We start from the raw sequence: 40,876 nt of genomic DNA on the forward strand, positions 1-40,876 counted from the left end.
GAACTGAAACATTGATTGCAACGATATCTTTGTGATTGATACATGTAAATCCTCTCTTAGGGATTCTTCTATATAAAGGCATCTGTCCGCCTTCAAATCCTGGTCTAGGTGATCCTGAACGTGCCTTCTGACCCTTATGGCCCTTACCTGCAGTCTTACCATTTCCTGAACCATGACCACGGCCTACTCTGAAATTAGTACTATGCTTAGAACCTTCTGCTGGCTTTAATGTTGATAAATTCACGACCTGCACCTCCTTCAAATATAATTAAATCTCTTCTACCTTTACTAAATAACTAACCTGCTTAACCATACCAAGAGTTGCAGCATTGTTAGGAAGTTCAACTGACTTGTTTACCTTCTTAAGTCCTAATGCTTCTACAGTTCTCTTATGCTTTGGTACGCATCCGATTGGTGATTTTACTAAAGTAACTTTTAACTTATCTGCCATCTTATAATACCTCCTTAGTTAAGTATCTCATCAACAGATTTTCCACGAAGTCTTGCGATTTCTTCCGGAGTCTTGATCTCTGAAAGACCTTTGATCGTTGCAAGAACTACGTTCTGTTTGTTGTTTGATCCTAAGGATTTTGTACGGATATTCTTGTATCCGGCAAGCTCAAGTACGTTACGGGCAGGACCGCCGGCGATAATACCGGTACCTTCTGGAGCTGACTTAAGCAATACTGTTGCGCTACCGAATTCTCCGTTCCAATCATATGGGATACTTCCGTTTTCATTTACAGGAACTGTAACAAGGTGCTTAGCTGCATCTTCCTTACCCTTACGGATAGCTTCTGGAATTTCTACAGCCTTACCAACGCCTACGCCTACATGACCGTTTTTGTCACCAACAACTACAAGACATGCAAATCTAGAATTACGTCCGCCCTTAACAACCTTAGTTACACGTTTGATATCTACTACTTTATCTTCTAATTCTAATTTACTAGCATCAATTATTTCACGCTTCATATGTTGTTCTTCCTCCTTCTTAGAATTCTAGACCAGCTTCTCTTGCTGCATCTGCTAATGCCTGAACCTTACCCTGGTAGATGAATCCTCCTCTGTCAAATACAACAGTCTTGATTCCCTTTTCCAGTGCTCTTTCAGCAACGACTTTACCAACGTATGCTGCTGCATCTACATTATCTGTCTGCTCAAGTGCTTCCTTGATTGACTTCTCTACTGTTGATGCTGCTACAATTGTGTTTCCAACTGAATCATCAATAATCTGAGCGTACATATGATTATTACTTCTGAAAACTGCTAAACGTGGTCTATCTGCTGTTCCAGCTAAATGATTACGAACACGCATATGCTTCTTAATACGAACTTCGCTTCTTGATTCTTTATTAACCATCTTATCTCACTCCTTTATTATTTCTTACCAGTCTTACCAACTTTACGTCTGATAGTCTCGTCAACATACTTGATACCTTTGCCCTTGTAAGGTTCCGGTGCTCTCTTTTCTCTGATCTCTGCTGCATACTGACCAACTTTTTCCTTGTCAATACCAACAACTGAAATCTTGTTACCATCAACCTTTACTTCGATACCTTCTGGGTCAACCATCTCAACTGGATGTGAATAACCAAGAGCAAGAACTAATTTATTGCCCTGCTTCTGAGCTCTATAACCTACACCGTTTACTTCCAGATCCTTAACATAACCCTCTGTAACACCAACGATCATGTTGTGGATAAGTGTTCTGGTAAGTCCGTGTAAAGACTTCATCTTCTTTAAATCATTAGGTCTTGAAACTGTAATTACATCAGCTTCTAACTTAATATCCATTTCTGCCGGGAGAACTCTCTCAAGTGTTCCCTTTGGTCCTTTAACAGTCACTTTATTATTTTCTGCGATATCTACAGTCACTCCTGCAGGTACAGCGATAGGCATTCTTCCGATACGTGACATTTCGCCTTCCTCCTTAAAATTTATAATATTTGTATTTGTGCTGCATGGAGTGTATCCATGCAGGCTTTAACCTCCGGTATTTTTCAGGAAATGATGCCGGAGGAATGTTTTATCAGCTTTCGCACTAACTTCGCACGGCGCTTTCAGCTTGTGCTCACTAAGTGCTCTAATGACATCCACTCGAACTAAACTCATCCATCGTCTTCGACTCGTATTCGTTAAGTCTCGGGATGGGCTTTCGCACTAACTTCGCACGGCGCTTTCAGCTTGTGCTCACTAAGTGCTCAATGCCTACCAAACAAATGCTAATACTTCGCCACCAACATTCTGCTTTCTTGCTTCCTTGTCAGTAAGTACACCTTTGTTTGTTGAAATAATTGCAGTTCCGAGTCCACCAAGTACTCTTGGAAGCTCATCCTTACTTGCATATACACGAAGACCCGGCTTAGAGATTCTCTTAAGGCCTGTGATGATCTTCTCGTTCTTATCTACACCATACTTCAATGTAATTTTGATTGTCTCAAACTTACCATCTTCGATAATGTCTACTGCCTGAACATATCCTTCTGATAAAAGGATGTCAGCAATAGCCTTTTTCATCTTTGAAGCAGGGATCTCTACTGTATCATGCTTTGCTGTGTTAGCATTACGAATTCTTGTAAGCATATCTGCTATTGGATCGCTCATTGACATAATATTTCTTCCTCCTTCTATCTCTTACCAGCTTGATTTCTTAACGCCAGGGATCTGTCCCTTGTATGCTAATTCACGGAAGCAGATTCTACAGATTCCGTATTTCTTTAATACTGAGTGTGGACGTCCACAAATCTTGCAACGTGTATATTCTCTTGATGAGAACTTCTGTTTACGCTGCTGTTTAACTTTCATTGCTGTCTTAGCCATAACGAATCTTCCTCCTTTAATTATTTGCTGTAAGGCATACCAAATAATGTTAACAGTTCACGACCTTCTTCGTCTGTCTCTGCTGTTGTAACAAAGATGATATCCATACCTCTGACTTTATCAATCTTATCGTACTCGATTTCCGGGAAAATAAGCTGTTCCTTGATACCTAAAGCATAGTTACCTCTGCCATCGAAACCATTAGGATTAACACCTCTAAAGTCACGTACACGAGGAAGTGCAAGGTTTACAAGACGATCTAAGAACTCATACATCTTCTCGCCACGAAGTGTTACTTTACATCCGATAGGCATTCCTTCTCTTAACTTGAAGTTAGCAACGGACTTTCTCGCACGTGTAACAACTGCCTTCTGACCAGCGATTGTTTCAAGATCCTTGATAGCTGCGTCTAAAACTTTAGCATTTTCTCTTGCTTCACCAACGCCCATGTTAATAACGATCTTATCAAGCTTTGGGATCTGCATTACATTTTTATATCCAAATTTTTCAGTCATGGCGCTTTTGATTTCAGCGTCATACTTTTCTCTAAGTCTACTCAACTAAGACGACCTCCTTCCAATTAATCTATCTTCTCTGTTTTGCCATCTACTTTAGCAACACGGACTTTATCTTTACCTGTTCCTTCAAAACCAACTCTTACCGGCTTGCCTTTGTAAAGATACATTACATTGGAGATGTCCATTGGAGCTTCCATTTCGATAATTCCGCCTGCCTGGTTAGCCATGCTTGGCTTGCTGTGCTTAAATACTTTATTTACGCCTTCAACGACTACAGTACCGTTCTTCTTGTCAACACGAAGGACCTTGCCTTCTTTGCCTTTGTCCTTGCCGGCAATAACCTGTACCATATCATCTTTCTTAATCTTTAATGTTGCCATGGTCTACACCTCCTTATAATACTTCAGGTGCAAGTGAGACAATCTTCATGAACTTCTTGTCTCTTAACTCTCTTGCAACTGGTCCAAAGATACGTGTTCCTCTTGGATTTAAATCGTCTTTTATAATAACTGCTGCGTTCTCATCAAACTTGATGTATGAACCATCCTTACGACGAGCGCCCTTCTTTGATCTTACTACTACGGCCTTAACAACATCACCTTTTTTAACAACTCCGCCTGGTGTTGCGTCTTTAACAGAGGCAACGATGATATCGCCGATATTTGCATATCTTCTTACTGAGCCGCCTAAAACTCTGATGCAAAGGAGCTCTTTGGCACCAGTATTATCAGCAACTTTAAGTCTTGTTTCCTGCTGAACCATTTTATTTGCCTCCTTATTTAGCCTTCTCTATAATCTCAACAAGTCTCCATCTCTTATCCTTTGATAAAGGTCTTGTTTCCATAACTCTTACTCTATCGCCAATATTGCACTCATTCTTCTCATCATGAGCCTTTAACTTGTAAGTTCTCTTTACGATCTTTCCATAAAGAGGATGCTTAACATTATCTACGATAGAAACAACGATTGTCTTGTCCATCTTGTCACTTGTAACGATACCTACACGTGTTTTTCTCAGATTTCTTTCCACAATATATTCCTCCTTCTAAGATAATTAAGCATTAGCCTTCTGGGCTATAACTGTCTGTATTCTTGCAATATTCTTTCTTACATCTTTGATTCTGCTTGTGTTCTCTAACTGATTTGTAGCATTCTGGAATCTTAAGTTAAATAATTCCTTCTTTGCAGCTACTAATTCGTTCTGAAGCTCATCAACAGATTTAGCATTTAATTCGTTCATATAGTCCTTAGTTTTCACTGCCTGCTACCTCCTCTAATTCTTCTTTTGAAACGATCTTACACTTAAGTGGAAGCTTGTGCATAGCAAGTCTTAAAGCTTCTTTTGCTACTTCTTCAGGTACGTCTGCAATCTCAAACATAACTCTGCCCGGCTTAACAACTGCTACCCAGTACTCAAGTGCTCCCTTACCTGAACCCATACGAGTTTCAGCCGGCTTAGCTGTAACTGGCTTATCAGGAAAGATCTTGATAAATACTTTACCACTACGCTTCATATATCTTGTCATCGCAATACGGGCTGCTTCGATCTGGTTTGACTTGATCCATGCAGGCTCAAGTGCTACTAAACCATACTGACCGTTTGTAATCTTATTGCCTCTAAGTGCCTTACCAGCCATAGTTCCTCTGAACTGCTTACGACGCTTTACTCTCTTAGGCATTAACATTATTTATCCGCTCCTTCCTTATTTCCTTTTACAGGAAGTACTTCACCATGGTAAACCCATGTCTTAACACCAACTTTACCAAATGTTGTGTCTGCTTCAGCAAAACCATAATCAATGTCAGCACGAAGTGTCTGAAGAGGAATTGTTCCCTGGCTGTAGAACTCTGTTCTAGCCATATCAGCACCACCAAGACGTCCTGAGCATGAAGCCTTGATACCAAGTGCTCCGGTTTTCATTGTTCTGCTCATGCATGACTTCATTGCTTTTCTGAATGAGATACGATTCTCAAGCTGTGCTGCAATGTTCTCAGCTACTAACTGTGCGTCTGCATCCGGCTTCTTGATTTCTTTTACATCGATGAACAGCTTCTTATCTGTAAGCTTCTGTGCATCTGCTTTGATCTTTTCGATTCCAGCTCCGCCCTTACCGATGATAACACCAGGCTTAGCTGTATATAATGCAACCTTTACTCTGTCTGCAGCTCTCTCGATCTCAATTTTTGAGATGTTTGCATTGTAAAGTGTCTTCTTTAAATAAGTTCTGATTTTATGATCTTCTACAAGGTTGTTAGAAAATTCATCATTCTTTGTGTCAGCATACCATCTTGAATCCCAATCTTTGATAACGCCGACTCTTAAACCATGAGGATTAACTTTCTGTCCCATTATTTACCTCCTATCTCTCGTCAAGCACGATTGTGATGTGACTTGTTCTCTTCTCGATTCTATATGCTCTACCCTGGGCTCTTGGATGAACTCTCTTCATTGTAGGTCCCTTGTTAGCGTAGCACTCTGCTACATAAAGGTCCTCTGCCTTAAGTCCATTGTTGTTTTCAGCATTTGCGATTGCTGACTTTAACAGCTTCTCTATAACACTTGAACCATATCTTGGGTTGTATGCCAGAATACCAAGTGCAGTCTGAACATCCTTACCTCTGATGGCATCTAATACGAAACAAGCCTTTGTTACTGACACTCTTGCATATGATACCTTAGCTGATGGTCTGGTATCTTTATTCTCATTTCTGAGTCTCTTATCATGGGATCTATGTCCTTTAGCCATGATTTAGTCCTCCTTTCAAATATTCCAAATATTATTTTCTACCCTTCTTTTCGTCTTTACCATGGCCTCTGTAGGTTCTGGTAACTACGAACTCACCAAGCTTATGTCCAACCATGTCTTCTGTAACATATACAGGTACATGCTTTCTTCCATCATGAACTGCGATTGTATGACCTACGAATGATGGGAAAATTGTTGAACGTCTTGACCAGGTCTTAACAACTTCTTTGCTATTGCTTGCATTCATAGCATCTATCTTCTTGAGTAAATGCTCATCTGCGAATGGTCCTTTTTTTAATGAACGAGCCATTGTCATACCTCCTTATTAACTATTTAATGCTCTTGCCGTCTCTTCTTCTTACGATCATCTTATTAGACTGCTTGTTCTTCTTTCTTGTCTTTAATCCCATTGCTGGCTTACCCCATGGAGTTGAAGGGCCTGAACGACCGATTGGTGCTCTACCTTCACCACCACCATGTGGATGGTCATTAGGGTTCATAACAGAACCACGAACTGTTGGTCTAACGCCCATGTGACGTTTACGTCCGGCTTTACCAATGTTAACAAGGCCATGCTCAATGTTTCCTACCTGACCGATTGTTGCACGGCAGATGATTGGAACCATTCTCATTTCGCCTGAAGGAAGTCTTAATGTTGCATACTTTCCTTCCTTAGCCATAAGCTGTGCTGAGTTACCTGCTGAACGAACAAGCTGTCCGCCCTTACCTGGGTATAACTCGATGTTGTGTACTAATGTACCAACCGGAATATTCTGAAGTGGGAGGCAGTTACCAACTTTGATCTCTGCTTCAGCACCACTCATAAGAACATCTCCTACTGCTAACTTATAAGGAGCAAGGATGTATCTCTTCTCGCCATCAGCATAGAACAGAAGTGCAATGTTTGCTGATCTGTTCGGATCATATTCGATTGCATTAACTGTTGCTGGAATTCCATCCTTATCGTTTCTCTTGAAATCTATAATTCTGTATTTACGTTTCTCACCACCGCCGTGATGTCTAACTGTGATCTTTCCCTGATTATTACGACCAGCTGTCTTGCTCATTGATACAACGAGTGATTTCTCAGGTGTTGATTTTGTGATCTCTGAAAAATCAAGACCGGTCATATTTCTTCTGGAAGGTGTATATGGGTTATATGTCTTAATTCCCATTTTTGTTCTCCTTTCGGTTCAATTTATTGTCACGCTTTTTTGCGTATAAATCTGTTTCGTTATTTTACAGTCCTTCGAAAATTTCGATCTCTTTGCTTGCTTCTGTAAGTTTAACGATTGCTTTCTTGTACTTGTCTGTTCTTCCAAGTGTTACGCCACGTCTTTTAACCTTACCGTCATTGTTCATGGTGTTAACCTTAGCAACTTCTGTTCCTTCGAACATCTTCTCTACAGCTTCTTTGATCTGAGCCTTTGTTGCTTCCGGGTGTACAAGAAATGTGTACTTCTTCTCTGCCATTGCATTCATACTTTTCTCTGTGATTACAGGCTTAAGTATAACGTCATAATATTTGATGTCTGCCATTATGCGTACACCTCCTCAATTGCTGCTACAGCATCCTTTGTAAGAACAAGCTTATCATACTTAAGAATGTCATATACACTCAGTGAGTTTGTAGCTGTTGTCTTAACTGTTGGAATGTTGTTTGCTGAAAGAACAACTTTGTCGTTCTTATCCTTTGTTACTACTAATGACTTAGGAGCTTTAAGATTTGCAAGGATCTTTGCGAATACGCTTGTCTTAACCTCTTCTAATTCAATCTTGTCAACTACAACAAGTTTATCTTCTGCAAGCTTTGCTGAAAGTGCTGACTTCATAGCAAGCTGCTTTTCTTTCTTATTCATCTTAACTGAATAATCTCTTGGCTTTGGTGCGAATACAACTCCGCCGCCTGTCCACTGTGGAGATCTTGTTGAACCCTGTCTTGCATGACCTGTTCCTTTCTGTCTCCATGGCTTTCTTCCACCACCTGATACTTCAGAACGAGTCTTTGCGCTCTGTGTACCCTGACGGCTATTTGCCTGCTGGCCAACTACAGCCAGATGCATTAAATGTTCATTTATCTCTACACCGAATACAGAATCATTGAGTTCTAATGTCTCAACTTCTTTTCCTTCGATGTCATAAACCTTAACTGATGCCATTTTCGTTCCTCCTTCCTAAAGACTACTTGCCAGTCTTTACTGTATCCTTAATCATTACTAATGATTTCTTTGGTCCCGGAACTGCGCCCTTTACCAAAATAACATCATTTTCTACATCTATCTTAACTACCTCAAGGTTCTGGATTGTAACTCTTACGCTACCCATATGTCCAGGCATCTTCTTACCTTTGAATACTCTACCCGGTGTAGTAGCTGAACCGTTTGAACCTGCATGTCTGTGATACTTGGAACCATGTCCTGAAGGACCTGACTTTAAGCCGTGTCTCTTAAGACCACCTGCATATCCCTTACCTTTTGTCTTTGCTGTAACGTCGATCTTGTCTCCTTCAGCAAATACATCGGCTTTGATCTCTGCACCAAGTTCGTACTGAGCACAGTCATCAAGTCTGAACTCTCTGTAGAAAGTCTTAGGTGTTGTGTTTGCTTTCTTTGCATGTCCAACTTCTGCCTTACCAGCACCATGTGGGTTTCTGATTACTTTCTTTCCTGATACGTCTTTTGTTGTGATTCTTTCTTTCTTTTCGCCGAATCCTACCTGAATTGCATCATAACCGTCATTCTCAACTGTTTTTACCTGGGTTACAACACATGGACCAGCCTGTAAAACTGTTACCGGCACTAACACGCCGTTTTCGTCGAAAATCTGAGTCATTCCGACTTTTGTTGCTAAAATAGCTTTCTTCATTTTAAGTTTTCCTCCTAATTTAATTCACAGCGGATTGTTTTAACAATCATACTAAATTACATCCTTCGGATGCATTAGGTTACTGCTTATGCACTGCTTCGTGCTATGTTTGTTTTTGTGATTTGATTAGTTCACTTCTAATTTTTTTGTGGCTGATTATTTCATCTTTACGTCGATGTATACGCCAGCTGATAAATCGATCTTCTGTAATGCATCAATTGTCTTCTGTGTTGGTGCAATTACGTCGATTAATCTCTTATGAGTTCTCTGCTCGAACTGTTCTCTTGAATCTTTGTACTTATGAACAGCTCTGAGGATTGTGATCTTCTCAACCTTTGTAGGCATTGGAACCGGTCCGCTGACTTTAGCTCCTGTCTTTTTAACAGTATCGATGATCTGTCCAGCAGCCTGATCGATAAGTTTGTGGTCGTACGCCTTCAATGTGATTCTCATAATCTGATTTGCCATAAAAAAAGCCGCCTCCTTTTCGCACTTTTTAATAGTACAACAAGTGGTGACTGTACACTCTCCCGTGTGTATCCTGAATTAAATCAGAATCAACACGTCGTTTCTATCCTTTTGATAGACAGTTATTGGTACAGTGACTTGTCGTCAGTAATTCTTTATTGACATTCGCTCCACGAAAAACCTGTATCTATGCGATACAGCAACCTCCGTTTCAACGCTATCATGTCACAGCACGTTTGATTATATAACACGTTTTTGCGGAATGCAAGCATTTTTTCTATATTTTTCAAGAAATTTTTTATTATATTCCCCTGCATTTTTTATCCGTCATACTGTTATATTTTATCTGTTTCTTCTATATATAATGCACAATAGAACCGCTATCGCTTATTTCATTCTATAATACACAATGAAAAGCAATCTCTTATTTCAGCTTAAAGCTCTGCTTCAGCTTCACGCCCTTGTTATTATAAATTTCCAGCTTCGGGAAACTTAAAAGAAAAGCGATATCCGATGCGTAACCATAATTTCTGGTATCAAACCGTTCGAATTCTTCTGATAATGCATCAAACAGCTCCTGCATATCATCTATCTTGTTATTCCGTTCTGACAGATACGCCGTTATAAAGTGTTCTACATTTTCCCGATCATCGATCATCTCCAGATAATACCGCTCTCCATCTTTATAGAACTGAATATCTTTTCCATTTTTCAGAATCAGTTCTTCCATGCTGGTATAACCATAATTTCTGGTATCAAATTCCGTATGCAGCTTCGTGAGCTTGTGTATCAGCCCTGACAACTCTGTACATATACCCGAAGCTCTTTCTTCTATTATAATGCGATAGACATCGGATATAATTTCCGATAACGGTGTCAGACACCGCTCCGGTTCATACCCCTGCAAAATATCTATATAACAGAAGCGATTACATCTGCGGATAAATGCTTCGCTGTGTGCGTCACTGCCCAATACCCGAATATCCTTGCCCTGCTCCTGTGCCTTTACAACTGCCGCCAGGATCGTATCATCATTGGTCACGATATCGATTCCTTCGATCTGTCTATCAAACGCACAAGCGACCAATTCTGTTATAAAAGTGCAGCTGGCACGATTTCCTCGTTCTTCTGCTCCCACCATGCGAAATCCCTGCTTCTGCAGTTCTTCTTTCGAAGTCTTTGAAACATAGCCGCATGCCAGACGATCGATCAGATCATCCTGCATCATGATCTCTCTGCATACAAGCGGTGCATAAACGGTATCCACTGTATTACAATCATACATCAAAATTCGTTTCATGAATGGCTCCTTTCTTCCGTCATCACAAGCTGCATCAGGGTCTGGCGAATGCCAAAGGTCCGGCACAACCGGTCCGCTTCTTCTTTTGCCCGTTCCCGTTTTTCCTCTGATACTGGTTTCTTCACTGCCCGGATCAAAATATTTTTAGGTGAGTGTTCAATATCAATAAATTCCAACAAATCCGTCTTATATCCGCAATATTCCAGCACACATCCACGGATCGCATCAGTCATCAATGCCGCTGTCCGTTCCTTGATGATTCCGTACTTGGTCAGTGCCGACAACTCCTCCGACCGGATCTGTTTATTTAACTCATGCTGGCAACACGGAACAGATAAGATGTATGTCGTGTTCCAGCAGATCGCATTGTAGAGCGCATAGTCAGTTGCCGTATCACAGGCATGCAAGGTCACTACCATATCAACCTTACGGTCTGTCCGGTATCCATTGATATCACCGATCTCAAACTTCAGATCCGTATATCCGCATTTTTCTGCCAGCTTATTACAATTCTTTATTACCTGTTCTTTCAGATCAAGCCCGGTAATATGCGCCGTCATATGACGGATCTCTACTATATAATAGTATAAGAAGAAAGTCAGATAGGATTTGCCGCATCCAAAATCAATAATATTGATCTCATCACCTTTATAAGACTTCAGTACATCATCTACCATCTCGATAAAGCGGTTGATCTGGCGGAACTTATCATACATGGAAGAAACCACTTTTCCTTCTTTGGTAAATATTCCAAGCTCCCGGAATGCAGGAATATCCATCCCCTCATCCAGAATATATTTCTTCTTGCGATTATTACCGCCAACCGATATCGTCTTATTCTCCGCCTGTCTGCGGCTGACTGCCAGATTTCCTTTTTTGCCTGCTTTTACATCATAATCTGTCGTCAAAGAAAATGCATTCATCTGCTTAAACTCTGCCGGAAAATGCATCGCAATATGCTCTGCCAGCCTTCCTTCTTCGATATTCTCGTGAAAGACCTGCGTCTGTGTATATTTCTCAAGCTGATATGCATTTCTGCCCTTTAATACCTTCCGGGCAAATACGATCTTCTTGTATTCTCCCTTTCCATTGCTCAGTACGACCTTATGTGGATGTGTCTCCGCGATCTCTTTTATAATATCCATATGCTTCTCCATGTTTTCTGTCTTGTATCTACTTATCATTTTATGAAACACAGCTCATGCAATGTTCTTCACAAAATCAACATTCTCGCAAGCAAATAATTTGGTATTCATCATATCAAAAATTATCTATTGCAATTATATATTTTTGTTTTGCTCTACTGCTGTGATTTTATCACCCCGGCAGATATCGGTCAATTTGTTTTCCTTATATCCTAATTTCATTTTCTTTCCATGCAGATTTCATCGTTGACTTGAAAATGACCGCACCTTATAATATAGTAGTTTTATATAAACATTTCAAACGAAACGAGGATATCGATTATGTGGACAGCAGATCACTGGCAGGATTATGAAGTAATAGATTGTTCAGATGGAGAAAAACTGGAACGATGGGGCAAATATATTCTCCTTCGTCCGGACCCACAGGTTCTGTGGTCAACTCCCAAAACAGATAAACGCTGGAAGCAGTTAAATGGTCACTACCACCGCAGCAATAAGGGCGGCGGCGAATGGGAGTTCTTTAACCTTCCGCAGCAATGGTCGATTCATTATAAGGATCTGACCTTTAACCTGAAACCATTCAGCTTCAAACACACCGGTCTGTTTCCGGAACAGGCAGCCAACTGGGACTGGTTCTCTGACCTGATCCGTTCATCCAAAAAGAAAGAGATCAAGGTATTAAATCTTTTCGCTTACACCGGCGGTGCAACCTGTGCGGCAGCAAAAGCAGGTGCTGCGGTTACTCATGTTGACGCTTCTAAGGGCATGGTTACATGGGCAAAGGAAAATGCAGTCTCATCCGGACTTGGCGATGCTCCGATCCGCTGGATCGTTGATGACTGCGTAAAATTTGTAGAACGTGAGATCCGCCGTGGCAATCACTATGATGCGATCATCATGGATCCGCCATCTTACGGCAGAGGCCCAAAGGGCGAGATCTGGAAGATTGAAGAAAAGATACATCCGTTTATCAAGCTGTGTAGCGAGCTGCTCTGCGATGATCCGCTTTTCTTCCTGGTCAATTCCTATACGACCGGGCTTGCACCAGCCGTTCTTACCTATATGATATCAACCGAGGTACAGTCTAAATTCGGCGGCCATGTTATCTCCGACGAAGTAGGACTTCCGGTTACAGGCTCCGGTCTGGTACTGCCATGCGGTGCTGCCGGAAGATGGAGTAAATAAACAAATACGGGACAGACATTAAAAATAATGCCTGCCCCGTATTTATTTTCTATAATCCTACCAGTTTCTCTCGTCCATATCCAGATATGTCTTATGCGTTCCGACATATTTATAGGCCGGACGGATGATCTTACCGGCATTTACCAGCTCTTCTATTCTATGTGCACTCCAGCCTGCAATTCTTGCGATTGCGAAGATCGGAGTGAACAGTTCGATCGGTATATCAAGCATACGATATACAAATCCACTGTAGAAATCGACATTTGCCGAGATAACGGAGTTTCGTTTCTTAGCAAGAAGTTCCATGGCGATACGTTCAATATCTGTGTACAGCTTGAATTCCTCCTGCATACCTTTTTCTTCTGCAAGTCTTCCAGCATAACGTTTCAGGATCTTGGCTCTTGGATCGGACACCGTATAAACAGCATGTCCCATACCATAGATCAGACCGCTATGATCAAAGCCCTTCTTATCAAGCAGTCCCTGAAGATATTCACGGATCGCCGCTTCATCGCTCCAGTCTTTTACATGAGCCTTCAAGTCATCCATCATCTGCTGAACCTTCAGGTTCGCACCACCATGCTTCGGTCCTTTTAAAGAACCAAGAGAACCGGCAACGGTTGAATAGGTATCAGTTCCGGTTGATGATATAACATGTGTTGTAAATGTGGAGTTGTTACCACCACCATGCTCTGAATGAAGCACCAGACAGATATCCAGTACCTGCGCTTCAAGCTCAGTATACTTCTTATCCGCACGGATCAGGCGAAGGAAATTCTCTGCTGTCGAAAGGCCCGGCTTCGGATTGTGAATGATAAGACTCTTATCCTGATAATAATGCTTATAGCCCTGATAGCCATATGCAGCGATCAGCGGAAACTGTGCAATCAGTTCCATACTTTGACGAAGGACATTTCGAATGCTGATGTCATCCGGGCAGTCATCATATGAATATAAAGTAAGCACACAACGCTGTAAGACATTCATCATATTCTTACTTGGTGCTTTTAAAATCACATCACGAGCAAACTTTCTTGGGAGCTCCCGGAACGTCTCCATCAATTCCTTAAATTTATTAAACTGAGTTCTGGTCGGCAGTTCACCGAATAAAAGCAGATAGATTGTCTCCTCAAAGCCGAACTTGCTTCCGTGGAATCCACGTTCCAGATCTTCGATATTATATCCCTGAATATAGAGTCTTCCATCTGCCGGCACCAGCTCACCATCCTGAACTGCAAAACCGGATACATCTGAAATCTCTGTCAGACCTGTTAAGACACCTTTTCCATTTGAATCACGAAGGCCTCTCTTAACATCATATGTAACATAGAGGTTCTGATCGATCGTACCTGAATCATTGCAATAACCAACCAGTTCATCTAAAATTTTCTCGTACTCTGCACTTCCCTTTTCCAAACCTCTATCTCCTTTCGAATATAGTATTTAAGCCAAGCTTAAGTTTATCAAACTTTCGCCTGGCTTGCAAGACTATTTCGCTGCCTGTAAGGCAGTCTCATCTATTTCTATAATATATTTTTCAAATGCATTTATGATCGTGGTATCCAGGTATCTGGATTCCCGTACAAAATCCCTGCCATAATTACTATGCACATGACCATGTACCAGATACTGCGGATGATAGTCTTCGATCATTGTCCGGAAGCACTTGAAACCGGTATGACAAAGATCCTCGGAATCATTGATCCGATACGCAGGGGCATGCGTGATCATAATATCAAATCCACGATGTTTTCTTATCTGCCGACCCAGCTTACGAATGCGCTTCTCCATTGCTTTCTCGGTATACTGATGCGGTGCACCATTGTACTGATACTCCATACAGCCTCCAAGGCCCAGAATCCGTATTCCTTTATATACATAGATTCGATCGTCGATGCAGATACAACCATCCGGTGGTGTGTCTGCATAACAGGTATCGTGGTTCCCATATACATACAGAACCGGAGCATGTGTAAATGTCGCAAGGAACGACAGATACTGCGGTGCCAGGTCGCCGCAGGAAATGATCAGGTCAATTCCTTCTAATTTTTTCTTATCAAAATAATCCCATAGGTATTTTGATTCTGCATCCGCAAGAACAAGAATCTTCATATCCGTATCTCCGTGTTTTCTTTTCTTTTCTACGAAACTGTACCCCGCCTGTTTCCATAAAGAAAACCCGCTCATCTACATTCGTACTCTGGATCACAAGACCCGCATAGCCTTATTATACTATGTCTGTAGTTTTTTTCAATTCCAGATTTTCCGGCGTATTAACTCCCTGGAAAGCAACAACATCTCTGGCATCTTCTACCAGCTCATCCAGAGTCGGGATCGAACCAACAACAATATCTGCCAACCAATCCATCTTCATGATCTCCTCAGGGCTCATTTCACCATCTTCATCATCACGAACCACTCCATTCTGTGAATAGAGCTTGCCGTAGAATGGACTTACCGTACCATCCTTGATCAAGCGCTTCATCAGATTTACCAGTCTCGCCGTTCCAACCGGAAGATGGTTCGAACAGATCACATCGATCACTCCGGCAGACATGCCCCACCAGTAATTCAGAACCTTTACTTTCTCGTTCTTTTCTTCCAGCTTCCAGTTACCGTCCAGAATCAACTGAACGATCTTCTCATAGAATACGCGCCAGTTGTAAAATGGCATCGCAAGATTCGATATCTCGTTCCCATCGCAGGAATACAGACCGAATTCACGGGAGGCCGTAAGCGGTGTGATCATATCCTTATCGGATACATAGGAGATGCCCAGTTCCTTAAACCGTTTCTTCGGATCGGAGCCTTTGACCTTTGACCACTCCAGATAGATTTTCGCTCTTGGATTCACAAACTTTGCTCCCATCGCAAATGCGTTGATGTTCGCCGTCGTTCCATAGATCGGATAATCAGCTACATAGCCGATCCTGCCATCCTCACAGAGTGAACCTGCGATAATACCGGTTATAAACTTCGCCTCATACATTCTCGCATAATACGTTCTGACATGGCTGGTCGATACATTTAACGAGCAGTTTAATATCTTCAATTCCGGATATTTGATCGCAGCCTTTAATGACTCCGGAAGCATCTCCGGTCCGGTTGTAAATACAACATCGAATTTGTCCTGTGCGATCTGCTCCAGGCATTCTGCAAGCTTCGTATTATCATCCATATTCGAAAAAGTATGTGTCTCAACCCGATCCTTGAATTTACCTTCTACGCCCATTCTTCCAAGATCATGACTGTAGATCCATACAGAATTCTCAGGCTCTTTATCATAAACAAATGCAATCTTAAGCTTCTTCGGTACCGGCGTGATACTGAACAGCTTCTTCTTTGACTCTACCGGTTCCAGCTTCGGAACGATCGTCATGTTCTTCTTCTGTGCACTTAATACGATCTCGTCCCAGACCTTATCCAGATTTTCCTTTACCTCATCATAAGACATATCCTGTAACGCCTTGTATCCATATACATTTAAAAATACAAGCATAGCATCATCTACCGTGATCGGAAGACTGTCACTGCCGTTTTTCTGCCTGTATGCTGTATCAAATGCCAGATGTGCCGAATTCAGGTTCATACGATCATCATCCGTAAATTCACCATCCGGTGCCAATCCTATATATTCTCTTAATTTGTCATATCCGCCAAGCTGTGTGAACCATATATAGTTGATTCCTGTCTGCTTATGGAAATCTACAAATTCATAATAAATCTTGTTTTCCGGCTCATCTGTCCGCTTCGGCAGCTTTCTGATTACCATCGCAGGGACAGAATCCGCACCGAAATATTTCAGTACGCTGACACGCTTATTTCCCTCTATGACATAGAATTTATTCATATATTCATATACTTTGATCGGATCATGGATTCCTTCTTCTATATGAGAGTCACAGAGAGATGACCATTTATTTCCGAATTCAGAATTCGCATCTAATATAGGCATGAAGTTACTTGCAAATGCTGTAGTACGACCTTTTGTCGCTGTACCTACAACCCGATCGAGAGAAATATGCTGTAAACCAAGATTTACTTCGCCTGCAATATCGGAATTCGTGATCAGTTCATCCAGTACCGGCAGATATGGATATTCATTTTTAGAAAGTGCAGCCTGATATCTCTTTTCACCAAGCTTCTGCGCTTTTACATAATCATTTAATGACATGTTAAAAACCTCCTATCTGTGTCTAAATCAACCTGTTTAACTCATTGCCCCATCATTTTTCCGTTCACTATATATATACAACAAAAGCCGAAAATTACCAGTGGTAAATCGTATTTTCATCTTTTTCACGCCTTAAAATTTCTTATGTCGGTAAAGTTTTGTATATTTTTAATAAAATGAATTGTGCATTTCTTACATTTTTACCTTGAAATTTAAAATAGCGTGTGTTAATATAATATCAGAATAGTAAATAACATACAATCTTGAATTTTAAATCGGTGTGTGTGAATACTTATAAATCAAAGGAGCCTGTTTCCTAACTTCTTACAGGCTCCTTTTCCTTGTCTTTTTATCTGCTCTGAAAGGTAATCGTTATCTCTGTTCCCACATTCGGTTCACTTGTTATATCAAGCTTCGCATCATGCTGCGCTACGATGTGTTTTACGATCGCAAGTCCAAGACCGGTTCCTCCGGTTGACTTCGACCGACTCTTATCGACCCGGTAGAATCTCTGGAACACCAGCCCCAGATGCTCCTCAGGTATTCCGATACCGGTATCCTTCACCTTCATGACAACTGAATGATCTTTCTCATAAGAATACACAGTTACTTCTACAGTTCCATCCGGTTTATTATATCGGATCGCATTATCGGTCAGATTATATACCAGTTCTTCCATCATCATCTTATTACCCATAATATAGCTTGGCTGACCGGAGAACTTCAATGTAACATTATGTTTTTCTGCCGATAGCATCAGCATATCCACATTCGATCTTGCAACCGCACACAGATCGATCCGTTCCATAGATGGTGCATTCTCTGTTACATCAAGCTCTGACAGACGAATGATGTCATTGATGAGGGTAAGCAACCGATTTGAATTACGATGGATCTCTGTAGCAAATCGTCTGACATCACCATCTGCCGCCATTCCGTTTTCAATCAGCTCAGAATAACCGGAGATTGCTGTCAGAGGTGTCTTTAACTCATGAGATACATTTGCCGTAAATTCCTGTCGCATCTGTGCATTCTCCATAATATCATTATGCTGTTCCCGGATTGTATCGATCAATGGACGAATCTCCTTATAGGCGTTAATATCGTCAACATGATCCAGATCCTTTGCCATCTGTCCGATCGGACGGACGATACTCTTTGTCAGATATCGCGATATCAGAACCACGATAGTCACAAGTACCAGCATAATAACCGTCATACTTGGAAGTCCCTTCAAAAAAACACTGACAATGCTGCTTGTCTCCTTTGATACACGAAGTACACAACCATTTGAAAGCCGGATCGCATAGTAGAATGTACTCATATTGAGCGTCTGGGAAAGACGGGTATCCTCGCCTTCTCCTTTCTCAAATGCCTCCTCAATCTCCGGTCTGTCGTTGTGTTTTCCCATGGTCTCCGGATCTGCCATGTTATCATACTTAACCGTTCCATCCGGTGCAACTAATGTAATACGCAATTCTGTATTCTTAATTCTTACATTGCGGAGCTCACTGATATCATCAAATAATCCTGCACTCTTCAAGGTCTGTGTGTAATTTTCCAGATCGCGCATGATCTCCTTTTTAAACAGATCATAATAAACCGTTGTCGAAAGTATCATCGTACACAATATCGCAATCAGCGTCAATGCTATAAAGCGACTGTTGATCTTGCTGGATAATCGTTTGTCTTTTCTGACCTTCTTATCCTTTTTATCTTTCTGTTCTTCCATAAAAACCTGTTCTTTCTGTTATAAGATTCTTCTGTTATAAAATTTTCCTGCTTCTTCTTATTCCATCTTATATCCGACATTACGAACTGTCTTGATCATATTCCCTGCATCTCCCAGTTTCTGGCGCAGAGTCTTGATGTGCATATCAAGAGTCCTGGATTCACCTTCGTAATCCGTTCCCCACACATCCATCATGATCACTTCTCTCCGAAGTACAATTCCGGCGTTGATCATTAACAGCTTTAACAATTCAAATTCCTTAAAGGTCAACTCACACGGAATATCATTCACATGCACGATACGCTTCTCGGAATCAAGGGTTACGTTCTTCAGTCGAAGAATCTGATCCTCCTGAATACTCTTGCTTCTGCGAAGCAATGCTTTAACTCTGGATATAAGCTCCATTACGCCGAATGGCTTTGTCAGATAATCATCTGCTCCGATATCCAATCCCTTTACCTTATCAAGTTCTGTTGTCTTTGCCGTCACAAGAATGATCGGCACACGCACAGTCTCCGGACGTTCTCTTAATTTTCTGACAATCTCCAGTCCATCCTGATCCGGTAACATGATATCCAGTAGGATCAGATCCGGAATCTTCTCTGTCATTCTGGAAAAGAAGCTCTTTGCATTTGCAAATCCTTCTGTTACATATCCCGTGTTCTTTAAGGCAAACATTTCTATTTCCTGAATGTTCATATCATCTTCTACAATATAAATCAATGCCTGCATCTGCCGTTCCTCCTGTCTCTGTTCTTTCTTATCCATAATAATATATTTCTAATATATGGTCAAAGTAATTTACACTTTATGATATCGTATGCTTTACTATAAACTGTACTTTTCCTTATACATGCTGTACATCGCCTGAAACTCTACATTTGATTCCTGTTTGACCCGGTTCAGATACTCATGCATATCAAAGCTGTCTGTCTTAACCTGAAGCAGTGATGCAGCCACATTTGAACAGTGATCTGCCACACGTTCATAATTATTCAGAAGATTTTCAAGAGCGATACCAAGCTCGATCGTACATTTTCCCTTCTGCAGACGTTTGATATGCTGCTTTTTGATCGTAGCATTCAGCCCATTAATTACTTCCTCCAATGGTTCAATCCTCTTTGCTATTTTCATATCATCTTCATTCAGTGCTTTACAGGTCATGCTCATGATCTCATAAACTGCATTTGAATACAGATTTAATTCTGCCATTGCTTTATCTGAGAATACCATTTCTTCCTTGTGCATCTTAGCATAAATTTCTGCGATCGCTAATGCATGGTCGGAGATACGCTCCAGATCTCCGATACAATGAAGCCCATTGGATACACGTTTGCTGTCTTCCTCTGCCAGTTCTTTTCCGCTGACCTTCGCCAGATACGTTCCAAGTTCATCTTCGTATTTGTCTACGATATCTTCCAAAGCCTCAACACGTTGCCATTTCTCATCCGAATAATCCTTCATCAACTCTAATGAATCGTATAACGCTTCAGCTGAATACCCTGCCATCTGATTCATAACATCCATGCTCTGGGTAACGGCAAACGCCGGCTGCTCCAGGAATCTGGCATCCAGATGCTTTAACGGTACAAGCTCCGCAATCTCCTCAACAGGTTCTTCCTTCTCACGGATCGTAAGAGTTGCCAGCTTCTCAAGACCCTTTCCAAACGGAAGTAATACAATTGTTGTCAGAATATTAAATATACTGTGGATCACTGCAATGCCAGCCGGGGTTGCCATATCCTGTAATACACCGAAATTTACAAATGCATTGATCGAATAGAATACGATCATAAAGAGAATGGTTCCGATCAGATTAAAGTAAAGATGTACAAAAGCTGCACGTTTCGCATTTTTCTTTGCTCCGATACTGGATAATAATGCCGTTACACAAGTACCGATATTCTGTCCCATTATAATAGGAAGTGCCGTTCCATATGTAACTGCTCCTGTCATGCAAAGTGCCTGTAAGATACCAACCGATGCCGATGAGCTCTGGATGATTGCTGTAAATAATGTTCCTACGATCATTCCGAGTACAGGATTTGAGAACATTAAAAGCACATTTGCAAATTCAGGAACATCTGCAAGAGGAGCAACCGCACCGCTCATTGCATCCATTCCGTACATAAGGATCGTAAATCCCAAAAAGATCATGCCAATATCATGTTTTTTCTCATTCTTGGAAAACATCAGAAATGCAATACCGATAACCGCTAGGATCGGAGAAAATGAGGATGGCTTTAACATCTGGATCCAGATACTGTCTCCCTGAATTCCTGACAAACTTAAGATCCAGGAAGTAACTGTCGTACCGATATTGGCACCCATGATAATGCCGACCGCCTGACGCAGTTTCATAATTCCGGAATTTACAAAGCCAACAACCATAACGGTTGTAGCCGATGATGACTGAATAACCGCTGTTACAGCCGCTCCAAGCAGCACCCCTTTGATCGGCGTTGAAGTCAGCTTTTCAAGGATACGTTCCATCTTACCGCCCGCCGCACGGGTCAGACCGTCTCCCATTACGTTCATACCAAATAAAAACAATGCAAGTCCGCCAAACAGTGCAAGTACATCAAAAATACTCATAAAAAAATTCCTTCCTTTTTACATAAATTAGACATTTGTACCTTCGCACATCATCGTATAACAGGTATGTAAAAAGGAAAGGATTCCTACGTAAAGTCTGTGTAAAATTTTAAAATTTATTTTACATTTCACGCTGAATGCGTTTAATGTTCTTCCTGTCTCTGTTCAAGATACGTTCTGTCAGGACCGTCGTTTTGTAAAATACATACGGTACCGCCAATCAGTCCTACCAGACAAATACCATATCCTGCCGATACCAAAATGCTCTCTGCCATACTCCATGATGACATAAGCCCGATTCCTTTCAACGTGACAGCTACAATCACAGCGATCACGCCCCAGACGATACTGTTCAATAACAAAAACATTTTTATCAGGTGCTGTTTACTTTTTCCTTTACCGGCATCTGCTGTCATATTCCATATATATCTCATGACAATCACCTCCTGATCCTGTATCTCATAAGACTCTTAATTTCCGGATATGTGTTCTCCTGTTATATAATATATGACCCATTCTGAAATATTCGTAGCATGATCGCCAATCCGCTCCAGATATTTTGCAACCATCAAAAGATCGGTTTCCTGTTCCCCTGCATCTGCATTCCTGTGGATCAGATTGATCAATTCACTCTTCACTTTTATAAACAGATCATCTACCACATCATCCTGGGCAACAACTTTTCTTGCTTTTGTAAGATCAAGATTCACATATGCTTCTATACTGTCAACCAACATGACCATGCTTTCTTTTGCCATTGCCTTAATATGTTCCAATTCTTTTACATAAGGTTTGCCTGCCATCTGGATCGTCAGTTCGGAAATATCTGCTGCATGATCACCGATACGTTCCATATCCGTTACCATTTTGAGCGCAGATGAAACCTGACGAAGATCTGTTGCAACCGGCTGCTCCATTAAAAGAAGTTTAAAGCACAGACTCTCGATATCCTTTTCCTGCTGATCGATCTGATCATCCCTGCGGATAACCTCCTGTGCCAGATCAACATCCTGATTTACAAGTGCTTTGATCGCCTTTTCGATCACACCCTCGATCATGGATCCCATCTCAACCATTTCATCATTGAGTTTTTTCAACTGTCTGTCATAATTTGTCCTCATTATCTTTACTCCTTTTAACCAAATCTTCCTGTGATATAATCCTCAGTTCTCTTATCCTGTGGTTTCGAGAACATCTTCTCGGTATCATCAAATTCGATCACCTGACCCAGTAAGAAGAATGCTGTCTTGTCTGCAATACGAGTTGCCTGCTGCATATTATGTGTAACCATGATAATCGTATAATCATGCTTCAGCTCCATAGCAAGATCTTCGATCTTTGACGTAGAAATCGGATCAAGCGCTGATGTCGGTTCATCCATCAGTAAGACCTCTGGTTCAACCGCAAGTGCTCTGGCGATACAAAGTCTCTGCTGCTGTCCGCCGGAAAGACCCAGTGCCGATTTCTTCAGTCTGTCTTTTAATTCATCCCATATTGCTGCCTGCTTGAGAGACCGTTCTACGATCTCATCCAGTTTTTCTTTATTATGGATACCATGTGTCCTTGGACCATATGCTATATTGTCATATACACTCATTGGGAAAGGATTTGGATTCTGGAACACCATTCCAACCCGTTTTCTTAGCAAATTTACATCCATTCCGTCAAATATATCTTCACCATCTAACTTCACATCACCCGTGATGTTACAACCTTCCACCAGATCATTCATACGGTTTAAACATTTTAAGAATGTTGATTTACCGCATCCGGAAGGTCCGATAAATGCTGTAATCTGCTTTTCCGGTATTTCCATATTTACATCTTTTAACGCATGGAATTTACCATAGTGAAGATTCAGATTTTTTACATCAAATTTTATATTGCTCATCAATTTATCTCCGTTTATATCTATCTGTTATCTGTCTTTTTCTGTTTTCGCCGACATTTTCTTTGCAATTGCATCGGATGCGAAATTAATCAATACTACGAATACAAGAAGAACAACGGCTGTTGCATATGCCTGATCCGTATGAAGTCCCTCTTTGGAAAGAAGATACATATGTACGGACAAGGTTCGTGTGGAAGAAAATAAATTCTTCGCTATTCTCGGCACACTGCCTGCCGTATAGATCAACGCTGCTGTCTCTCCGACAATTCGCCCGGTTGCAAGGATAACACCGGATAAAATACCCGGAACAGCACTCGGTAAAACAACCTTAAATACTGTACGAAGTTTTCCTGCACCAAGTCCAAAGCTTCCTTCTCTGTATGACTTTGGAACAGCCAGCAAGGCTTCTTCTGTTGTTCTCATGATAACCGGAAGCACCATGATCGCCAGTGTAAACGCACCGGACAGCAGGGACAATCCCCATCCAAGCTTTGTCATAAATAAGATCATTCCGAACAAACCATATACAATAGATGGAATACCTGTCAGTGTCTCTGCAGTGATACGTACAATTCCAACCAGCTTATTTCCTGATTTTGCATACTCCACCAGATAAATAGCTGCGAAGATACCGATCGGTCCCGCAATCAGCAGTGACAGTAATGTCATAAACAACGTATTAACCAATGCCGGAAGCATCGAGCAATTATCCGATGTATATTCCAGCTTGAACAGATCCGGTGTCAGATTCGGAATTCCTTTTGCAAGAATATAGATCAAAATAAAAGCAATACAAACCAACGTCAAAGCTGCTGCCAGATAAACAAGTATCCGAAGGATCAGTGAGCCGGGACGTCTTTTATATTCCGCAAGTAAATTTCTTTTTCCCATTTAGTTCACCGTCTTTCTTTTTAAAATTGAAAACAGCAGGTTAATGATCAGAATGAATACAAACAATACAACACCTGTTGCGATCAGAGCCTCTCTGTGAAGATCCTGGGCATAACCCATTTCCATTACGATATTTGCAGTCATGGTTCTAACACCCTTCATCAATCCTTTCGGCATATGGACCTGATTTCCCGCCACCATGATAACAGCCATTGTCTCACCGATCGCACGACCAACGCCCAAGATGATCGCTGCCATGATACCGGATCTTGCAGCCGGTACTACGGTAAGAAATACACTTCTTTCATGTGTCGCTCCAAGTGCTAATGCACCCTGATAATATTTATCCGGGACAGCACTGATCGAAGTTTCAGATACACTGATGATCGTCGGAAGTATCATGATGCCAAGCAGTACAGATGCGGTAAGCATTGTATTTCCGTTCACTCCGAAAATCTGTCTGACTGCCGGAACAAGTACACACATTCCAAAAAATCCGTATACAACCGATGGGATTCCTGCCATCAGATTGATAAATGGTTTAATGACCTTATATGCTTTTGGTGGGCAGAATTTTGATAAAAATATCGCTGTCAGAAGTCCGATCGGAACGCCGATCACGATTGCCCCGGCCGTAACGTAGATACTGCCAAGAATAAACGGAAGGATTCCAAAATAATTATTGGTCGGTCTCCAGACTTTGCCAAAGAGGAAATCAGTCAGACCGATTTCCTTCATGGCAGGAATACCACTTGCAAATAAGAACACACAGATCAATAAAACCGCTGCTATCGATACAAATGCCGCTAACAGGAATACGATATGCATGAATATTTCTTTAAACTTTTGCATAGAGGACACTCCTTACTATTTGACATCTGCCCAGGTTGCTGCTTCTCCTGTAAAGATTGATTTTACCTGATCGGTAGTTAAATCAGTTGCAGGGTTATTCTTATTTACAATAACTGCGATACCATCCATTGCGATTACAGTAGCTGTAAGTCCTTCACCTGTCTCGCTATCCTTCAGTTCTCTGGATGCCATACCGATATCACATGTACCATCTGCCGCTGCTGTAATACCTGTTGTTGAATCAGATTCCTGAAGCTCGATATCCGCACCACTGTTCACTGCCTTATATGCCTCTGTTAATTTCTCCATAACAGGAGTTACAGATGATGATCCGGCAATTACGATTTTACCGGTTGCACCTGAAGACTTAAATGCTCCTGAATTTGCAATCTCAATGTAACCATTACTTGATACGATCTTCTGTCCGTCTTCACTCATAATATAGTTGATAAAATCCTGTGCTACATCACTTACCTGACCCTTTGTTACAATGTTGAATGGTCTTGATAATGTGTATGTACCGTTGTTGATATTATCTGCTGTTGCTTCAACGCCGCCGATCTTAACTGCCTTTACTGTATCATTTAATGCTCCGAGTGAAATATAACCGATCGAATAATCGTCTCCTGCAACGGTTGTGAGAACTACTTCTGTACTGTTTGCTGTAATCGCACTCGTAGTTGTCTTATCAACTTTATTTCCATCTGCGTCCTTTTCTTCTACACCGGTCAGTTCCACAAATGCTCCTCTTGTACCTGAGCCTTCCTCTCTGGATACAACTGAGATCTCCTGTGATGTATCAAAACTTCCGCTCTTGGAATCTGAACTACCTTTACTTCCACATCCTGCAAGGCATCCTGCCGCAAGTGCTGCACTTAATGTTACCGCTAAAATCTTATTTCCTTTTTTCATTTTAATTTTCCTCCAATTGACTCTCTGGACTCAGAATCGTTCATCTTTCTGATCCATTCAAAATTATGTAAATTGCGAAACCGGATCGCGCGCCCTTTTCCGGATCGCAGGATTATCATACGGCATCTATGTAAAATACATCACCATCCCAAAGTAAAGGAAAAGTAAAAACTTTGTGTAAACGGAAGAAATGTAAAATTATGAAGAAAAGCACTTTATGAGTTTCTATGGAAAATAAAAAATATTCATGTTACTATGAACAGCAGATACAATTTCGTTTTACGAAAGGATAAAGAAAAGAACGATATGAATATCATCGGACATGTATATACAGATTTTCAGGAAAAATTCGGAATTCCCAGACAGAGCGGTCTGGTGGATGAACTGACCGGAACGGTCGTTTTTCTGCCGGAATACAGGCAACCGGAAGCCTTCCGGGGGCTGGAGGATTTCTCCCACATCTGGATCCTGTGGGAATTCCATAAAGCCAAACGGGAGAACTGGAGTGCAACAGTAAAGCCGCCAAAACTTGGCGGCAATAAAAGAATGGGCGTATTCGCGACCAGATCGCCGTTCCGCCCAAATAATATAGGTCTGTCTTCTGTAAAATTGACAGGAATTGAATATACCGATGACTATGGTCCGATCCTGCATATCTCCGGTGTCGATCTTTTAAACGGTACTCCTGTATATGATATCAAACCTTATATTCCATATACGGACTGCCACCCGGATGCCACCGGCGGTTTTACCGAACACATTCATACGGAAAAACTGGATGTCATCTTTCCGCCGGAGCTTCTGGCAATGATCCCGGAAGCCAAGCGTCCTGCCTTGATCGGCATTCTTGCAGAAGATCCGCGTCCCGGCTACCAGCACGATCCCGACCGCAGATATGGCGTCGCCTTCGCAGGCTTCGACGTGCGCTTCCACATCAACGGCAACGTCCTCACAGTGTGTGAGGTGGTGGCTGTACAGTGACATTTTCAGATGGAGCATACCTATTATTCCGCAAGACACTCTCGTTCTATCCTCATGTAGCAGTACATAAGGTAGCAAAATACGCTACCTAAGTACTGACATTCGGACAGGCTTGCTTCATAATAGTATGCCCCATCTGAAAATTGATACTGGATAGCCACACACAGCTTCGTATAATCATAAATGCCTGTATATATATTTTATGCAGCAGACCTATCCGGAACGTCGGTCCTTAACGAATCACCGTAAGGTGAGGAGTTTAGTACCGCTACGTGATAACTGAGACCTTAGCGAGGTTTTGCCGAGGTTAGTTCGAAGTTATACAGAGTAGGATAGAACGAAAGTGTTCTGCGGAATAAAGATATATATACAGGCATTAGTGATTATGCGAAGCGTACGACTCTAGTGCTCGTGTTCAGGTACTACGGCGAAGAATATGAGGTCTTCGCTGCCTTCATTTGACAGGCTGTGGGTCGCTCCCTGCGGACAATAATGGCAGTCGCCCGGATACAACTTCTCTTTGGTGTCCTCATACTCCATCGTTCCAACACCGGAAAGTACGTAAATGATTTCACTGTTTGTCTCATGCATATGTGTTCCGATTGATGAACCAGGCACAAGTCTGCCCCTCATGATCTTGTTATTCATATCCTGAAACATATGCACATGGAATGTTCCTTCTCCCCCTTTAAAATTCTCGATCGCTGATTCTGCGATTGTATCAAACGATATCTTCATATGATTCCTCCTTATATGGTTCCTTATATTAACATCCGCACACTCTTTATTCGATACTTTCAATCAATCTTCTGACTGCTTCTTCTATATGCTCCGGCATGATACCGGAATAATTAATGACCAGTGTATGATATCTGGCATTTTCGGTATTTCTATAATACTGGCTGAGAAATGAAATGTGAATATCTCTTGCTTCGGCATTATTCCGCAACCGCTCATCACTGTAATTCGTATCAATCTCCAACAGGAAATGCAGCCCTGAATTCTCTTCGCGAATACGAATCTTGTCCGGATTCATATATTTTTTAATGCATGCAAGTACCAGATCCCGCTGTTCTCTGTAATAATTACGCATGCGGTTAATGTGTTTTTCCAGACAACCATCGGTGATAAATCTTGCAAGTGTATATTGCTCGATATTTGACACCGTACATGCATAAAAGCTGAGCATCTCATCATATCGCCGCATCAAACTCTCCGGAAGAACCATATAACTGATACGGATCGTAGAGGAAAGGCTCTTGGAAAATGTGTTGATATAGATGACCTTTTCGCCCACATCGATACTTTCAAGTGTAGGTACCGGCTTGCCAACCAGTCGAAATTCACTGTCATATTCATCTTCGATGATATAGCGGTTGTCCTTTCTGGATGCCCAAGATAACAATTCATATCTCCTGCTGACAGGTGTTACCAGTCCGGTCGGAAAATGATGCGCCGGCGAAATATGAAGTACATCTGCACCAGATTCTTCCAGAGCCTCCATATTGATCCCATTTTCATCCATTGCCACAAATTTGCAGCATACATTCTGTGCCTGATAGATCCTCGATATCTTCTGATACCCCGGATCTTCGACCGCATAACATTTGTCATAGCCAAGCAGCTGAATGATAAGACCATAGAGATATTCTGTTCCGGCTCCTATGATGACCTGCTCCGGCTTCACATCCATACCACGGAACTGATACAGATAGCCTGCTACCGCGCTTCGCAGCTCATAGACACCCTTGGACGGTGATCTGGACATCAGCTCTTTGCTGTTTTCCGCCATCACTTCTTTTAAAAGCTTTGACCAGATGCTGAATGGAAACGCATCCTCTACCGTTGAGTTACTGGCAAAATCCGCAAAATATGTTTTCTTTTCTTTCGGCTTTTCAAATTGCTTCGCCGGTCGCTCCGGCAACGGCTTCATCAGATCTGCCGAAATGTCCGTAACATAATAACCGCTTTTCGGAATCGAATAAATATATCCTTCGGCAACCAACTGACTGTATGCATTTTCCACGGTGATCGTGCTGACATTCAGATTTTTTGCAAGCAGACGTTTCGATGGCAAACGTTCCCCTGCTACAAGCTTCTTAGACAAAATATCTGTTTTGATCTGCTTGTACAGATATTCATATAACGTATCTGTTCCTCGATTTTCCAGTGCATATGTCAGCATAGCAAACCGCCCTTCACATTATTCCTGCCGGCATCACAACCCACCTTGCGATACCATAGTTATTAAATATTATATGTGGGAAGAAAGCATTATGCAAGTTTTTTACATTCTATAGATAGACAAAAACTCTATGGCATCCCGCCCTGTGCCTGTCCTTATAGAAATGCCGTGCTGCGTTTTCTACTCACTGCACATGTTAAATTCGTAAATACTCCTGTGCTAACTCGCCTTCGGCTGAGCGGAGCACTTAGTGAAGACGAGCGTTAGCGCGAAGTCTGAGGTTAGTGCGTGCCATGTAAGTACACTTAGCGAAAACAAGCGTGAGCGTAGTTTGAGGTTAGTGTAGCTTACTCGAATTCAACAATGTGCAGTTCATAACGAAATCCTCGCAATGGCATTTCTATAAGGACAGGCGCAGGGCGGGATATCACATAGTTCTTATATATGGACAATAAAAAACGGTATTTATTATCGTACAGTCAACCTGTTCAATAATAAATACCGTTATCTTATTGTTTACTTTTATTGTCCTTATTTGATCATGTCTAAGAACATCTGATGAATACGGGTATCATCGGAAAGCTCCGGATGGAATGCCAGTGCGATCTGGTTCTGATATTTTACCGCTACAATGTGACCATCTACCTCGGCTAATACCTCAACACCCGGCTTTACGCTCTCGATATATGGTGCACGGATAAATTCCATCGGATATACTCCAAGACCTTTGATCTCGCCATCATAATGAAAGCTTCCAAGCTGTCTGCCATATGCATTTCTCTTTACGCAGACCGGAAGGGTCGCAAAATGACGTTTATCATCATTGGACAGTTCTTCTGCAAGAAGGATCAGTCCCGCACAGGTTGCAAGAACCGGCATGCCCTGTTCGATCTTTTCTTTTAATGCATCATACATATCAAGCTCTTTTAACAGCTTACCCTGAACAGTGCTTTCGCCACCCGGCAAAACGATACCGTCAAAATCCTGTTCCAGATCACTTTTCTGTCTGAGTTCTATTGTTTCTGCTCCAAGGCTCTCTAACATTTTCTCGTGTTCGATAAATGCGCCCTGAACCGCTAATACTGCTATCTTCATCGTGTCTGTTCATCCTTTCGCTTATGTCGATCATCCATCATTACGATATCCGCATCTATTTGTCTGTCTGATATTTTACTTACCACGCTCAGCCATAAGGAGTTCGATCTCGCTCTCATTGATACCAACCATAGCTTCACCAAGATCCTCTGATAATTCAGCGATCAGTTTTGCATCTGTGAAGTTTGTAACAGCCTTAACGATGGCATTTGCACGCTTCTCCGGATTTCCTGACTTGAAGATACCAGATCCAACGAATACGCCTTCAGCACCAAGCTGCATCATAAGAGCTGCGTCTGCCGGTGTAGCAACACCGCCTGCTGCGAAGTTTACAACCGGAAGGCGCTTGTGCTCATGTACATATAATACAAGGTCATATGGAACCTGAAGAACCTTTGCTGCATCATATAATTCATCTTCACGCATAGAAGAAATACGTGCGATCTCGCTGTTCATCATTCTCATATGTCTTACCGCCTGAACAACATCACCTGTACCGGGTTCACCCTTTGTACGGATCATGGATGCACCTTCATTGATTCTACGAAGTGCCTCGCCGAGATCCTTAGCACCACATACAAATGGTACTTTGAACTTTGTCTTGTCGATGTGATATACATCATCAGCAGGTGAAAGAACTTCACTCTCATCAATGTAATCGATCTCGATTGCTTCAAGAAGCTGAGCTTCTACAAAATGTCCGATACGGCACTTTGCCATAACAGGGATAGATACTGCATCCTGAATACCTTTGATCATCTTAGGATCACTCATTCTTGATACACCACCTGCTGCTCTGATGTCAGCAGGAATACGCTCCAGTGCCATAACTGCACAAGCACCTGCTGCCTCTGCAATCTTTGCCTGCTCCGGTGTTGTTACATCCATGATAACGCCACCCTTTAACATCTGTGCCAATTCTTTGTTTAATTCATACTGTCTGTTTGCCATAATCGTAACTCCTTTTTTCATTTGATGTGTGTATTTATCTGTAACATATTCATCCTTGAATATCACTACTCAAAATCACGAACAGATTCACTACAAACCTGCTAGGATTTATTATAAAATTATCTGACCATATTGAAATATTCAATTTTAAACTTTTTTTTATATCCAAACTGACCATATCAATATGTCGCATATGCAAATACCAGATATCAGATTATGTAAACTGACCTCTCGGGCAGATCACCATATTGTATAATAAACAAAATAGCAGGAAAATGTTGCGAAAACGCCTGCGTTTCGCATTTTTTCCTGCTATTTATCTTTAGCTCCTCCAACCACCAGAATAATATATAATAAAGCACGACCATATCGTATGATAAAACCATAACGGAAGCGACCGTGGCATACGCAATCGATTGTTGAATAGCTTAGGCAGATCACCGTATTATATAATAAACAAAATAGCAGGAAAATGTTGCGAAAACGCCTGCGTTTCGATGGTTTTGTGCCGGGATGGAGGACACAACGATTTTATCGTGTCCGAAATCCCGTGCATATAAAAACCAATCGAAGCAAAGTAAGTTTCGCATTTTTTCCTGCTATTTTTGTTTATATGAAATACAGTGATCGTCCGGCTTCTAGCCAAGGCGCAGCATCGCATCGATGCTCTTTCTGGCTTTCTGCATTGTCTCCTCTGTAAGGGTAATGCTCTCGCCCTCACCATTTACCACGCAGTTATAGACATCACCAAGTGTCGTCATCTTCATGTTGTGGCATACACAATCCTTAGACAATGCATAGAAACGCTTCTCCGGGTGTGCAAGCTGAAGGTGTGACACGATACTGTTCTCCGTACCGATAATGAATTCTTTTGCATCACTCTTTGCTGCATAATCCATAATTCCGGTTGTACTTCCGGCATAGTCTGCAAGCTCCGTTACTTCCTTTAAACATTCCGGATGTACCAGAAGTAATGCATTTGGATGAGCTGCTTTTGCTTTCTCTACATCTTTTACGGTTACTCTGACATGTGTCGGACAGCCGCCCGACACCAGCTTAATATTCTTTTCCGGTACCTGCTTTTTTACCCATGAACCGAGATTACAGTCAGGAATAAATAAGATATCCTTTTCCGGCATATTCTTCACGATCTTTACTGCCGAAGAAGATGTAACACAGACATCACTCAACGTCTTTACTTCTGTTGTAGTATTCACATATGCCACAACTGTATAATCCGGATTCTTTTCACGAAGGGCAGCTAACAGATCATAGTCGATCTGGTCTGCCATCGGGCATCCGGCATCCGGCTCCGGCAGGTATACTGTCTTTTCCGGTGATAACAGTTTTACAGTCTCTGCCATAAAACGCACACCACACATGATCATAGTCTTTTGAGGTGCTTCCGCTGCTCTCTGTGCAAGGCCAAAGGAATCTCCTACATAGTCAGCTACTTCCCAGATATCATGGCTCTGGTAGGCATGTGCAAGAATACAAATATCCTTTTCCTTCTTTATTCTCATTATTTCATCCTGCATCTCTTTTATATTCATGACAATTTTCTCCTTTGTCTGTTATGTTTTCATTTTTTGTTAAAGAATGCACAGTAAGTATACCGCATATTGAGAAAGATTACCATCTATTTCAGCACAAAAAGCCTGAGCACATTTAATTTATTGACTTTATGGCCGCGATATGTCACAATTTGTATCAATGAAAAAAAAGCCATAATTCTATGGAAAAATATAAATCAGAAAGGTTGAAATATTATGAATAAAGCTCTTGTATTATTGTTTTTATTTTTTATCGGAAGTCTGATCGGATGGGTGATTGAATTGTTCTTCCGCAGATTCTGTTCTCCAAATGGTCGAACAACAAAGAAATGGGTAAATCCCGGCTTTCTGGTCGGTCCTTACCTTCCGCTATATGGATCAGGACTATGCGTCTTGTATATGCTAGCATCTATTAACCTGTCATTTCTGGATGAACATCCAATCATTGAGAAGATTGTTTTATTTGTATTTATGGCGATCGCTATGACCGTGATCGAATACATCACCGGATTGATCTTCATTAAGGGAATGAATGTAAAACTCTGGGACTACACAGACCGATGGGGCAATATTCAGGGAATCATCTGTCCACTGTTTTCATTCTTCTGGGCAGTTCTCGGCGCGACCTACTACCTGCTGATCCATCCACATGTTTTATCAGCACTTGACTGGTTATCCAGAAACCTTGCATTTTCATTCTTTATTGGATTCTTCTACGGCGTGTTCCTGATTGATATCGTTTACTCCTTCAACCTTATCGTTAAGATACGTAAGCTGGCTGCCGAATATGAAATCGTCGTTAAGATTGACGAACTCAAACAGCATCTGTTAGAGGAAGCTGAGCTCCGTAAGGAAAAATCACATTTCTTCCTTGCTATGAAAAATGCTCGACCACTCCGTGAGATATTTGAGGATTCGTTAGAGAAATATTCCATTAAGAAGATTCTGAAAGAAAAGAAGAAGAAATAATGTACAAACGAGTTTCATATTAAAATGAAACAGCCTGTATAGCATCTGACTATGAAGAAACCATAGCATAGACGACTGATTTTCAACGCTCCGATGCTGGAACAGAGGGCACAACGATTTTATCGTGTCCGGCGTTCCATGCAGATCGGAGATAAGTCGAAAAGAAGGAAGTCATGCGTGTTTCTCATAGCCAGATGCTGTACAGGCTGTTTCTTTTTTATTGTCAGGATTTCTTCTCCCCCACAGGAATCTGTGCGAAGATGATCGCAATAAAGATCAACAGGCAGCCAAGGAGCTGGCGGGCGGTCAACACCTCACCAAGGATCACCCAGCCGGCAAGTACTGAAAATACAGATTCCAGACTCATGATCATAGATGCCAGCGTCGGATTCAGTCCATTCTGTGCAATAATCTGCAAGGTATAAGCAACACCGCTCGACATCACACCGGCATACAGAATTGCAACCCATGCATCCCATGACTGTAACTGTGGAAGCCATGCTGCTATTCCTGCTGCCGAATGTCCCATCTCTGAAAAGAACATCGGAAATGCACTGAGTACCCCGGCAACCAGGAACTGGATACAGGACATCCGTACACCATCAACCAATGGTGAAAAATGATCGATCACCAGAATATGTATAGCAAACAAAAATGCACAGAGCAATACAAAGAGATCACTGTTCTGAAATGATAGCGCCCCCGCTGTCATACATAAAAGATAAAGTCCTACAATCGTGATCACCATTCCAAGCCAGATATTCCAACCACATTTTTTCTTTAAAAACAAACCAAGGATCGGAACCAGCAGAATATAGCAAGCCGTCAGAAAACCGGCCTTTCCTGCCGGAGTGCCATAATACAGACCAAGCTGCTGTGCCGAGCTTGCAAAGAACAATGCCATTCCGCAGCACAAACCACCGATCCATAACAGTCTCCGTTCTGCGACTGTCTTCGGCTTCTTATTACTTGGATTAATTTTATCAAGTAACCTGATCACCGGAAGCAATACTACACTTCCAACCAGACTTCGTATACAATTAAAAGAAAATGGTCCCAGTGCCTGTCCGCCTTTACTCTGTGCCACAAAGGCGGTTCCCCAAATAAATGCCGTAAGAACTAACAGGAGTGAATTTCTGATTTGTCTGCTTTTCATTTGTATTTCCTCTTCCTATCTTGTTTATTGTCAAATAGTTACATTATTCCTTTGGATCATTTTCTGTACAGATATTTTTCCTGTCATATGCATCCAGAAAATGATGCTTCTCTCCGTGCTGCTTCCATGCAACAACCGTGTCCAGATTTACATTTTCCACACTCTTGAAAATATTCCCTTCCACATAAGGATTTACCTGCTTCAAAGTCTGAATCAGTTCCTTGATCTCAACACGTTTCGAACGATTCTCGTTATTACAAGTCGTACAGGTGTCCGTGAATTTGCATGCACACTGGATAAAATGCAGACCATTATAGTCCCTCCATGCCTTGATATCATCCTCACGCACCAGATATAACGGTCGGATCAGTTCCATCCCTTCAAAATTCGTGCTGTGAAGCTTCGGCATCATCGTCTGTACCTGTGCACCATACAGCATACCCATCAATATGGTTTCAATTACATCATCATAGTGATGACCAAGTGCAATCTTATTACAGCCAAGCTCCTGTGCAAAATGATACAGATGTCCTCGTCTCATTCGTGCACACAGATAACATGGTGACTTCTCTACCGTAAACACCGATTCAAATATATCCGATTCAAATATCGTGATCGGGATATTCAGACTTTTTGCATTTTCTTCTATAACCTTCCGGTTCGTCTCACTGTAACCGGGATCCATAACCAGAAACTTAACTTCAAATTCAAATTTGTTATGCAGCTTCAATTCCTGAAAACATTTCGCCATCAGCATGGAATCCTTACCACCGGAAATACATACTGCGATCTTATCTCCCGGCTTCACCAGCTCATATGTGTTGATCGCCTTGGTGAACTTCGACCAGATGCTTTTCTTGAATTTCTTACGCAGGCTCAGCTCAACATCCTTCGCCTTGTTCTGCTCCTCCGGCTTGCTCATAACATCTAACAGCCATGCAGCATAACCGCCTTCCAGACTCTCTGCCTGATATCCTTTTTCTTTCAAATGCTCCGCTACGTCGATGCTGACTACGCCTCTCGCACAGAAAATAACAAGCAGCTTGTCCTTATCCACCTCGCTGCTTGTCTCTATTTCTTCCGCAGGAACCGCAATCGCATCCGGCACTGCCCCATGAGAGATCTCAATGGCATCCCGGATATCGATCAACCGATAACTGTCTTTATTTCGATTCTTTAATTCCGCTATTGTAATGCTCATATGCACGCTGCCTTTCTTCTTTGCACAAATCTTTTACCACTTCACCTGCAATGATCAGTCCTGCTACAGATGGTACAAACGCCACACTGCCCGGAATATCTCTCCGCTCTGTACATTTGTGCTGTGTTCCCGGAGGGCAGATACACTGTGTTCTGCAGCTGATCGACATATCCTCAAGTGGTCTTACCGGCTGTTCTTCCGAATATACAACCTTTAACTTTTTCACGCCACGCTTCTTAAGTTCCCGACGCATAACCTTTGCAAGCGGACATACCTTTGTCTTATAAATATCTGCTACCTGAAACATACTGCCATCCAGCTTGTTTCCTGCGCCCATACTGCTGATGATCGGCACTCCTTTTTTCTGTGACTGGAGCACCAGCTCAATCTTAGCCGTAACCGTATCTACTGCATCTACAACATAATCATAGGAGTCAAATGGAAATTCATCTGCATTTTCCGGCAGGAAAAAGCATTTGTGCATCTCGACCTTAGCATCCGGATTTATGTCCAGAATCCGTTCTTTCATAACATCTGTTTTATATTTCCCCACAGACTTTCTGGTGGCAATAATCTGGCGGTTCAGGTTTGTCAGGCATACCTTGTCATCGTCGATCAGATCAAAGGAACCGACACCGCTTCGTGCCAATGCTTCACATACATATCCGCCAACGCCTCCAACGCCGAATACCGCTACTTTTGAATTTGCCAATTTGTCCATTGCTTCTTTACCAAGCAATAATTCTGTCCGGGAAAACTGTGTTAACATGTCTATCTCTCCTAAATAACCTACTAAAATGCTAGGCAAAATTATAGGACCTGAAAAGGTTCTTTGTCAATGATTTTCTGGCAAAAAGGGCCGGTATTATACCACGTCATATAATACCGGTCCTGCTTACTTATGCCTTCACTATAAAACTATTCTTTAATACTAAAATATACATGTTATCTGTTCTGCTTATGTTCTTATCCTATGATTGCCTTGATTTCAGTTTTACTCATTTCGGTTACATCCATGATCTGTTCTAAGGAGTAGCCTTTCTTATGCATTTTCAGGATAATCTCTGATTTACCAGCCGCTTACTGAAGGTGCTGAATATATAACTCTCTCACCCTTTCCGTTCGTTTTTACAAGAACCAGCTTGGCATTGCTATATATGTCATGTTTTTTATACACAATGTAATCACCTTGCAACGTAAAATACTCAATGTTTCCATAATTGGATGCATTTTTATCCTTATACATGTTGTAGATTTCTGTTGCTTTTCCCTTTGATGTAGTAAACCATAATGATTTTGAAAAATAATAACCATTTTTACTGTATCCTCTGGTTGCAACAGAACCTTTTGAATTCTTAATAGGCGTTTTTGAATAACGATGGTTATTAAAAGTAACCGATTTTTCTCTCTTTTTCTTTTTTCCTGAGAGTGTCATTGAATATATACCAGCCGACTGTTCGTATCCGTAAGATCCAGACTTAATAAACTTAGTTTTATTATAGTAAATTTTCTTTCCGGCTAATACATAATTGTCGCCTTTTGCAAGCGTTGTTTTTTTGCCACTCTTAATGGAAACGCGTACAATATATCTGTCCGATCCGTCAGATCCACGGTGATTGTCATAAATTGCATACAGATAATTACCTTTTTTCTTTAATCTGTAGAATCCTTTTCCATTTGTTTTCGCTATTGTTTTTGTCTTTTTTGTTTTGATATCATAGCAAAAGATTTTACCTGTCTCCGTTATGGAATAGTAAACCTTATTTTTACTGATCACTACAGAACAACTTCCGCCTCCATAATAGTTGTCCTGTGTCTGATAAGTCTTCGTCTTTGCATCTGCCTGACTCGGACAAAGCATGCATCCTAACAGAACTGCAAGCAGCCCAATCCAAATGGCGTGTGCCTTAAAAAATTGTTTCATATTAATTCATCTCCTTACCGTTTGTCAGGAGAAAGTGAAATCATCTTATATTTCACTTTCTCTCTTTTAATAAATTGCAATCGCTCTGCGGCTTTTACAAATCCCGCATTGATATACTATTATTTAATCTTCCACGTCTTTACGTATCCGACGGATTTCTTTTTCAGCTGTTTCTTTAAAGCTGTCTTTGCTTTCTTTGTGCCTTTCACAGTAATGGTTGCTTTCTTATTAATTCCCTTGAATGCATTCTTACTGATGGTCTTCAGCTTTCCTGTTGTAACTGTGATCTTCTTCAGGTTCTTACAGCCGGAGAATGCTTCTTTACCGAGCTTCGTCACGTTACTTCCGATTGTAACTGTTATCAGCTTCTTGTTACCCTTAAATGCTTTATCTGATATTGCAGTTACCTTATAAGTAACACCTTTTACTTTTACTGTAGCCGGGATGGTAAGCTTCTTGGCTTTCTTGTCCGTGATCTTTGTCACTGTAACAGTTGGATTCTTCTTAGAAGATGAAGTTACCTTTACTTTAAGCTTCTTGGAAGATACGGTAAGGGTTGTACCTTTCTTCGCCGGAGTTATATTATTCTGTTTTGAATCATCTGATGGATTCTCTTTCCCGGACAATAATTTGATTGGTAAATTATTGTCCTTTGCGTATTTATATGCTGCGGAATTTTTACTACAGATAATCGTAACACCTCTGCTAAAAGCAGGCCACCGATTTACGTTCAAAGGCTCGCCCTTTTTTCTTACATCAATTTCAATTACACTGTCCGGTATAACAATAGAATCTAACTTATCGCAGCCACAAAATGCTCCCTCATCGATACTTGTTACGCTATCAGGTATCGTTATATCGGTTAAATTGCTGCACATAGCAAATGTTCTACTGGAAATTCTTGTTATTCCCTCCGGCAATACTACTTTTTTTAATTTACATGCATAAAAAGCCTCACATCCTATACTTCTTACATTTTCGGGTATAGTGATACTGGTCAGCCCGGTAGCAGAAAATCCCCAACTACCTATACTTGTTAAACTCTTTGGTAACGATATACTGGTCAGCTTTACGCATAACGAAAATGCATCATCTCCTATACTTGTTACTCCCTCCGGTATCGTTACACTGGTTAAACCGGTACAATCATTAAATGCCCTGTCTCCTATAGTTGTTACCTTCTTACCATTAATCTCCCCCGGAATTACAACTTCCGTCTTATCCCCCACATAACCGGTAATAGTAATTTCACTTTCTTTTTCTTCATACATAAAACCATTATATGTTTTCGACTCTGCCGCCTGTGCAGTCTTACCGATTCCACCGCACAGCAATACGCACAGAACTAAGTACAAGCCTGTATAAATCAGGCTTCTTATCTTCTTTTGTATCATTTCTCCTTCATCCTCCTGCTTATCCTTTTTAGGATTTTTTATTTAATTTTCCATGTCTTTACATAGCCGATGGATTTCTTTTTCAACTGTTTCTTTAAAGCTGTCTTTGCTTTCTTTGTTCCTTTCACAGTAATGGTTGCTTTCTTATTAATTCCCTTAAATGCATTCTTACCGATAGTCTTCAGCTTTCCTGCCGTAACAGTGATCTTCTTCAGGTTCTTGCAACCGGAGAATGCTTCTTTACCGATCTTTGTTACATTGCTTCCGATCGCAACTGTCGTCAGCTTCTTGTTACCCTTGAATGCTTTATCCGAAATTGCAGTTACTTTATAGGTTACACCATTCACCTTTACAGTAGATGGAATTGTAAGATTCTTGGCTTTATTATCGGTAAACTTCGTAACTGTAACGGTCGGATTCTTCCTGAAAGATGAGGTTACCTTTACTTTGAGCTTCTTAGATGAAACAGTTAATGTTGTGCCTTTCTTCGCCGGTCCAGGCATTAATTTGATTGCTATATTACGCTCTTTTGCATATTTGTATGCAAAAGAACCTTTGTTGCAAATTATACTTCCAAGACTTATGTTCCCAACAGAATCAGTGAAATTATTGTAGCCTATACTTGTTACACTATCCGGTATTGTTATACTGACTAAATTTTTGCATCCCTCAAATGCCTGATCATCTATTTTTGTTATACCTTCTTCTAAAATAACACTCTTTAAACCACTATACGAAAATGCATTATTACCTATTCTCTGTATATTCTTTGGTATGGTAATATTTGTTAAGCTATAACAAGAAGCAAAAGCCCAGATACCTATATGTGTCAGGCTCTCCGGTAATGTTATACCGGTTAAGCTTTTGCATCCCTCAAATGCACATGTTTCTATATTTGTCAAGTTCTCCGGCAATGATACTCTGCTCAGTTTTTTACAATAACTAAACGCATACATATCTATCGTTGTTACACCCTCCGGTATTGTTATACTGACTAAATCAACACAATTTTCAAATGCTCTGTATCCTATCTGTACTACTTTTTTTCCGGCAATCTTTTCCGGAATCACAAGCTCCGTCTTACTCCCTTTATAACCGGTAATTACAATTCCATATCCATGATCTTCATAGGTAAAGCCATTGTATGTTTTTTCCTTTGCCGCCTGTGCAGTCATACCGATCCCGCCACACAGCAATACACATAAAATCAATCCCACGCCTGCATAGATCAGGCTTCTTAACTTCTTTTGCATCATTTTCATTCATCTCTCTCCTTTTCTCTTATACTATAATTTCCATAAGTTACGTTGCTTTTTCTTCATTTGTATGCATAATTCCCCGATGCCTGTAAAAAAGCATAAACATTAAT

General features: G+C 41.3%; 49 protein-coding genes (1 of these 49 running past the window's edge). 3 read left to right on the forward strand and 46 right to left on the reverse strand.

The features are described from left to right. From rplO to CLOL250_RS11755, 23 genes are all read right to left on the reverse strand, one after another. A protein-coding gene (rplO, locus tag CLOL250_RS11645; RefSeq protein ID WP_021944970.1) for a 50S ribosomal protein L15 crosses the window boundary here: on the reverse strand, nucleotides 1-244 show its 5' portion. Its footprint begins 197 nt before the window's first position; 244 of the gene's 441 nt are visible here — the first part of the coding sequence; the start codon lies at nucleotides 242-244; its stop codon lies beyond the left edge, outside the window. Between the two features lie 24 nt (nucleotides 245-268). Continuing rightward, a complete protein-coding gene (gene rpmD, locus CLOL250_RS11650) occupies nucleotides 269-451 on the reverse strand; it encodes a 50S ribosomal protein L30 (protein WP_008402727.1) in 183 nt (60 codons plus the stop codon). A 14-nt stretch (nucleotides 452-465) separates the two neighbouring features. After that, entirely contained in the window at nucleotides 466-975 is a 510-nt protein-coding gene (gene rpsE / locus CLOL250_RS11655) for a 30S ribosomal protein S5 (protein WP_008402728.1), read from the reverse strand. 19 nt (nucleotides 976-994) lie between these two features. Next, a complete protein-coding gene (gene rplR / locus CLOL250_RS11660; protein ID WP_008402729.1) occupies nucleotides 995-1,363 on the reverse strand; it encodes a 50S ribosomal protein L18 in 369 nt (122 codons plus the stop codon). Between the two features lie 17 nt (nucleotides 1,364-1,380). Continuing rightward, entirely contained in the window at nucleotides 1,381-1,920 is a 540-nt protein-coding gene (rplF, locus tag CLOL250_RS11665; RefSeq protein ID WP_044946090.1) for a 50S ribosomal protein L6, read from the reverse strand. 291 nt (nucleotides 1,921-2,211) lie between these two features. Continuing rightward, nucleotides 2,212-2,613 carry a 30S ribosomal protein S8 gene (gene rpsH, locus CLOL250_RS11670; protein WP_044946095.1) on the reverse strand — a complete coding sequence of 134 codons (402 nt, stop codon included), beginning with the start codon at nucleotides 2,611-2,613 and terminating at the stop codon, nucleotides 2,212-2,214. A 24-nt stretch (nucleotides 2,614-2,637) separates the two neighbouring features. After that, nucleotides 2,638-2,823, reverse strand: coding sequence for a type Z 30S ribosomal protein S14 (locus tag CLOL250_RS11675; RefSeq protein ID WP_008402734.1), 186 nt, complete (start codon nucleotides 2,821-2,823; stop codon nucleotides 2,638-2,640). Nucleotides 2,824-2,843: 20 nt separating this feature from the next. Continuing rightward, nucleotides 2,844-3,383 carry a 50S ribosomal protein L5 gene (gene rplE, locus CLOL250_RS11680; protein ID WP_008402736.1) on the reverse strand — a complete coding sequence of 180 codons (540 nt, stop codon included), beginning with the start codon at nucleotides 3,381-3,383 and terminating at the stop codon, nucleotides 2,844-2,846. Nucleotides 3,384-3,403: 20 nt separating this feature from the next. Beyond that, nucleotides 3,404-3,721 (reverse strand): 50S ribosomal protein L24, encoded by a 318-nt coding sequence (gene rplX / locus CLOL250_RS11685; protein ID WP_008402738.1) that lies wholly within the window; start codon nucleotides 3,719-3,721, stop codon nucleotides 3,404-3,406. Between the two features lie 13 nt (nucleotides 3,722-3,734). Further along, entirely contained in the window at nucleotides 3,735-4,103 is a 369-nt protein-coding gene (gene rplN / locus CLOL250_RS11690) for a 50S ribosomal protein L14 (protein WP_008402739.1), read from the reverse strand. Nucleotides 4,104-4,116: 13 nt separating this feature from the next. Then, a complete protein-coding gene (gene rpsQ / locus CLOL250_RS11695; protein WP_173783815.1) occupies nucleotides 4,117-4,374 on the reverse strand; it encodes a 30S ribosomal protein S17 in 258 nt (85 codons plus the stop codon). Between the two features lie 21 nt (nucleotides 4,375-4,395). Further along, nucleotides 4,396-4,581, reverse strand: coding sequence for a 50S ribosomal protein L29 (gene rpmC, locus CLOL250_RS11700; RefSeq protein ID WP_173783816.1), 186 nt, complete (start codon nucleotides 4,579-4,581; stop codon nucleotides 4,396-4,398). Nucleotides 4,582-4,588: 7 nt separating this feature from the next. Beyond that, nucleotides 4,589-5,026: a 50S ribosomal protein L16 gene (gene rplP / locus CLOL250_RS11705; RefSeq protein WP_008402742.1), complete on the reverse strand. Its 438-nt coding sequence runs from the start codon at nucleotides 5,024-5,026 to the stop codon at nucleotides 4,589-4,591. Further along, nucleotides 5,026-5,691 (reverse strand): 30S ribosomal protein S3, encoded by a 666-nt coding sequence (gene rpsC / locus CLOL250_RS11710; RefSeq protein ID WP_008402743.1) that lies wholly within the window; start codon nucleotides 5,689-5,691, stop codon nucleotides 5,026-5,028. Before rpsC ends, rplP begins: the two co-directional genes overlap by 1 nt. A 10-nt stretch (nucleotides 5,692-5,701) precedes the next feature. Beyond that, on the reverse strand, nucleotides 5,702-6,088 hold the full coding sequence (gene rplV, locus CLOL250_RS11715; RefSeq protein ID WP_008402744.1) for a 50S ribosomal protein L22: 387 nt from the start codon (nucleotides 6,086-6,088) through the stop codon (nucleotides 5,702-5,704). Nucleotides 6,089-6,119: 31 nt separating this feature from the next. Then, a complete protein-coding gene (gene rpsS / locus CLOL250_RS11720) occupies nucleotides 6,120-6,398 on the reverse strand; it encodes a 30S ribosomal protein S19 (protein WP_044946096.1) in 279 nt (92 codons plus the stop codon). Between the two features lie 19 nt (nucleotides 6,399-6,417). Then, the gene (gene rplB, locus CLOL250_RS11725) at nucleotides 6,418-7,263 is read right to left on the reverse strand and encodes a 50S ribosomal protein L2 (RefSeq protein WP_044946097.1); all 846 of its coding nucleotides are present in this window, start codon (nucleotides 7,261-7,263) and stop codon (nucleotides 6,418-6,420) included. Between the two features lie 64 nt (nucleotides 7,264-7,327). Continuing rightward, nucleotides 7,328-7,627 (reverse strand): 50S ribosomal protein L23, encoded by a 300-nt coding sequence (gene rplW / locus CLOL250_RS11730; protein ID WP_008402748.1) that lies wholly within the window; start codon nucleotides 7,625-7,627, stop codon nucleotides 7,328-7,330. Beyond that, entirely contained in the window at nucleotides 7,627-8,247 is a 621-nt protein-coding gene (gene rplD, locus CLOL250_RS11735; RefSeq protein WP_008402750.1) for a 50S ribosomal protein L4, read from the reverse strand. The genes rplW and rplD overlap by 1 nt, the downstream gene beginning before the upstream one ends. A gap of 22 nt (nucleotides 8,248-8,269) precedes the next feature. Beyond that, nucleotides 8,270-8,953, reverse strand: a complete 684-nt coding sequence (rplC, locus tag CLOL250_RS11740; RefSeq protein WP_008402751.1) for a 50S ribosomal protein L3 — start codon at nucleotides 8,951-8,953, stop codon at nucleotides 8,270-8,272. Nucleotides 8,954-9,109: 156 nt separating this feature from the next. Further along, complete coding sequence (rpsJ, locus tag CLOL250_RS11745; protein ID WP_008402752.1) at nucleotides 9,110-9,421, reverse strand: 30S ribosomal protein S10; 312 nt, start codon at nucleotides 9,419-9,421, stop codon at nucleotides 9,110-9,112. Nucleotides 9,422-9,845: 424 nt separating this feature from the next. Continuing rightward, a complete protein-coding gene (locus CLOL250_RS11750) occupies nucleotides 9,846-10,721 on the reverse strand; it encodes an OST-HTH/LOTUS domain-containing protein (RefSeq protein ID WP_008402753.1) in 876 nt (291 codons plus the stop codon). After that, nucleotides 10,718-11,878 (reverse strand): class I SAM-dependent methyltransferase, encoded by a 1,161-nt coding sequence (locus CLOL250_RS11755; protein WP_044946128.1) that lies wholly within the window; start codon nucleotides 11,876-11,878, stop codon nucleotides 10,718-10,720. Before CLOL250_RS11755 ends, CLOL250_RS11750 begins: the two co-directional genes overlap by 4 nt. A 309-nt stretch (nucleotides 11,879-12,187) precedes the next feature. Here CLOL250_RS11755 and CLOL250_RS11760 point away from each other — a divergent pair, with 309 nt between their 5' ends. After that, entirely contained in the window at nucleotides 12,188-13,051 is an 864-nt protein-coding gene (locus CLOL250_RS11760) for a class I SAM-dependent methyltransferase (protein ID WP_008402755.1), read from the forward strand. Nucleotides 13,052-13,108: 57 nt separating this feature from the next. On the opposite strand, the gene CLOL250_RS11765 is transcribed toward CLOL250_RS11760, so the two are convergent. The 12 genes from CLOL250_RS11765 to CLOL250_RS11820 all read right to left on the reverse strand — a co-directional run bounded on the left by CLOL250_RS11765 (nucleotide 13,109) and on the right by CLOL250_RS11820 (nucleotide 26,098). Continuing rightward, nucleotides 13,109-14,467 (reverse strand): citrate/2-methylcitrate synthase, encoded by a 1,359-nt coding sequence (locus CLOL250_RS11765; protein ID WP_008402756.1) that lies wholly within the window; start codon nucleotides 14,465-14,467, stop codon nucleotides 13,109-13,111. Nucleotides 14,468-14,539: 72 nt separating this feature from the next. Next, nucleotides 14,540-15,163, reverse strand: coding sequence for a metallophosphoesterase family protein (locus CLOL250_RS11770; RefSeq protein WP_044946130.1), 624 nt, complete (start codon nucleotides 15,161-15,163; stop codon nucleotides 14,540-14,542). A 115-nt stretch (nucleotides 15,164-15,278) separates the two neighbouring features. Continuing rightward, nucleotides 15,279-17,225, reverse strand: coding sequence for a BMP family ABC transporter substrate-binding protein (locus CLOL250_RS11775; RefSeq protein WP_008402758.1), 1,947 nt, complete (start codon nucleotides 17,223-17,225; stop codon nucleotides 15,279-15,281). Nucleotides 17,226-17,574: 349 nt separating this feature from the next. Beyond that, nucleotides 17,575-18,957: a sensor histidine kinase gene (locus tag CLOL250_RS11780; protein WP_008402759.1), complete on the reverse strand. Its 1,383-nt coding sequence runs from the start codon at nucleotides 18,955-18,957 to the stop codon at nucleotides 17,575-17,577. A gap of 57 nt (nucleotides 18,958-19,014) precedes the next feature. Next, on the reverse strand, nucleotides 19,015-19,725 hold the full coding sequence (locus CLOL250_RS11785; RefSeq protein WP_008402760.1) for a response regulator transcription factor: 711 nt from the start codon (nucleotides 19,723-19,725) through the stop codon (nucleotides 19,015-19,017). 60 nt (nucleotides 19,726-19,785) lie between these two features. Beyond that, the gene (locus tag CLOL250_RS11790; RefSeq protein WP_008402761.1) at nucleotides 19,786-21,552 is read right to left on the reverse strand and encodes a Na/Pi cotransporter family protein; all 1,767 of its coding nucleotides are present in this window, start codon (nucleotides 21,550-21,552) and stop codon (nucleotides 19,786-19,788) included. A 143-nt stretch (nucleotides 21,553-21,695) separates the two neighbouring features. Continuing rightward, entirely contained in the window at nucleotides 21,696-21,986 is a 291-nt protein-coding gene (locus CLOL250_RS11795) for a hypothetical protein (RefSeq protein ID WP_008402762.1), read from the reverse strand. 36 nt (nucleotides 21,987-22,022) lie between these two features. Continuing rightward, a complete protein-coding gene (gene phoU / locus CLOL250_RS11800) occupies nucleotides 22,023-22,673 on the reverse strand; it encodes a phosphate signaling complex protein PhoU (RefSeq protein WP_008402763.1) in 651 nt (216 codons plus the stop codon). A 14-nt stretch (nucleotides 22,674-22,687) separates the two neighbouring features. Next, nucleotides 22,688-23,443: a phosphate ABC transporter ATP-binding protein PstB gene (gene pstB / locus CLOL250_RS11805; RefSeq protein ID WP_008402764.1), complete on the reverse strand. Its 756-nt coding sequence runs from the start codon at nucleotides 23,441-23,443 to the stop codon at nucleotides 22,688-22,690. Between the two features lie 27 nt (nucleotides 23,444-23,470). Next, entirely contained in the window at nucleotides 23,471-24,334 is an 864-nt protein-coding gene (gene pstA / locus CLOL250_RS11810; RefSeq protein ID WP_008402765.1) for a phosphate ABC transporter permease PstA, read from the reverse strand. Next, nucleotides 24,335-25,186 carry a phosphate ABC transporter permease subunit PstC gene (pstC, locus tag CLOL250_RS11815; RefSeq protein ID WP_008402766.1) on the reverse strand — a complete coding sequence of 284 codons (852 nt, stop codon included), beginning with the start codon at nucleotides 25,184-25,186 and terminating at the stop codon, nucleotides 24,335-24,337. Nucleotides 25,187-25,201: 15 nt separating this feature from the next. Next, a complete protein-coding gene (locus tag CLOL250_RS11820) occupies nucleotides 25,202-26,098 on the reverse strand; it encodes a substrate-binding domain-containing protein (protein WP_008402767.1) in 897 nt (298 codons plus the stop codon). 255 nt (nucleotides 26,099-26,353) lie between these two features. Here CLOL250_RS11820 and tsaA point away from each other — a divergent pair, with 255 nt between their 5' ends. Beyond that, the gene (tsaA, locus tag CLOL250_RS11825; RefSeq protein WP_008402769.1) at nucleotides 26,354-27,079 is read left to right on the forward strand and encodes a tRNA (N6-threonylcarbamoyladenosine(37)-N6)-methyltransferase TrmO; all 726 of its coding nucleotides are present in this window, start codon (nucleotides 26,354-26,356) and stop codon (nucleotides 27,077-27,079) included. A gap of 402 nt (nucleotides 27,080-27,481) precedes the next feature. Here tsaA and CLOL250_RS11830 read toward each other — a convergent pair whose 3' ends face one another. The 5 genes from CLOL250_RS11830 to nadA all read right to left on the reverse strand — a co-directional run bounded on the left by CLOL250_RS11830 (nucleotide 27,482) and on the right by nadA (nucleotide 32,863). After that, the gene (locus CLOL250_RS11830; protein WP_008402770.1) at nucleotides 27,482-27,817 is read right to left on the reverse strand and encodes a cupin domain-containing protein; all 336 of its coding nucleotides are present in this window, start codon (nucleotides 27,815-27,817) and stop codon (nucleotides 27,482-27,484) included. A gap of 46 nt (nucleotides 27,818-27,863) precedes the next feature. Continuing rightward, the gene (gene pdxR, locus CLOL250_RS11835) at nucleotides 27,864-29,264 is read right to left on the reverse strand and encodes a MocR-like pyridoxine biosynthesis transcription factor PdxR (protein WP_008402771.1); all 1,401 of its coding nucleotides are present in this window, start codon (nucleotides 29,262-29,264) and stop codon (nucleotides 27,864-27,866) included. Between the two features lie 531 nt (nucleotides 29,265-29,795). Next, complete coding sequence (gene pdxT / locus CLOL250_RS11840; protein WP_008402772.1) at nucleotides 29,796-30,359, reverse strand: pyridoxal 5'-phosphate synthase glutaminase subunit PdxT; 564 nt, start codon at nucleotides 30,357-30,359, stop codon at nucleotides 29,796-29,798. A gap of 75 nt (nucleotides 30,360-30,434) precedes the next feature. Next, nucleotides 30,435-31,310 (reverse strand): pyridoxal 5'-phosphate synthase lyase subunit PdxS, encoded by an 876-nt coding sequence (gene pdxS / locus CLOL250_RS11845; RefSeq protein ID WP_021944999.1) that lies wholly within the window; start codon nucleotides 31,308-31,310, stop codon nucleotides 30,435-30,437. Between the two features lie 638 nt (nucleotides 31,311-31,948). After that, a complete protein-coding gene (gene nadA, locus CLOL250_RS11850; protein WP_008402775.1) occupies nucleotides 31,949-32,863 on the reverse strand; it encodes a quinolinate synthase NadA in 915 nt (304 codons plus the stop codon). Between the two features lie 216 nt (nucleotides 32,864-33,079). On the opposite strand from nadA, the gene CLOL250_RS11855 reads away from it, so the two are divergent. Then, entirely contained in the window at nucleotides 33,080-33,832 is a 753-nt protein-coding gene (locus tag CLOL250_RS11855) for a putative ABC transporter permease (protein WP_008402776.1), read from the forward strand. Nucleotides 33,833-34,055: 223 nt separating this feature from the next. On the opposite strand, the gene CLOL250_RS11860 is transcribed toward CLOL250_RS11855, so the two are convergent. The 6 genes from CLOL250_RS11860 to CLOL250_RS11885 all read right to left on the reverse strand — a co-directional run bounded on the left by CLOL250_RS11860 (nucleotide 34,056) and on the right by CLOL250_RS11885 (nucleotide 40,769). Then, nucleotides 34,056-34,988, reverse strand: a complete 933-nt coding sequence (locus CLOL250_RS11860; RefSeq protein ID WP_008402777.1) for a DMT family transporter — start codon at nucleotides 34,986-34,988, stop codon at nucleotides 34,056-34,058. 43 nt (nucleotides 34,989-35,031) lie between these two features. Next, nucleotides 35,032-36,189, reverse strand: coding sequence for an ATP-binding protein (locus CLOL250_RS11865; protein WP_008402778.1), 1,158 nt, complete (start codon nucleotides 36,187-36,189; stop codon nucleotides 35,032-35,034). Then, the gene (locus tag CLOL250_RS11870; protein WP_008402779.1) at nucleotides 36,152-36,958 is read right to left on the reverse strand and encodes a tRNA threonylcarbamoyladenosine dehydratase; all 807 of its coding nucleotides are present in this window, start codon (nucleotides 36,956-36,958) and stop codon (nucleotides 36,152-36,154) included. The genes CLOL250_RS11865 and CLOL250_RS11870 overlap by 38 nt, the downstream gene beginning before the upstream one ends. Before the next feature lie 300 nt (nucleotides 36,959-37,258). After that, a complete protein-coding gene (locus CLOL250_RS11875) occupies nucleotides 37,259-38,113 on the reverse strand; it encodes a hypothetical protein (RefSeq protein ID WP_008402780.1) in 855 nt (284 codons plus the stop codon). A gap of 119 nt (nucleotides 38,114-38,232) precedes the next feature. Then, nucleotides 38,233-39,507 carry a leucine-rich repeat domain-containing protein gene (locus CLOL250_RS11880; RefSeq protein WP_008402781.1) on the reverse strand — a complete coding sequence of 425 codons (1,275 nt, stop codon included), beginning with the start codon at nucleotides 39,505-39,507 and terminating at the stop codon, nucleotides 38,233-38,235. Between the two features lie 38 nt (nucleotides 39,508-39,545). Next, on the reverse strand, nucleotides 39,546-40,769 hold the full coding sequence (locus CLOL250_RS11885; RefSeq protein WP_008402782.1) for a leucine-rich repeat domain-containing protein: 1,224 nt from the start codon (nucleotides 40,767-40,769) through the stop codon (nucleotides 39,546-39,548). Nucleotides 40,770-40,876 lie beyond the last annotated feature (107 nt).

Source organism: Clostridium sp. L2-50, from assembly GCF_000154245.1.
Classification (GTDB): Bacteria; Bacillota; Clostridia; order Lachnospirales; family Lachnospiraceae; genus Coprococcus.

Coding starts and splice junctions, on each gene's coding strand:
- rpmD (WP_008402727.1), bottom strand. CDS start 451: ATGGCAGATAAGTTAAAAGTTACTTTAGTAAAATCACCAATCGGATGC.
- rpsE (WP_008402728.1), bottom strand. CDS start 975: ATGAAGCGTGAAATAATTGATGCTAGTAAATTAGAATTAGAAGATAAA.
- rplR (WP_008402729.1), bottom strand. CDS start 1,363: ATGGTTAATAAAGAATCAAGAAGCGAAGTTCGTATTAAGAAGCATATG.
- rplF (WP_044946090.1), bottom strand. CDS start 1,920: ATGTCACGTATCGGAAGAATGCCTATCGCTGTACCTGCAGGAGTGACT.
- rpsH (WP_044946095.1), bottom strand. CDS start 2,613: ATGTCAATGAGCGATCCAATAGCAGATATGCTTACAAGAATTCGTAAT.
- CLOL250_RS11675 (WP_008402734.1), bottom strand. CDS start 2,823: ATGGCTAAGACAGCAATGAAAGTTAAACAGCAGCGTAAACAGAAGTTC.
- rplX (WP_008402738.1), bottom strand. CDS start 3,721: ATGGCAACATTAAAGATTAAGAAAGATGATATGGTACAGGTTATTGCC.
- rplN (WP_008402739.1), bottom strand. CDS start 4,103: ATGGTTCAGCAGGAAACAAGACTTAAAGTTGCTGATAATACTGGTGCC.
- rpmC (WP_173783816.1), bottom strand. CDS start 4,581: ATGAACGAATTAAATGCTAAATCTGTTGATGAGCTTCAGAACGAATTA.
- rplP (WP_008402742.1), bottom strand. CDS start 5,026: ATGTTAATGCCTAAGAGAGTAAAGCGTCGTAAGCAGTTCAGAGGAACT.
- rpsC (WP_008402743.1), bottom strand. CDS start 5,691: ATGGGACAGAAAGTTAATCCTCATGGTTTAAGAGTCGGCGTTATCAAA.
- rplV (WP_008402744.1), bottom strand. CDS start 6,088: ATGGCTAAAGGACATAGATCCCATGATAAGAGACTCAGAAATGAGAAT.
- rpsS (WP_044946096.1), bottom strand. CDS start 6,398: ATGGCTCGTTCATTAAAAAAAGGACCATTCGCAGATGAGCATTTACTC.
- rplB (WP_044946097.1), bottom strand. CDS start 7,263: ATGGGAATTAAGACATATAACCCATATACACCTTCCAGAAGAAATATG.
- rplW (WP_008402748.1), bottom strand. CDS start 7,627: ATGGCAGACATCAAATATTATGACGTTATACTTAAGCCTGTAATCACA.
- rplD (WP_008402750.1), bottom strand. CDS start 8,247: ATGGCATCAGTTAAGGTTTATGACATCGAAGGAAAAGAAGTTGAGACA.
- rplC (WP_008402751.1), bottom strand. CDS start 8,953: ATGAAGAAAGCTATTTTAGCAACAAAAGTCGGAATGACTCAGATTTTC.
- rpsJ (WP_008402752.1), bottom strand. CDS start 9,421: ATGGCAAATCAGATTATGAGAATCACATTGAAGGCGTACGACCACAAA.
- CLOL250_RS11750 (WP_008402753.1), bottom strand. CDS start 10,721: ATGAAACGAATTTTGATGTATGATTGTAATACAGTGGATACCGTTTAT.
- CLOL250_RS11755 (WP_044946128.1), bottom strand. CDS start 11,878: ATGGAGAAGCATATGGATATTATAAAAGAGATCGCGGAGACACATCCA.
- CLOL250_RS11760 (WP_008402755.1), top strand. CDS start 12,188: ATGTGGACAGCAGATCACTGGCAGGATTATGAAGTAATAGATTGTTCA.
- CLOL250_RS11770 (WP_044946130.1), bottom strand. CDS start 15,163: ATGAAGATTCTTGTTCTTGCGGATGCAGAATCAAAATACCTATGGGAT.
- CLOL250_RS11775 (WP_008402758.1), bottom strand. CDS start 17,225: ATGTCATTAAATGATTATGTAAAAGCGCAGAAGCTTGGTGAAAAGAGA.
- CLOL250_RS11780 (WP_008402759.1), bottom strand. CDS start 18,957: ATGGAAGAACAGAAAGATAAAAAGGATAAGAAGGTCAGAAAAGACAAA.
- CLOL250_RS11785 (WP_008402760.1), bottom strand. CDS start 19,725: ATGGATAAGAAAGAACAGAGACAGGAGGAACGGCAGATGCAGGCATTG.
- CLOL250_RS11790 (WP_008402761.1), bottom strand. CDS start 21,552: ATGAGTATTTTTGATGTACTTGCACTGTTTGGCGGACTTGCATTGTTT.
- CLOL250_RS11795 (WP_008402762.1), bottom strand. CDS start 21,986: ATGAGATATATATGGAATATGACAGCAGATGCCGGTAAAGGAAAAAGT.
- phoU (WP_008402763.1), bottom strand. CDS start 22,673: ATGAGGACAAATTATGACAGACAGTTGAAAAAACTCAATGATGAAATG.
- pstB (WP_008402764.1), bottom strand. CDS start 23,443: ATGAGCAATATAAAATTTGATGTAAAAAATCTGAATCTTCACTATGGT.
- pstA (WP_008402765.1), bottom strand. CDS start 24,334: ATGGGAAAAAGAAATTTACTTGCGGAATATAAAAGACGTCCCGGCTCA.
- pstC (WP_008402766.1), bottom strand. CDS start 25,186: ATGCAAAAGTTTAAAGAAATATTCATGCATATCGTATTCCTGTTAGCG.
- CLOL250_RS11820 (WP_008402767.1), bottom strand. CDS start 26,098: ATGAAAAAAGGAAATAAGATTTTAGCGGTAACATTAAGTGCAGCACTT.
- tsaA (WP_008402769.1), top strand. CDS start 26,354: ATGAACAGCAGATACAATTTCGTTTTACGAAAGGATAAAGAAAAGAAC.
- CLOL250_RS11830 (WP_008402770.1), bottom strand. CDS start 27,817: ATGAAGATATCGTTTGATACAATCGCAGAATCAGCGATCGAGAATTTT.
- pdxR (WP_008402771.1), bottom strand. CDS start 29,264: ATGCTGACATATGCACTGGAAAATCGAGGAACAGATACGTTATATGAA.
- pdxT (WP_008402772.1), bottom strand. CDS start 30,359: ATGAAGATAGCAGTATTAGCGGTTCAGGGCGCATTTATCGAACACGAG.
- pdxS (WP_021944999.1), bottom strand. CDS start 31,310: ATGGCAAACAGACAGTATGAATTAAACAAAGAATTGGCACAGATGTTA.
- nadA (WP_008402775.1), bottom strand. CDS start 32,863: ATGAATATAAAAGAGATGCAGGATGAAATAATGAGAATAAAGAAGGAA.
- CLOL250_RS11855 (WP_008402776.1), top strand. CDS start 33,080: ATGAATAAAGCTCTTGTATTATTGTTTTTATTTTTTATCGGAAGTCTG.
- CLOL250_RS11860 (WP_008402777.1), bottom strand. CDS start 34,988: ATGAAAAGCAGACAAATCAGAAATTCACTCCTGTTAGTTCTTACGGCA.
- CLOL250_RS11865 (WP_008402778.1), bottom strand. CDS start 36,189: ATGAGCATTACAATAGCGGAATTAAAGAATCGAAATAAAGACAGTTAT.
- CLOL250_RS11870 (WP_008402779.1), bottom strand. CDS start 36,958: ATGTTAACACAGTTTTCCCGGACAGAATTATTGCTTGGTAAAGAAGCA.
- CLOL250_RS11875 (WP_008402780.1), bottom strand. CDS start 38,113: ATGAAACAATTTTTTAAGGCACACGCCATTTGGATTGGGCTGCTTGCA.
- CLOL250_RS11880 (WP_008402781.1), bottom strand. CDS start 39,507: ATGATACAAAAGAAGATAAGAAGCCTGATTTATACAGGCTTGTACTTA.
- CLOL250_RS11885 (WP_008402782.1), bottom strand. CDS start 40,769: ATGAAAATGATGCAAAAGAAGTTAAGAAGCCTGATCTATGCAGGCGTG.